The 43707-nt window shown below is 55.0% G+C and carries 41 protein-coding genes, 1 tRNA gene and 1 other RNA gene; 15 read left to right on the top strand and 28 right to left on the bottom strand.

Features of this window, described 5'->3' with window-relative positions; translation table 11 throughout:
- The first annotated feature begins 332 nt into the window (after window positions 1–332).
- Entirely contained in the window at window positions 333–2114 is a 1782-nt protein-coding gene (locus EV680_RS08585; protein ID WP_132954336.1) for an acyl-CoA dehydrogenase family protein, read from the top strand.
- A 59-nt stretch (window positions 2115–2173) separates the two neighbouring features.
- Here EV680_RS08585 and EV680_RS08590 read toward each other — a convergent pair whose 3' ends face one another.
- From EV680_RS08590 to EV680_RS08600, 3 genes are all read right to left on the bottom strand, one after another.
- On the bottom strand, window positions 2174–4279 hold the full coding sequence (locus EV680_RS08590) for a TonB-dependent receptor (RefSeq protein WP_132954337.1): 2106 nt from the start codon (window positions 4277–4279) through the stop codon (window positions 2174–2176).
- 326 nt (window positions 4280–4605) lie between these two features.
- Window positions 4606–5988 (bottom strand): glucose/sorbosone family PQQ-dependent dehydrogenase, encoded by a 1383-nt coding sequence (locus EV680_RS08595; protein WP_132954338.1) that lies wholly within the window; start codon window positions 5986–5988, stop codon window positions 4606–4608.
- 171 nt (window positions 5989–6159) lie between these two features.
- Window positions 6160–6699, bottom strand: coding sequence for a DUF924 family protein (locus tag EV680_RS08600; RefSeq protein WP_132954339.1), 540 nt, complete (start codon window positions 6697–6699; stop codon window positions 6160–6162).
- Between the two features lie 117 nt (window positions 6700–6816).
- Between EV680_RS08600 and EV680_RS08605 the strand changes: the two genes are divergently transcribed.
- Complete coding sequence (locus tag EV680_RS08605) at window positions 6817–7068, top strand: hypothetical protein (RefSeq protein WP_132954340.1); 252 nt, start codon at window positions 6817–6819, stop codon at window positions 7066–7068.
- On the opposite strand, the gene EV680_RS08610 is transcribed toward EV680_RS08605, so the two are convergent.
- Window positions 7065–8669 (bottom strand): isocitrate lyase, encoded by a 1605-nt coding sequence (locus tag EV680_RS08610; RefSeq protein ID WP_132954341.1) that lies wholly within the window; start codon window positions 8667–8669, stop codon window positions 7065–7067. The genes EV680_RS08605 and EV680_RS08610 overlap by 4 nt on opposite strands.
- A 589-nt stretch (window positions 8670–9258) precedes the next feature.
- On the opposite strand from EV680_RS08610, the gene EV680_RS08615 reads away from it, so the two are divergent.
- Genes EV680_RS08615 through EV680_RS08635 form a run of 5 tightly spaced genes read left to right on the top strand, consistent with a single transcriptional unit; the run spans window position 9259 to window position 13523 of the window.
- The gene (locus tag EV680_RS08615; RefSeq protein WP_132954342.1) at window positions 9259–10161 is read left to right on the top strand and encodes an ABC transporter ATP-binding protein; all 903 of its coding nucleotides are present in this window, start codon (window positions 9259–9261) and stop codon (window positions 10159–10161) included.
- The gene (locus tag EV680_RS08620) at window positions 10161–11405 is read left to right on the top strand and encodes an ABC transporter permease (RefSeq protein ID WP_132954370.1); all 1245 of its coding nucleotides are present in this window, start codon (window positions 10161–10163) and stop codon (window positions 11403–11405) included. Before EV680_RS08615 ends, EV680_RS08620 begins: the two co-directional genes overlap by 1 nt.
- The gene (locus EV680_RS08625; RefSeq protein ID WP_132954343.1) at window positions 11405–11695 is read left to right on the top strand and encodes an acyl carrier protein; all 291 of its coding nucleotides are present in this window, start codon (window positions 11405–11407) and stop codon (window positions 11693–11695) included. Before EV680_RS08620 ends, EV680_RS08625 begins: the two co-directional genes overlap by 1 nt.
- The gene (locus EV680_RS08630; RefSeq protein WP_132954344.1) at window positions 11692–12825 is read left to right on the top strand and encodes a beta-ketoacyl synthase N-terminal-like domain-containing protein; all 1134 of its coding nucleotides are present in this window, start codon (window positions 11692–11694) and stop codon (window positions 12823–12825) included. The genes EV680_RS08625 and EV680_RS08630 overlap by 4 nt, the downstream gene beginning before the upstream one ends.
- Entirely contained in the window at window positions 12822–13523 is a 702-nt protein-coding gene (locus EV680_RS08635; protein ID WP_132954345.1) for a beta-ketoacyl-[acyl-carrier-protein] synthase family protein, read from the top strand. The genes EV680_RS08630 and EV680_RS08635 overlap by 4 nt, the downstream gene beginning before the upstream one ends.
- 432 nt (window positions 13524–13955) lie before the next feature.
- Here EV680_RS08635 and EV680_RS08640 read toward each other — a convergent pair.
- The 7 genes from EV680_RS08640 to EV680_RS12135 all read right to left on the bottom strand — a co-directional run bounded on the left by EV680_RS08640 (window position 13956) and on the right by EV680_RS12135 (window position 18757).
- A tRNA-Asn gene (locus EV680_RS08640) sits at window positions 13956–14031 on the bottom strand.
- Between the two features lie 47 nt (window positions 14032–14078).
- Complete coding sequence (locus tag EV680_RS08645) at window positions 14079–14441, bottom strand: roadblock/LC7 domain-containing protein (RefSeq protein ID WP_132954346.1); 363 nt, start codon at window positions 14439–14441, stop codon at window positions 14079–14081.
- Window positions 14442–14497: 56 nt separating this feature from the next.
- Window positions 14498–15139, bottom strand: coding sequence for a peptidase M23 (locus tag EV680_RS08650; protein WP_132954347.1), 642 nt, complete (start codon window positions 15137–15139; stop codon window positions 14498–14500).
- Window position 15140: 1 nt separating this feature from the next.
- The gene (locus EV680_RS08655; RefSeq protein ID WP_132954348.1) at window positions 15141–15677 is read right to left on the bottom strand and encodes a GTP-binding protein; all 537 of its coding nucleotides are present in this window, start codon (window positions 15675–15677) and stop codon (window positions 15141–15143) included.
- 9 nt (window positions 15678–15686) lie between these two features.
- Window positions 15687–16784 (bottom strand): response regulator, encoded by a 1098-nt coding sequence (locus tag EV680_RS08660; protein WP_132954349.1) that lies wholly within the window; start codon window positions 16782–16784, stop codon window positions 15687–15689.
- Window positions 16785–16798: 14 nt separating this feature from the next.
- On the bottom strand, window positions 16799–18241 hold the full coding sequence (locus tag EV680_RS08665; protein ID WP_207894321.1) for a 23S rRNA methyltransferase: 1443 nt from the start codon (window positions 18239–18241) through the stop codon (window positions 16799–16801).
- Window positions 18242–18544: 303 nt separating this feature from the next.
- A complete protein-coding gene (locus EV680_RS12135) occupies window positions 18545–18757 on the bottom strand; it encodes a hypothetical protein (protein WP_243650373.1) in 213 nt (70 codons plus the stop codon).
- An 871-nt stretch (window positions 18758–19628) separates the two neighbouring features.
- Here EV680_RS12135 and EV680_RS08675 point away from each other — a divergent pair.
- Window positions 19629–20612, top strand: coding sequence for a L,D-transpeptidase (locus tag EV680_RS08675; RefSeq protein WP_132954350.1), 984 nt, complete (start codon window positions 19629–19631; stop codon window positions 20610–20612).
- Between the two features lie 1031 nt (window positions 20613–21643).
- Here the strand turns inward: EV680_RS08675 and queA are convergent.
- Window positions 21644–22672, bottom strand: a complete 1029-nt coding sequence (queA, locus tag EV680_RS08680; protein ID WP_132954351.1) for a tRNA preQ1(34) S-adenosylmethionine ribosyltransferase-isomerase QueA — start codon at window positions 22670–22672, stop codon at window positions 21644–21646.
- A gap of 379 nt (window positions 22673–23051) precedes the next feature.
- Here queA and accB point away from each other — a divergent pair, with 379 nt between their 5' ends.
- The 3 genes from accB to prmA all read left to right on the top strand — a co-directional run bounded on the left by accB (window position 23052) and on the right by prmA (window position 26040).
- Window positions 23052–23513, top strand: a complete 462-nt coding sequence (gene accB / locus EV680_RS08685) for an acetyl-CoA carboxylase biotin carboxyl carrier protein (RefSeq protein WP_132954352.1) — start codon at window positions 23052–23054, stop codon at window positions 23511–23513.
- A gap of 79 nt (window positions 23514–23592) precedes the next feature.
- Entirely contained in the window at window positions 23593–24954 is a 1362-nt protein-coding gene (gene accC, locus EV680_RS08690; protein ID WP_132954353.1) for an acetyl-CoA carboxylase biotin carboxylase subunit, read from the top strand.
- Between the two features lie 198 nt (window positions 24955–25152).
- Window positions 25153–26040, top strand: a complete 888-nt coding sequence (gene prmA / locus EV680_RS08695) for a 50S ribosomal protein L11 methyltransferase (protein ID WP_132954354.1) — start codon at window positions 25153–25155, stop codon at window positions 26038–26040.
- 291 nt (window positions 26041–26331) lie between these two features.
- Here the strand turns inward: prmA and hpf are convergent, their stop codons facing one another.
- The 7 genes from hpf to EV680_RS08730 form a co-directional block, all read right to left on the bottom strand.
- Entirely contained in the window at window positions 26332–26655 is a 324-nt protein-coding gene (gene hpf / locus EV680_RS08700) for a ribosome hibernation-promoting factor, HPF/YfiA family (RefSeq protein ID WP_132954355.1), read from the bottom strand.
- A 78-nt stretch (window positions 26656–26733) separates the two neighbouring features.
- Window positions 26734–28086, bottom strand: coding sequence for an RNA polymerase factor sigma-54 (gene rpoN / locus EV680_RS08705; protein ID WP_132954372.1), 1353 nt, complete (start codon window positions 28084–28086; stop codon window positions 26734–26736).
- 9 nt (window positions 28087–28095) lie between these two features.
- Entirely contained in the window at window positions 28096–28830 is a 735-nt protein-coding gene (gene lptB, locus EV680_RS08710; RefSeq protein WP_132954356.1) for an LPS export ABC transporter ATP-binding protein, read from the bottom strand.
- 82 nt (window positions 28831–28912) lie between these two features.
- Complete coding sequence (gene lptA, locus EV680_RS08715; RefSeq protein WP_132954357.1) at window positions 28913–29419, bottom strand: lipopolysaccharide transport periplasmic protein LptA; 507 nt, start codon at window positions 29417–29419, stop codon at window positions 28913–28915.
- Complete coding sequence (gene lptC, locus EV680_RS08720; protein WP_132954358.1) at window positions 29400–29981, bottom strand: LPS export ABC transporter periplasmic protein LptC; 582 nt, start codon at window positions 29979–29981, stop codon at window positions 29400–29402. The genes lptA and lptC overlap by 20 nt, the downstream gene beginning before the upstream one ends.
- The gene (locus EV680_RS08725) at window positions 29978–30514 is read right to left on the bottom strand and encodes a KdsC family phosphatase (RefSeq protein ID WP_132954359.1); all 537 of its coding nucleotides are present in this window, start codon (window positions 30512–30514) and stop codon (window positions 29978–29980) included. Before EV680_RS08725 ends, lptC begins: the two co-directional genes overlap by 4 nt.
- A gap of 87 nt (window positions 30515–30601) precedes the next feature.
- Entirely contained in the window at window positions 30602–31570 is a 969-nt protein-coding gene (locus EV680_RS08730; protein WP_132954373.1) for a KpsF/GutQ family sugar-phosphate isomerase, read from the bottom strand.
- Window positions 31571–31667: 97 nt separating this feature from the next.
- On the opposite strand from EV680_RS08730, the gene tal reads away from it, so the two are divergent.
- Window positions 31668–32723, top strand: a complete 1056-nt coding sequence (gene tal / locus EV680_RS08735) for a transaldolase (protein ID WP_132954360.1) — start codon at window positions 31668–31670, stop codon at window positions 32721–32723.
- 225 nt (window positions 32724–32948) lie between these two features.
- Here tal and EV680_RS08740 read toward each other — a convergent pair whose 3' ends face one another.
- The 8 genes from EV680_RS08740 to EV680_RS08775 all read right to left on the bottom strand — a co-directional run bounded on the left by EV680_RS08740 (window position 32949) and on the right by EV680_RS08775 (window position 36959).
- The gene (locus EV680_RS08740; protein ID WP_132954374.1) at window positions 32949–33458 is read right to left on the bottom strand and encodes a protein disulfide oxidoreductase; all 510 of its coding nucleotides are present in this window, start codon (window positions 33456–33458) and stop codon (window positions 32949–32951) included.
- 73 nt (window positions 33459–33531) lie between these two features.
- The gene (locus tag EV680_RS08745) at window positions 33532–33777 is read right to left on the bottom strand and encodes a GlsB/YeaQ/YmgE family stress response membrane protein (RefSeq protein WP_132954361.1); all 246 of its coding nucleotides are present in this window, start codon (window positions 33775–33777) and stop codon (window positions 33532–33534) included.
- Window positions 33778–34011: 234 nt separating this feature from the next.
- Entirely contained in the window at window positions 34012–34404 is a 393-nt protein-coding gene (gene rpsI / locus EV680_RS08750) for a 30S ribosomal protein S9 (protein WP_132954362.1), read from the bottom strand.
- A 9-nt stretch (window positions 34405–34413) separates the two neighbouring features.
- A complete protein-coding gene (gene rplM / locus EV680_RS08755) occupies window positions 34414–34842 on the bottom strand; it encodes a 50S ribosomal protein L13 (protein WP_047759909.1) in 429 nt (142 codons plus the stop codon).
- A gap of 186 nt (window positions 34843–35028) precedes the next feature.
- A non-coding RNA gene (ssrS, locus tag EV680_RS08760) (6S RNA) lies at window positions 35029–35208 on the bottom strand.
- A 6-nt stretch (window positions 35209–35214) separates the two neighbouring features.
- Complete coding sequence (locus EV680_RS08765; RefSeq protein ID WP_132954363.1) at window positions 35215–35520, bottom strand: cell division protein ZapA; 306 nt, start codon at window positions 35518–35520, stop codon at window positions 35215–35217.
- The gene (locus EV680_RS08770; RefSeq protein WP_132954364.1) at window positions 35517–35858 is read right to left on the bottom strand and encodes a hypothetical protein; all 342 of its coding nucleotides are present in this window, start codon (window positions 35856–35858) and stop codon (window positions 35517–35519) included. The genes EV680_RS08765 and EV680_RS08770 overlap by 4 nt, the downstream gene beginning before the upstream one ends.
- Before the next feature lie 111 nt (window positions 35859–35969).
- On the bottom strand, window positions 35970–36959 hold the full coding sequence (locus EV680_RS08775) for an NAD(P)H-dependent glycerol-3-phosphate dehydrogenase (RefSeq protein WP_132954365.1): 990 nt from the start codon (window positions 36957–36959) through the stop codon (window positions 35970–35972).
- A gap of 319 nt (window positions 36960–37278) precedes the next feature.
- Here EV680_RS08775 and EV680_RS08780 point away from each other — a divergent pair, with 319 nt between their 5' ends.
- Window positions 37279–38430 carry a cytochrome-c peroxidase gene (locus EV680_RS08780; protein ID WP_132954366.1) on the top strand — a complete coding sequence of 384 codons (1152 nt, stop codon included), beginning with the start codon at window positions 37279–37281 and terminating at the stop codon, window positions 38428–38430.
- A gap of 203 nt (window positions 38431–38633) precedes the next feature.
- On the opposite strand, the gene EV680_RS08785 is transcribed toward EV680_RS08780, so the two are convergent.
- Window positions 38634–39833: an MFS transporter gene (locus EV680_RS08785; protein ID WP_132954367.1), complete on the bottom strand. Its 1200-nt coding sequence runs from the start codon at window positions 39831–39833 to the stop codon at window positions 38634–38636.
- Between the two features lie 253 nt (window positions 39834–40086).
- Between EV680_RS08785 and EV680_RS08790 the strand changes: the two genes are divergently transcribed.
- Both EV680_RS08790 and acnB read left to right on the top strand, forming a co-directional pair.
- Window positions 40087–40488: a hypothetical protein gene (locus tag EV680_RS08790; RefSeq protein WP_132954368.1), complete on the top strand. Its 402-nt coding sequence runs from the start codon at window positions 40087–40089 to the stop codon at window positions 40486–40488.
- A 319-nt stretch (window positions 40489–40807) separates the two neighbouring features.
- Window positions 40808–43393 carry a bifunctional aconitate hydratase 2/2-methylisocitrate dehydratase gene (gene acnB, locus EV680_RS08795; protein WP_132954369.1) on the top strand — a complete coding sequence of 862 codons (2586 nt, stop codon included), beginning with the start codon at window positions 40808–40810 and terminating at the stop codon, window positions 43391–43393.
- Window positions 43394–43707 lie beyond the last annotated feature (314 nt).

Raw genomic sequence — 43707 nt, forward strand, 5'->3', positions numbered from 1 at the left:
ACGATAAGCTAAAGCGCAACTTCCACAGCACGGTTTTATTGGGATGCATTGTGATGTGGCTACCTTTATGACAAGTAATTGTGAACAGACCCTAGCGGTTTGCGCCGGCTTTTCTGCCTGATGCCGTCTGAAAACTTTCAGACGGCATCAAGCAGATTGTGCGCAACAATACCACACAACATCGCCGCTTTTTTGTGGCCGCGCAAAGTTTAGGCTGCTTGCTCCAAAAAAGCCTTGCCGCAGCCTTTGCAAGCGGTGCGATTGCGGCTAAAGTAAGCGCCACACCACACCACACCACACAAAAACAATATTTTATTGATCATGGAGAAAGCATGAATTACCAAGCCCCCATCAACGAATTGCGTTTTGCCCTGCAAGTGCATGGCAAGCTTCCCGAAATTCTCGCCCTGCCCGCTTCAGACGGCCTCGATGCCGACACCGTGGATGCGGTGTTGGAAGAAGCGGCGCGCTTTGCCGAGCAAGTGCTCGCACCCACAAACCGCACCGGCGATTTGCACGGCGCAAAATTGACAAACGGCAAAGTAGAAACCCACCCCGATTTGGTGAATGCTTATCACGAATACCGCGATGCGGGCTGGGCGGGCTTGCGCGCGCCGGCTGAATATGGCGGCCAAGGGCTGCCGGCGGTGGTGTCGGCCGCGTGCGAAGAAATGTGGTGTGCCGCCAATTTATCGCTCTCGCTTTTGCCCATGCTCACCATCGGCGCGATTGAAGCTTTGTTCAACCATGCCGACGATGAGCAAAAACAGGTTTACCTGCCCAAAATGTGTGAAGGCGCTTGGAGCGGCACCATGAACCTCACCGAGCCGGGCGCGGGCACTGATTTGGCGCAGGTGGCGGTGAAGGCCGTGCCCAAAGACAACGGCGCTTATGCCATCAGCGGCCAAAAAATCTTCATCACCTGGGGCGCGCAGGAAATCACCGAAAATATTGTTCATTTGGTGCTGGCGCGCCTGCCCGATGCGCCGCCGGGCGTGCAAGGCATTTCGATGTTTATCGTGCCCAAATATCTGGTGAACGCTGATGGCAGCCTCGGCGCGCGCAACCCGGTGAGCGTGGTGGGGCTGGAGCACAAGCTCGGCATCCACGCCAGCCCCACTTGCGTGATGCAGTTTGACGAAGCCGAAGGCTATTTGATCGGCCGCGCCGGCAAAGGCCTGGCCTATATGTTTACCATGATGAAACACGCCCGCTTGGGCGTGGGCATCGAGGGTCATGCCGTGGCCGAGCGCGCTTATCAAAATGCACTCGCCTATGCGCAAGAGCGCGTGCAAAGCCGCGAATTGGGCAGCGACAGCCAAGAGCCGGTAAGCATCATCCACCACCCCGACGTGCGCCGCATGCTGCTGGTGCAAAAAGCCACATTAGCCGCCCAGCGCGCGCTTTATATGCAGGCTGCCTCTGCGATTGATTTGGTGCACGGGCTGGAAGACCCTGTGGTGCGCAAACAGGCCGAGCGCGTGCTTGATTATCTGATTCCGATTGTGAAAGCGTGGAACACCGACAACGGCGTGCTGCTCACCAATCTGGCCATGCAGGTTTACGGCGGCATGGGCTACGTGGAAGAAACCGGCGTGTCGCAATATGTGCGCGATGTGCGCATCACCCCGATTTACGAAGGCACCAACGGCGTGCAGGCGCTCGATTTAATCGGCCGCAAAACCGCAGCCAACGGCGGCGCCGTGCCGCTGGCCTTGCTCGCCGAGGGCAAAGAAATTGCGCAAACATTGGCCGCTGCCGCGCCCGATTTGGCTGCATCGCTGCTGCAAGCCATAGCCGCGGCCGAGCAAAGCGTGGCCGATATTGTGGCGCAAATGGGCGAGCAGCCCGCACTGGCCGCCGCCGCTTCCAACGCCTATCTGCAACAAATGGCCTGCACGCTGGGCGCCATCGCGCTGGCTCGCGGCTGGTTGGCCGCCGCCGATGCGCTCGCCGGCCGCACCGATGCGCCTTTGGGTGAAGCTTTCTACCGCGCGCAGCAGCACACGGCGCAAGTGTATTTCGCCTATGTGCTGCCGCAAGTGCACACCTTTGCCGCACAAGTGCACAGCGGCGGAGAAGCTTTGCTGGCCGTGCCGTTTGAGGCTTATTGACGCAGCTTGCGCAGATAAACAAGGCCGTCTGAAAGCTTTCAGACGGCCTTTCTTTAAAATCAAAACGCTTTTTTTACGCTCAAACCTGCCTGCCAGTTGCGGCCGGGTGCGGGCTCGAAATAGCGGCCGTTGCCGTCGTTTACAATCACCGAGCCGATGTATTGGCGATTGAAAAGATTGTTCAGCGCGGCATATGAGCGGATATGCCAGCCGCCGGCAAGTCGCCACACATAGCCTGCGTGGATGTCGGCGGTGAGAAAACCGGGCGCGGCTTCGCTGTTGGCATCGTTAACATACACTTTGGAGAGCGCGCGCACGCCGGCGCCGGCCTGCCAGCCTTGCTCGGGTGCGTAATCGGCGCCCAAATAAGCGGCATGTTCGGCAATGCCGGGAATGTGTTTGTTGTTTGCCAGGTTGGCGCTGTCAGATTTATAGCGGGCATCGAGCCAGGTGTAGGCCAGCGTGGCATTGAGATCGGGGGCGATTTCGCCGCTCCAGGCCAATTCAATGCCGTGGCGGCGGGTTTTGCCGGCGTTTTGATACACGGTGCGGCCGTTGGACGAAGATTTCACCACGATTTCGTTGTCGGTGTTGATGCGGAAAGCCGCCACGCTGGCCAAGCCGCCGAGCCAGCCGCTGTATTTGGCGCCGATTTCGTAGGTTTGGTTGCTGGCCGGTTGCAGGCCGAAATTGAGGCCGCTGCCGTTATCGCGGTAGGAAAGCTCATTCATGGTGGGGGTTTCAAAGCCACGTGCATAAGAGGTGTAGCCCAACAGGCGCTCGGTGGCCTGCCACGAAAGCGTGGCGCTGGGCAGCCATTTGCGATAGTCGGTTTGGCCGCTGTCGTCGGGATTGGCGGCGGTGATGTAGTGGTCGCGCGATTTGAAATGCACGTTACTGTAGCGCAGGCCGCCATCGAGCCGCCATTGCGGTGCAAATTGCCAGCCGGCCTGCATATAGGGGTCGAGATTCCAAATATCGTTGGTTTCGTTGCGCCGCAATACACCTTGTGCGCCGAGCGTGTCGCCGATGAAATTTTCATAGCCGCGGCGTTTTTCGGTGAGGGTGTCGAAGCTCAAGCCCGCGCTGGCGCGCAGCGATTCGTCGGCAAGCAGGTTTTGCCCGCTCCAGCGCACATCTGCGCCGTAATAGCGGCGGCGCAAATCAATCACACCGCCGGCGTGACCCGGGTTGTTTTGCTGCACAGCTTTCGGTATCGATTGAAATTGCAGCGCTTTGCGCTCGCCGCCGTAAAGCACGGCTTTGATGCTGTGGTGCGCATCCAAAGCCTGCTCATACACCAAGCCGCCCTGCACCTGCTGCTGCTCTTTGCGCACATTATAAGCAATGGCGGAGGGCGATGCCTGGCGCGGGTTTTGCTGCCATTGCGCGCGCGTGAGGCCTTGCGGGTCGTCGGCGCGGGTGTTGACGCTGTTGGCAATCAGCTTGAGCGTGGCGCCGTTATCCAGCTGCCATTTCACATTGGCATTAGCCATGTTTTTAAATGCGCTGCTGTGATCGCGATAGCCGTCGGTTTGGAAGCGCGCGAGGCTGAGCATATAGGCTGGCAGCTCTTTGCCGTTGCCGCCGCCCGAAGCTTTAATGCCGTATTGGTAAGTGCCGTAGCGGCCGGCATTGGCGTGGGTTTCAATTGAGGGCGGGTTTTGCCCCTCTTCACTCTGCACCAGCATCACGCCGCCGGAAGCATTGCCATAAAGCGCCGACATGGGACCGTTGAGCACTTCGATGCGCCGCGCCGAGCCTAAGTCGATATGCGAAATCGCGCCCTGGCCGTCGGGCAGGGTGGCGGGAATATCGTCCACATAAATGCGCACGCCGCGCACGCCGAACGCGGTGCGCGCGCCGAAACCGCGCACGGAAATCTGCGTGTCTTGCGCATAATTGCGCCGGTTTTTAATTTGCACACCCGGCACGGCGGCCAGCGATTCGGATAAATCTACCTGCATCTGATGATGCTGAATTTGGTCTTGCCGCACGGTATAAACGGCGGCGGGCGTGCCTTTGGCCGAGGTGCCGGTGCGGGTGGCGCTCACGGTGATTTCGTCCAGCGCGGCTTGTGTGTCGGCCTCATCAGCCTGAGCCGGTAAGGGCAGCGCGGCCAGCAAGGCGGCGAGTTTGAGCGGTGTGCGGGTGCAAGGCGGCATATTTTTGTTCCTTATATCAATTCAAAAAAATAATATACAAACGGGCAGCCTGTAAGTCGGATTCTCGAATCCGACACTTGTTCGCAGAACAAGGCACGCACATCGCTTTGGCCGTTGGCCAAACGTCGGATTCAAGAATCCGACCTACGCGGATGATGCTGCCGAACTGCTTTTATTTTGTAAGGTTATTTTTTTGGATTGGTATTATCAATACCTGAAACAACCTGACTGCATGGTTGGGCTCGGCTCTTTGCATTTTAAATTTGGAAGCAATCCAATGAAAAGGCCGTCTGAAAAGGTTTTCAGACGGCCTCTCGGCTAAATCGTCAAGGTTTGTATTCAAACACGATAATCGAGCCCGGGTTGGCCATGGTGTTGATCGGCGTGCCGTCGGCTTTGGTGCCGTTGCCCACGCTGTCGGTGGCCACATAAATTTTGCCGCCGTCAGGGCTCACCACCACCATGCGGTAGCGGTTTTCGGTTTTGAAATATTTGGCCACATCGCCCTGGGTTTGGCTGCCGTCTTCATTCAGGCGCACGCGGTAGAGCGCGCCGTTTTTCAGCGAAGTAACCAAGAGCGAATTGCGCCAGGCTTCGATTTTGCCGTTTTTCGGGTAATAAGCGATGCTGGCCGGCGCGATGGTGGACCAGCACAAATAAGCCATTTGGCCGCATTTGGGGTCGGTGAAATTATATTGGCTGTTGACCGTATAGAAGGTTTTCACCGGCTCGCGGTAATTCGGTGCGCTGAATTCGGTTTCTTTGTGGGTGGGCACGCCTGCGGGAATCACATTGGAATCGAATTTCACGCCGGCGCAATTGGGCGCAGCCGAATAATCGGCATACACATAGCCCTGATTATCGCGAAAGCCCGACACATTCGGCCAGCCATAATTGCCGCCGGCTTCGAGAATATTGATTTCATCATCGCTTGAGGGGCCTTGCTCCGAGCTGTAGAGGCGGTTGCCCACAAACACCAGCCCTTGCGGGTTGCGGTGGCCGTAAGTAAACATATGGCTTTTCACGCCGTTGATCACCGGGTTGTCGCGCGGAATCGAGCCATCGGCATTCAGGCGCAATGATGAGCCGACATAGCTGCTGTAGTCTTGTTTGGCTATTTCGGCAGCGGTGGGCGTGCGTTGCGCTTCAATCGGTTGGCAATAAAGGCTGCCTTGGTTGCGGCCTTGATCGCCGAGGGTGTAATAAAGTTTGCCGTCGGGGCCAAAGCGCAGGCGGCCGGCATTGTGGTCGTGGCTGGCGGGCAGGCGGTCGATAATCACTTGCTCGTTGCCGAGCTTGCCGGCCTTGGCATCATATTGCAAACGCACGATGCGGGCATATTCCTGCTCGCCGGTTTTATAAGTGTAGGCGGTGTACACATAGTTGCGGCTGCCGCGTTTCAGAAAATCGGGCGCCAACGCCAAGCCCAACACGCCCTCATGCGGCGGCGCGGCAAATGCATTTTCAAAGGTAATCAATTCTTTTCGCTCACCGGTTTGCGGGTTGATGCGGGCAATGCTTTTTCCCTGCCGCTCAGTAATCCACAAGAAATTATCCGGCCCCCACACCATATCCCACGGGCCGTTTAAGCCGCTCGTCAGCACGCTGGCTTCAAAAGGCTCGGCGGCGGCAATATGTTGCGGCGCGGCCAACGCAGGTGCGGCGGCAAAGCCGCAAGCGGCAGCCAGACTGATCAGTTTATATTTCATTTTTTTGCTCCTCAATTAGCCATGTAAACACAATATCGTAAACTTTAACACTTAGCGTTTTTTGCTTCAATAGCGGATAACGCTCAAAACCCATCATGATAAAGGCCGTCTGAAACTTTTTTCAGACGGCCTTTGGGCAGCCGATCGCGGCCTGAAAATATTGCCCGTTGATTAAAACGATGAGCCTTCCTGTTGCAGAAATTCAGCCTCCTCAGCGCTGCTTTTTCTGCCCAATATGCCGTTGCGGTGCGGATAGCGGCCGAAACGATCGACAATCGTCTGATGGCGGATTTCGAAATCCAGCGTGTAGGCATCATCCAGCGCAACAAACAACGGTATGGCCTGCGCATGAATTTCGGCAGACTCAGAATGCATATAAGGCATCAGCATAAATTTGCGCCGCTCGGCCGGCATTTGTTCAAAATCCGGCTGCGCCACCGCTTCTTGCGCCAGCACCAAAGCCATGCCGTCTTGCGCGAAAGATTGCGGTGTGTCGCGATAAGCATTGCGGGAAAATTGGTCGAGCACAATAATTTCCGCCAGCCGCCCTTCAAGCGTGGCGCGCCAATGCGCCAGCTCGCCGGCGGCGGCCTGCCGCAACACCTCGCCGAAGCGCTCGACAATCAGGCCATCAAAGGCTGCGCTTTTGGCAAACCAATGCGGGCGGGTGGTTTCGGCAAACCAGAAATCAAGAATTGTTTGGGGATTCATAGCGGCTTTCATTATGATGTTCAGACGGCCTTACTTTAAGGGCTTCACGCAAAAATGGCAATATCGCGCACCACACCTTGGCCGCCACTGCATGTGCGTTTGCTTAAGGAAATCTGCATGCAGAATAATAAGTCTGAAATATTTCAGACGGCCTTCATTTCAGACGGCCTGCGGCATAAAAAAAGGGGCAATCCCGAAGGATTGCCCGAAATACCTCAAATCAGAGATTTACGCTTCACAAACAATACAGGCTCTCGCCTGTCTTTATCCGCACGGCTCAACTCCATGCAGACAAAGGCGGTAGGCTTCAGACGGCCTTGTAATCATCAAGCAGAAGCGTATCGGCCGTCTGAAACCGTATGGGGTTAATGGTTGCTGAATTGGTTCATGGTATTGTCTTTGCCACCGGCCTTCAGCGCGGCTTCGCCGGCGAAGTATTCTTTGTGGTTGTCGCCAATATCCGAACCGGCCATGTTTTGGTGTTTCACGCAGGCAATGCCGTTGCGGATTTCTTCACGCTGCACGTTTTTCACATAAGCCAGCATGCCTTGGTCGGCAAAATAGCCTTTGGCCAATGTGTCGGTAGACAAAGCGGCGGTATGGTAAGTGGGCAAAGTGATCAAGTGGTGGAAAATGCCGGCTTCGCGGGCAGCATCAGCCTGGAAGGTGCGGATTTTCTCATCGGCTTCTTTGGCCAAATCGGTGTTGTCGTAATCCACGCTCATCAGCTTGGCACGGTCGTAAGCGGATACGTCTTTACCGGCTTCTTTCCAAGTATCAAATACTTGTTGGCGGAAATTGAGCGTCCAGTTGAACGAGGGGCTGTTGTTGTATACCAGCTTGGCGTTCGGGATGGTTTCGCGGATTTTGTTCACCATTTCGGCAATTTGGCCGATGTGCGGTTTTTCGGTTTCAATCCACAGCAAATCTGCGCCGTTTTGCAACGAAGTGATGCAGTCGAGCACCACGCGATCCACACCGGTGCCTTTCTTGAATTGGAACAGATTGCTCGGCAGGCGCACCGGCTTGATGGTTTTGCCGTCGGTGTTCACAATCACATCGCCCGGTTTTACTTGGCTGATGTCGGTGATTTCTTCGCCATCGAGGAAGGCGTTGTATTGGTCGCCCAAATCGCCGGGCTCGGTGGAATAGGCAATTTGCTTGGTGAGGCCGGCACCCAGAGAGTCGGTGCGGGCAACAATCACGCCGTCATCCACGCCCAATTCGAGGAAGGCATAGCGCACGGCATTGATTTTGGCTAAGAAATCCACATGCGGCACGGTTACTTTGCCGTCTTGGTGGCCGCATTGCTTTTCATCGGACACTTGGTTTTCAATTTGGATACAGCAAGCGCCGGCTTCAATCATTTTTTTAGCCAAGAGATAAGTGGCTTCGGCGTTGCCGAAACCGGCATCGATATCGGCAATAATCGGCACCACGTGGGTTTCGAAATTATCGATTTGGCTTTGGATTTCTTTGGCTTTGGCCGCATCGCCGGCTTCGTTGGCGGCATCCAGCGCGGTAAACAGCAAATCCAGCTCGCGGGCATCGGCCTGGCGCAGGAAAGTGTAGAGTTCTTCAATCAAATCGGACACGCTGGTTTTTTCGTGCATGGATTGATCGGGCAAGGGGCCGAATTGCGAACGCAGGCCGGCAACCATCCAGCCGGAAAGATACAGATAGCGCTTATTGGTGGTTTTTTGGTGTTTTTTGATGGAAATCAGCTTTTGTTGGCCGATAAAACCATGCCAGCAGCCCAGCGATTGGGTGTATTTAGCAGAATCGGCATCGTATTCGGCCATGTCTTTGCGCATGATGGCGGCAGTGTATTTGGCGATATCGAGGCCGGTTTTGAAGCGGTTTTGCAAACGCATGCGGGCAACATATTCCGGCGTGATATCGTGCCAACTGCTACCTGCTTGTTTTTTCAATTCGGTTGCTTGTTTAATCTCGTCTTGATAGTTAGACATATTACTCTACTCCTTTGTTCTTGCTTGATTTTTGGATGGCCGGCTACGTTTGTAATGCTTTGTAACTCGGTGTAGTCGGAATGTACCCGCTTTTTTCTTTTTTGCCAAGCCCCGCCCGGAAAAGTTTCCGGCTCGTTTATAGATTAAGCAACGCGCCGGCTGCTTGATTTTTGATGTTTTCTCATGATTTTGATTAAAAATGCAGGGCTTTATTGCAAGAAACAACACATTTCCAATATTTATAATTTAATTGCAAGCGCATCAAAAACCCTTTTCCTCATACCGGCCAGCCTTAAACATTTGAAAATTAGGCTTTTTACTTTAACTTGATAATTTAGTATCTATCTTGCAACGGCTGTGGCAGATTTTTCGCCTTGAAGCATTATTCTGATATGATTTATTTTAAAAAGTTATAAATCATTATTTTTAACTAATTTTATAATTTTTATTTCACCAAAATCATTATTTGTTTCGATTGAATGTAATTCAATGTAGGCACATTTGACCCGCATCAAACAGATGCTGGAAACCACAATTTCGCGTATTATTCGCCCAACCTTTCTTAACAAATCTTAATCCTTTAGCTGCCATGATACGCATTGAAAATCTCTGTCACCGCTATCCCGCTGCGGTCGCTGCCGCGCTGGATAATGTGTGCCTGACGGTGGCGCAAGGCGAGGCGCTCGGTTTGCTCGGCCCCAACGGCGCGGGCAAAACCACGTTGATGTCGCTGCTGGCGGGCTTGCAGCCTGTGCAGCAGGGGCAGATTGTGTTTGACGATCAGCCGCTGGCCGAATTGAGCCGTGCGCAAAAGCAGCGCATTTCGCTGGTGCCGCAAGATTTTGCTTTTTATCCGCTGTTGAGCGTGTGGGAAAATCTGTGTTTTTTCGCCGCGCTTTATGGCGTGAAAGACAAACAACACCTGCACAACTTGATTGAGCAAACCGATTTGGGCGCACACACGGCCAAGCTGGCGAAAAATCTTTCCGGCGGCCTCAAGCGCCGTTTGAATTTCGCCATTGGCCTGATTAACCGCCCGACGCTGATTTTTCTGGATGAAATCACCGTCGGCATCGACCCCGAATCACGCCGCTTTATCCTCGAAAATGTGGCCGCGCTCACGGCTGAAGGCATCACGGTGATTTACACCTCGCATTATTTGCAGGAAATCGAAACTTTGTGCAGCCAAATCGCCCTGCTCAACCACGGCAGGCTGGTTTATCACGGCGCGCTGGACGATATTTTGCAGCAAGGCGGGCAGCATATTTTGCGCTTTCAAACCGTGCCGCCGTGCAGCCCGGCGCAGGCGGCGGCCTGGGGCGGCAGCCTGGATGCACAAGGTGCGGTGCAATTGGCCACTGATGAAGCCGGCGCGGCACATATTTGGCAGATGGTGCGGCAGCAAGGCTTTCAGACGGCCTTTTTCCAATTCGGCCACGGCTCGCTGGAAGCTTTTTATCTCGATTTTCTCAACCGGCAGGTGGCGCCATGATGTTTTTACACGCAGTGTATAAAGAATTCCGCCTGCTTGGCCGCGATTTGCACGGCTTGGCGGTGCTGTTTGCTATGCCGATTGCTTTTATGCTGATTATGTCGGTGGCGCTGAGCAAAGATGCCGAGCCGCACGCCGGCGCGCAGATTGCGCTGGCCGGCGCCGCCGCCAATCCGGTGAACGCCGCCTTTGCCCACCAATTGGGTACACACGATATCAAGGTGCAAGAAGCCGCATTGGCCGACACAGGCCGTCTGAAAACCTTGCTGCAACAAGGCGGCTTGGATATGTTGGTGGTCAACCCCAACGCAGAAGCCGCCGCGTTGGCCGATGATGTGCCGCTGCAATTATGGATAAAGCCCGACACCGAGCGTTCGTGGCTGAGCGCCATGCGCGGCATTTTGCAGCAAAGCTACACCCAAACACGCATCAATATGCTGGCCGACCACAACGAAAGCCGCGCCGATGCGCCCGCCGGCCCGCAAGCGCGCCTGCTGCGGCAAAACATCAACGAGGCATTGCAGCAAACCTTCAGCGATATCGACGGCTATCTCAACCAGGCTCAATTTGAAGCAATCTATTTGAGCGGCAGCGGCCAAGCAGTGCAAAAGCCCACTTCGGTGCAGCACAGCGTGCCCGCATGGCTGATTTTCGGCATGTTTTTCATTATGATACCGCTATCCAACGTGATGGCAATGGAGCGCCAAACCAACACGCTCACGCGCTTGCGCATGGCACAGGCTTCTGCCGGCAGCCTGCTTTTGGCCAAGCTTGTGCCTTATTTTCTGATTAACCAACTGCAATTTGCCGGCATGCTTTTGATCGGGCGCTATCTGCTGCCCTTATTGGGCATTGATGCGTTCACGCTCAGCGGCAGTATTTGGCCTTATGCGCTGCTTTCCTGCGCCATCAGCTTGGCCGCATTGGGCTACGGCCTGCTGGTGAGCGTGCTGGCCAAAACCACCGAGCAGGCCGTGGTGCTGGGCGGCGGCGGCATCATCATTATGGCGGCGCTGGGCGGAATAATGGTGCCCGCTTATGTGATGCCCGACAGCATGCACACCATCAGCCAAATCTCGCCGATGGCTTGGGCTTTGCAGGCATTTCACCAGCTTTTGCTCAACCGCCACGGCTTCGCCCAAGTGCAGCACAGCATGCTGCTGCTGGTTTTATTTGGCGCGGCCTGCCTGCTGCTGGCCGCCGCCGTTTACCGCAAACAACTCAAAACACAGGTAAGATTTTAATGAGCTACACTTTCACCCTCGCTCCCGGCGCGCTCGAAACCGAGCTTAAACGGCTGATTTTGCAGGAAACCGACAAGCTTGATGATTTTGCCCCCGAAGCCATCGGCGATGATGAGCCGCTGTTTGGCGACAGCAGCCGCGTGGCGCTCGATTCGCTGGATGCCCTGCAAATTTCCGTGGCGCTGCAAACGCATTTTCAGGTGCGGCTGCAAGGCGACCGCGAAGTGCGCCGCCACATGCTCAATGTGCGCGACTTAGCCGCCTTTGTGCGCGCCAGCCACAGCGCATGAATATCGCCATACGCGCCGCCACGCTGCAATGCGCCCAAAGCCGCAACGGCCAGATGCACGCTTTTTCCGATTCAGACGGCCTCTATCCGCTGCACACGCCCGCCGCCCCGGCTGAGCGCAGCTTATCTTTCCTCGGCCGGCACATCACCCTGCCCTATTTCAACACCTTTGCCGCCGCCAAGCTCAGCGCAGCCGACCTGTTCGATATTTTGTATCAACACTTATCCCAAGCCGCTTTGCAGGCCGGCTGGCCGTCTGAAAGCCTAGCGAACACCCCGATTTTTATCGGCTCCACCGCTTATCTGATGAGCGAGCGCGAGCAGATGCTGAATCCCGGTTATGTTTCCGAAATCGGCCTCGACACCGGCCGACACAGCCTCACCCATGTGGCCGAACATTTCCATCATCGCTTGGGCAACCCCGATATTTTCAGCTTCGCCACTTCATGCACCTCATCGGCCAATGCGCTTTGCTATGCCGTGAAAATGCTGCGCGCCGGCTGGTGCCAACGCGCGCTGGTACTGGGCTTTGAAAACTTCAACGCCCTCACTTTCGAGCATTTCCACGCCATGGGTCTGCTCGCCGACACGCCCGCCTACACCCCGTTTGCCCAGGCCGGCGGCTTTATCTGCGGTGAAGCCGCCGCCTGCCTGGCCTTGGAATGCGGCAGCGGTGCGGCCACCCTCCGCGGCATCGCCGGCGGCACCGACACCCTCGGCCTCACCCACACCGACAGCGCCGCCGTGAAACGCGTAATGCAGGCTGCGCTCTCTGATGCCGCCGCGCAGCCCGGGCAGATTCGATTGGTGAAAACCCACGGCATCGGCAGCGCTGCGGCAGACGAAGCCGAAGCCGCCGCCCTGCACGCGCTCTTGCCCAACACGCCTCGAGCCGCACTCAAGCCGTTTATCGGCCACACCCTCGGCGCAGCGGCCATCATCGAAACCGCCTTGCTGCTCTCCTGCCTGCACCAAAGTGCGCTGCCGCCGCTGCCTGCTGCCGCCGCTTACGCACAAACCGATGCGCCGCTGGCCGCCCACGGCCTCACCCTGGGTAGCGGCCTTTATCTGATGAATTTTTTCGGCTTTGGCGGCAGCAACACCAGCATCATCTTGGAGCACCGTGCATGAGTGTTTTATTTGTGCAGCAAATCAGCATCCACCACAGCCGCAGCGACGTTGATGAAAAAAGCCTGCGCGCCGCGCTGAAAGCAGATTACGGCTACGACGGCCGCCGCCTCAGCCGCTTCACCCTCAATGCATTGGCCGCCGCCCTGCCGCTAGGGTCTGTTCACCATTCACCCGAGAGCGGCGTGTATCTCGGCGCGCGCTTCAGCTCGCCGGCCAAGTTCGACAATATGCTCGCCACGCTGGCCGAAGGCGGCGCGCCCAAGCCGTTTGACTTCACCGGCAACATCCACAACGCCGCCTGTTTCCACACCGCCCAAGCGCTCGGCCTCTACGGCCCCAGCCTGTTTATGCCGGTTTCCGCTGCGCCCGAATCATGGTCGCAACCGCTGCTTACCGCCTGGCTTGACCTGCAACAAGGCACGGTTGCCGCTGCGCTGGCCGGCTGGTGCAGCGAGCAGAGCAGCCTGCCGCCGCAACACGAAGGCTGCTGCTGGCTGCTGCTTTCTATGCAGCAACAGCCCGGCAGCATCGCCCGCATCCGCATCAGGCCGTCTGAAAGCGGTGATGTGTTTTCAGACGGCCTCTACCATGATGATGCATACCAAACCGCCTGCCGGCTCGCCAAACGCCTGCACGCCAAACAACGCACCCTGCTCGCCGCCGCGCTGGGCCTTGCGATTGAAATAGAGGCCGTCTGAACGCTTCCAGACGGCATTGGCGTCTTGTGCTGACCGCGAATTTTCATGCGTGCGATTGCACTTCGAAAAGCGCGGCGTTTGTACCTATGGCGTTTTTCAGACGGCATCTTCTTATACCAATTTATACCCATCCAAAAAATAAGCTTATACCAATTCAAAAAAGTAAGCTAACAAGGCGGCGAGCCGCAGACAGTACAGATAGTACGGCAAGGCGAGACAACGAAGTTAGGTTATTTTTTTGGATTGGTATTACTGCATTGACTCGCCTTGTCGTGCGTGTGTACGGCCGCAGGCTTCCGCCTTGTAAGCTGACTTTTTTGAATGGGCATTAAATCAGCATAAGGCCGTCTGAAAATATTTTCAGACGGCCTTTAAGAAAAGCTTTTCGATCATAAGAAAAGGCTCAAACACGAATGTTTGAGCCTTAAATTTTGGCTCCCCGACCTGGGCTCGAACCAGGGACCTGCGGATTAACAGTCCGTCGCTCTACCGACTGAGCTATCAGGGAATTGAAGTCGGAATTATATAAATTCGCTTATATTCTGTCAAGGCGAATCACACAATATCCGCAATATGTTTGGCGGCGCGTTTGGCGTCCAGCAAAATCAGCCCCAGCTTGCCACCCTCTTTGGCCAAGAGCGCCAAAACCGCATTGCTGCCGGCCTGACTGAGCAAAATATAACCGCTTTTGCCTTTTACCATCACTTGATCCAGCTCGCCACAGGCCAGCTCTTGCACCGCCCGGTTGCCCAGCGCCAGCAAAGTGGCCGACATCGCGCCGACACGGTCGGCATTCAGATGATTGGGCAGCAAGGTGGCAATCGGCAGCCCATCGGTGGAAATCACCGCAGAAGCCGAGATATCGGTTGAGGTGCTGTTTAAGTCACTCAACACGGAAAGGAGTAATTGTTCGCGCATATTTATTTATTTCCATTTGTGGTTTGACAGGCCGCCATTTAAAGATGGCGCAACCCTCAATAACTGCCATAGCTGGCATACAATATCTTAGTGAGCGTGACAAAAGCTTCTTTATTCAAATCAGGCGTGCCGCCGATCACCAGAATCAATTTGGTTTTACCGATAAACAGCGGGAAAAATGTCAGCTCGCTCTGCCCGCTGGGGTCGCAAATCCCCCAAGCATTGTGGTGGATATACAGATTATTTTTTACCAGCAATTGGTGTTTTTCCCCCAACGCCGCCACTTCGCTGGAAAGCACGCCCACTTCTTCGGCCGTTTCATGATGAAATCCGGCATTGGCAAAATAGAGGCCGTTTTCATCCGAGAGCAAAGCTTTACCCACATTGGAGAGCTCGGCCAACAATTCGGGAATACGCTCTTCCGAGAGATTTATCTCATCTTCATCGCGGCTTTCATCGCCATAAAGAAACTCTAGCCGCTGCAAACGGTAAAGCAGGTTGAGTGCGCTGTGTATATCGCTGGTATCGGCCCAAGCCAAAAGCTTTTCGCTGCTGATGGGCTCCGAGCTGCCGGCGCGCAACAAGCCGTAAAGCAAGGTGCGGCTGGCGCTGGGCACATTGCTGGAAACCGCATAATACGCCCCAGCCGGTGTGATTTTGGGATATAAATTTGACTGTAAAGAAAGTGTTGAATCCATCTTATACCTCTAAACCCGGATCAATTGAAAACAACATTGCACTAACCAGCTGCTTCACGTCATCTTCGCGACGGGCATCAATTTCGAAAACCGGTACATTAAAATTGTGTTGCGCCAAATATTTTTGGTAAACATCCACACCCGGCAGGGAGCGGATATCCATTTTGGTGACACCCACCACCAAGGGCGCTGTTTTCAGGAGCTCCTGAAACGCATCTAAAAAGAATTTCAAGTCTTTCAGCGGATTGGTGCGCGTATTATCCAGCAACAACACCAGCCCCATGCTGCCTTTGCTCAAAATTTCCCACATAAAATTAAAACGCTCCTGCCCGGGCGTGCCATACAAGTGCACTTTTATTTCTTCATCCAAGCAAATCACGCCGTAATCCATCGCCACGGTGGTGTAGCCTTTGCGCACCAGCGTCATATCAGAGGCGCTGGCATCGGTCTGCACCGGCGGCTCATCCGACAAGGCGGTGATGGCGGTGGTTTTGCCCACGCCCACAGGGCCGGTAAAGATAATTTTGTTTTCTTTCATGCCTTTCCCCTATTTGGTGCCAAACAGCTTGCGCATCAGGCGTTGCAACAATCCGCGCGGCTGCTCTGCCGAGGGGCTCACTGCTTTTTGGGCATCTTTCGCCATTTGATCGTCAGGCACATTACTGCTGACATTCATATTGGCGGCCACAGCCGCATCTGCCTGCCCGCCGCTGCCGAATTGATCATCGGTGGCCAAAAAGCCGGTGGCCGAAGTGGCGGCCAGATAATTCAGAATATCGGGCATTTCCAGCGGCATCACTTTATACAGAATATTCAGGTTAACCGATGTTTTGGTGAGAAAGGCCGATAAACGCATCGATTCGGGCACCGGTGCCAAACGGGTCAAATTGGGCCAGCGCTTGAGGGTAAACACCGTTTGCGGCGTCATCGGATAAGCCAAGCGGCCTTGCGCGGTCCAAATCGCCATCTGCCACAAGCACGACATAATGGTCACTTTGGCTTTTTCTTTCCATTGCGGATTATCCGGCACGGCTTTGCACACAACTTGCAGTTTATCGTCTTTACTGAATTTTTCCAGCTCGCCCGCGCTGACCGTCAGCAAAACGCGCTGAATGCTCGGAAACACAATCAACACCGGCTTGCCATCGTGCAGCACGGCCACATCCTGATGCCCTTGGCTGGCCGCTTTGAGTGCACCGAGCAGTCCGCGTTGCGGATTGAAGCGGCGGATGGTGGTTTTGCGCACGCCGTTGCTGCCGGGCTCTGCACCGTCTTCAGACGGCATATATTCGGGCACTTCATAAATATGGCCGCCCTGAGCCAAGCTGCGCAAAATGGGAAACAGCGTATCGAATTTAATGGGCTTGGCCAAATAAGGCGTACGCTCTTTCGGCTCGCCGGTTGAAAACATCACCACCGGAATATCGGTGTATTTCTGCTTCAACGCCTGCCAATTCTGCATGCCCTCTTCGCTATCGGTATCCACCAGCACCATATCCGGCTGCTCAACCGATTCGGGTGTCACCATTTCATAATTGGTGGTGTTGTGCATCTTAAATGCCATTCGGAAAACGGCATCTTGCTGGTCGCCCATATTTTGCAGCATTACCCTGATGGTTTTTACTTTCGGCAACATATTTTCCATGATTGATTCCCCGGTCATTTAGCACGTTGTCGGTTGACACGCTGCAACAACTGGCTCATGGCCAGCACCACTTCTTCAGGCAGGCTGTCGACACGCTCGCGCAGCAAGCGCAAAAATTGCTCCAAGCGGGGCCAGTCTTCAGAGCGCTCGTATAAATCAAACAACATGATATAAAGCTGAGACTCTTGCGGGTAATGCAAAACCGTTTGCTCCAATGTGCCGATGGCCTGATCCAGCTGGCCATACATCAGCAAAGATTCCACCTCTTTCACCGCCTCTTCGGCAGGTGAAGCGTTTTCGCTGATAATGGAGGTGTCTTTTTGAACCAAATCACGGTATTTGGCCTTGATTTGGCGCGATGTGGGTTGCAGATAGCCTTTAGCCAAACCGATTTCGCGCACTTGCTGCTCGCTGGGGCCTTTTTCCAAATCGTCAAACACTTCATGATAGCCCAGGCTGTAGCCCCAGCCCAACATGCGCTCTTTTACTTGGCGGCCATACTGGCCGAGCGAGAAATAGAGCTTCCATAAGTGCTTGGCAAACTGATTCACTTCGTCGTGCTGATAATCGAGCTTGAGCGCATCGATAATCAGGCTGGCGGGCTTGGGTGATTTTTGAATGGCACGGTTGTATTGCAGCAGCGCTGTTTCGTAATCCACTTTGTTTTTCAAAAGCTTGGCACCACGCTCCGGCCGCACAAAACCCATCACCGCGCTCATTTCTTCTTCGCTCACCTCGCCGAAATCCTGCTTGCCGACCACAATCGGCATGCGTTTGGCGGAGGCGCCTTCTTTATGGGCAGCGGTGCCTACGGTCAGCACAGGCTGCGCGGCCACTTCATCCAAACCGTTTTTCTCGCCGATTTGGCGTGCCACCTCTTGCATGCTCCAGCCCAAATCCTGCTCGGCCAACACCCGCAAAGGCAGATGATTGGGCTCAATCGCCAGGCCGGCTTTCACATATTCGGCGGTGCTTTCTTTGGAGAGAACGGTTTTATGTCCGCTCAGCGTGGCGGCGAGCAAATCGAGATTGCCCGCGCGCAGACTCAGCCCCACCAGCTCGTGCACCAATTTTTCAGGCGCAGGCGGCGGCAGCTTGCTCAGATAGCCGGCCAAAGAAGCGGCGGCTTTATCTTCATAGCCAAATTGCTTGTAAACTTGATATTCGGTGAGCGGATCAACTTCCTGAGCCGACACGGCCGTGGTCATATTATCGGATGCGCTGCCTTCCCAGCCCCAACCGTGATCGTCGTTTTCTGCCACCGACTGATTGATATGCGCTATCCAGTCATCGCCATCCTCTGCAGTTTTCCCCTCTGTAGCGCGGCGCTCCGAAGCCGGCATTTTGGCCGACCGAGCTGTTTTCTTTGCTGCGCCGCCCTGCTTGTAGCGCACAAGCAACAGCACCAGCAGCAAAAGCACCAGCAACACAATTAAAAGTGAATAATCCAAAAGTATCTCCCGATACACGCTAAAAGCAATCAAATCCTGCCGCCATCCCACACCTTTTTGAAATAGGCAGCCTGCAACCGACTCAAACCACGCAGACTGTGGTGTTTACGGTAAAGCAAACAGAAAGATTAAAGCCAAGGCCTGAAGCCTTCCCCTTTCAATTTAGCATCATAGCATGATTTAACAAAAGTCGTCACATTCAAAACCTTTTCAGACGGCCATATTACACTTCCCCGACCGCCCGTGGTCGGCTCGGCGGCTTTTCAAGCCAGCCTATGGTTGCCACATGCGCCGTTTGTGCAAACATATTCATGATACCGCAGCCACAAAACCATGGCTTTTCTCCACCCACACCGCTGCATCGCGGGCAAACGTGGCCGGATTGCACGGCACATACACAACACGTTGCGGCAAATAAGGCTTATGCAGCATCTGCACCACAGCATAAGCGCCGCTGAGCGGCGGATCAAGCAGCATTTTATCCCATGCCCCACGCCGCAATCGCACTTGAGTGCGTTTCAAACAAATCGGCCGTCTGAAACCCCACATTGGTTTCACAGCCATTGAAACAGACACTATCGCGATCGCGCTGCGCCAGATAACCCGCCGCCTGAGCACTTGCGCGCCTTTCTTGGCCATCGGCAGGCTGGAATCACCCAAGCCGCAAAATCAATCGGCAATACGCCCGCCCAACTGCCCATCAAGCAGCCGCAAAGAGTGCGTCACCATCAGCACATTGGTGTCGGCATTGATTTGCGTGAAATCACCGGGGCGACATCGAATTCGGGCAGGCGATATTGCAGAATTGCAGAGCGGGCACATTAAACGGGTAAAACGGATAAACTGCCCACCCGTGCTGCAAGCAAATTTACCAATCAGGCACGCCGCCATCGTTCAAACCATCGGCAACTGCCGCAAAAAATATGCAGCGCGCTTTCAGACGGCCTGCCACATCAGCCGCCACGCTCGGCAGCCATGGCGTCACCACACGCTGTTTGTAAGCCACGTGCGCCAAAGGTTCCACATATTCGCCGCATGTATCAAAATCGCCACACTCGGGCGGCCGCCCTTACCGCAAGGCGGCCGCCACCGCAGCCGCTTCACCTTCATCGAATTGCTTTTTACGGCACACCACCGGCAAGCCACTGGCACCAAGAACCAAACACCACAAATGAAGCACGTTCTACCCGCCACCCGGGCCACGCCGCGGCCTTCATCATCCATTCCGCCTGCCTGCGCCACCGCAAATAATTTGCCCGCCGGCTTCATGGTTTTTCCTGCCTGCCAACCGCTTGGCCGCTATCCGCAACCGAAAAGCAGATATTTTCGCACAAAACCACCCATACTGCGGTATGATTTCGAGCTGTTATCATACTGCCCATTTATCAGAAAAATGAAAAATTTAGGATTCGGCCTGCTCACCCTCGGCATGGGTGCCGCAGCATACGCAAACACACCGCTCCCCGACTTTCCGCCTGTATCGCAAGGCCAACATGTTGTGATCAACATTCCGCAACAACGTCTTTTTCTTTACACCAACGGCAAGTTCACCAAAGTGTATCCCGTGGCCGTGGGCAAGGCGATGACGCAAACCAATTTGGGCGAACACAAAATCGGCGTGAAAGCGTTTAATCCCACTTGGCATATTCCCCGCAGCATCCAGAAAGAGCGCAACGATGGCGTGAAAACCATTCCGCCCGGCCCCAATAATCCGCTGGGTCCCGTGTTTGTGCGCATGGGCGAACCCAAGCTCGGCCTCGGCATTCACGGCACCAACGCGCCCAGCAGCGTGCCCGGTGTGCGCAGCCACGGCTGTGTGCGCATGAAATCGCCCGATGCCATGGAATTTGCCAAAACCATCACCACCGGCTCGCCCGCTTCGGTGATTTACCAAATGGCTGCGCTCAATGTGGATGCCAACAACAATTTGTGGCTGGCCGCCTACCGCGACCCTTATAACCAGAAAAACCTCGACACCGCCACTCTGCGCAAAAGCATCACCGCTTGGGCAAAAGCGCACGGCAAAACGGTGAACACCAAGCGCATCGATGCCGTGCTGAAAAACCGCTCCGGCATGATAAACTGCCTCACCTGCGCCGCCGGCGTGAAAGTGAAAGGCCCCTTAAAATCGGTGGCCTGGACCAGCGGCTCAGCCGGCTACACCCAGCCCAAAGCCATTCCCAAGCCCGCTCCGGTGCGGGATGAAGTGTTGCCCCCGGGCAGCGAAATCGAAGTGGATGAAGAAGCCACCAAGCCGGAAGCCCCCGCTGCTGCGCCTGCACAGCCCGCACCGGAGAGCGCTGCTTCCGCTGCTTCGCAACCGGCCGCATCACCTGCTTCCGCACCAAACGGCGACCCGACTGAAAACCTGTTTTAATACCGATTCAAATAAATAAGCCTTTATAAATATTCGAAGCAAAGGCCGTCTGAAAACCTTTCAGACGGCCTTTGCTTCGAATTTCAAATAAAAAATGATACAAGCAGGTATGAAGCACGCGTCTCAGCCACGCACCTTCTACAATCTTCAGCTTGTTTGATATAATGGCATGCATAAAAAAAGTGATGCGGCGGATAGCAAACCCAACAAATCCACAGGCCGTCTGAAACCTTGGGTTTATCAATTCAACCTGCACTGTTGCAGAATACAGTTTCGTGTAACTTTTTCTTTTATTTCACTTAAATAGCAACAAAGGCCGTCTGAAAACCTTTCAGACGGCCTTGTTTCCAATTATCACACACGGCATTGGCCAGACAACGCGATAAGCTTATTTTTGGCTTGCGTATGATTTTATGGCTTATATCAATCACAAAAACAATCATACAAAATAAGAATCACTTGGGCGCTATCTGCTCAGGCTGTGTCGGCCTTCGGCGCACCTCAACAAAACTCAAACGACTTTATCAAATCAATCTGTTGAAAAGCAAACATCGGCTTACGGTCTTAGCAACCCAACCTAACTTATCTATTTGTTTGTAGCTTATCTCTTTATAAGCGTATTTTTTTGAATGCTATAGTAGAATGCCTAAAAAAGTGACACAACGGGCTGGTTGGTTGAAAACCCAACAAGCCCACATGCCGAGGCCTTTACAAAACGCCCTTTCCGTCGCTCCTGCGTAGGCAGGAGCCCAGTCTGAAGCGCAGCTTCAGTTGTCGGACAGGTAGGCACCATCAAAATATGAGAAATCAAATATTTGATTTTATAGGGCGTTTATCATTTTCAGAAAAGTGTGAGACAAGCAAAGCGCTGCTTTGCGCTGGGCACCCGCCTACGCGGGTGCGACAGATATCTGGTTTTGCAAAGGTCTCATGCCGTTTGAAACGTTGGGTTTGACAACCTAACCTACTCCGTTATGGCGCGTAGTTTTGTATAACTTTTTCTTGCATTCCACTATATCACCCACTCAAACCTATTCCGACAAGCCCAAAATCATCGCATCGCCATAGCTGAAAAAACGGTATTGCTGCTCAATCGCATGGTTATACACCGCGCGGATGTGCGCCGTGCCCGAAAAAGCGCTCACCAGCATCAGCAGCGTGGATTTGGGTAGATGAAAATTGGTAATCAGCCGGTCAACCACCTTGAAACGATAGCCCGGCGTGATGAAAATATCCGTGTCGCCGCCGCCCGCCTGCAAGCGGCCGCTGGCACGCGCCGCCGATTCGAGCGCCCGCATCGACGTGGTGCCCACCGCCCACACCTTATTGCCGCGCGCCTTGGCCGCCTCAATCAACGCCACCACTTGCGGCGGCACTTCATACCATTCGCTGTGCATTTTGTGCTCGGCGATATTATCCACCCGCACAGGCTGGAATGTGCCCGCGCCCACATGCAGCGTTACCTCGGCCATGTGCACGCCCTTATCCTTTAATTGCGCCAGCAATTCATCGGTGAAATGCAGGCCGGCCGTGGGCGCGGCCACCGCACCTTGGTGCTTGGCATACACGGTTTGATAACGGCTGTCGTCTTCATCATCGGCCGCGCGCTCGATATAGGGCGGCAGCGGCAGATGGCCGTGGCGCGCCAGCAATTCATACACGCTCTCGCTGCCGGCAAAGCGCAGGCAAAACAGCTCGCCCTGCCGCTCCAGCATTGTGGCCTCGATGCCGCCCTCAAACACCAATTGCGTGCCCGGCTTGGGCGATTTTGACGAACGCACATGCGCCAGCGCCGTGTGTGCATCCACCACCCGCTCAATCAGCGCCTCAATCTTGCCGCCGCTCTCTTTTTGGCCAAACAGGCGCGCCTTCATCACCTTGGTGTTGTTAAACACCAGCACATCGCCCGGCTGCACCCAATCGGGTAAATCGGCAAACATTTTGTCGGCTATCGGCGTGTCGGGCAAAGCGGCCAACAAACGGCTGCTGCCGCGCACCGCCGGCGGATGCTGGGCAATCAAGGGTTCGGGCAGGTTAAAATCAAAATCGGCAAGTTGCATGGTTTTTCAGCTGTGTTCAAAAAAAGCGCTATTATACGCACATTCTTTTTCAGACGGCCTGCCCGCACAGCCTACTTATTATTATTCAGTGCATTTTGCCGCCACACCCCGCAAAGCCTTTAGAATAAATACTCTTTAACCGATTTAAAGTAGCCGGCGGCGCGCCCGAACTGCTTCTTTTGCAGCCAAAACCGCCTGATTTTGATATTTTGCTAGACATTTAACAGCAATTTCGCCAAAATACGCCATCACCATTTCCCAAGCACAGGCTTCATATTCCGGCCGGGTTTCCCGGTTTCCCCTGTTTTTATTCCCCTATTTCGCTGAATCAAGCGGCCAACATGCCGCTCTCGCACCCCTACCAAAGGATGATATTCAAATGGACTTACGCAAACTGAAAAAACTGATCGATTTGGTTGAAGAATCAGGCATCGCCGAAATCGAAGTAACCGAAGGCGAAGAAAAAGTGCGCATCACCCGCTCGATGGCCGCTGCGCCGCAAGCCCTTTACGCCGCCCCCGCCCCCTTGGCCCACGCACCCGCACCGGTGGCCGCCGCGCCCGTAGCGGCCGCGCCCGCTCCTGCTGCCGCGCCCGCCGCCGATTTGGGCAATGCCCAAAAATCACCGATGGTCGGCACTTTCTACCGCGCACCCAGCCCCGCCTCACCTGCTTTTGTGGAAGTGGGTCAAAACGTTAAAGCCGGCGACACCTTGTGCATTATCGAAGCCATGAAGCTGATGAACGAAATCGAAGCCGAAAAATCCGGCGTGGTGAAAGCCATTCTGGTTGACAACGGCCAGCCGGTCGAATATGGCGAGCCGCTGTTTATTATCGAATAAATCTTTCAGACGGCCTTTTTATTCCAACACACAAAAGGCCGTCTGAAACCTTGTCAGAAATCATTCTGAAAGAAGCCTTATGTTGAAAAAAGTTTTGATTGCCAACCGCGGTGAAATCGCTTTGCGCGTATTGCGCGCCTGCCGCGAAATGGGCATCGCCACCGTTGCCGTGCATTCCGAAGCCGACCGCGACAGCCTGCATGTGAAGCTCGCCGATGAATCGGTGTGCATCGGCCCCGCGCCTTCTCCGCAAAGTTATCTGCATATTCCCGCCATCATTTCCGCCGCCGAAGTAACCGGCGCCGATGCCATTCACCCCGGCTACGGCTTTTTGGCCGAAAACGCCAATTTTGCCGACCAAGTGGAGCAATCGGGCTTTGTGTTTATCGGCCCGCGCGCCGACACCATCCGCCTGATGGGCGACAAAGTTTCCGCCAAACACGCCATGATTGCAGCCGGCGTGCCCTGCGTGCCCGGCTCGGAAGGCGCTCTACCCGATGACGACGCCGAAATCCTGCGCATTGCCGACCAAGTGGGCTTTCCGGTGATTATCAAAGCCTCCGGCGGTGGCGGCGGCCGCGGCATGCGCGTGGTCGAGAAAAAAGAAGACTTGCTCAAATCGGTGGAAATGACCAAAACCGAAGCCGGTGCCGCCTTCGGCAACCCGATGGTGTATATGGAGCGCTATCTGCAAAAGCCGCGCCACGTGGAAATCCAGGTGCTGGCCGATGAGCACGGCAACGCCATTTACCTGGGCGAGCGCGATTGCTCGATGCAGCGCCGCCACCAAAAAGTAATCGAAGAAGCGCCCGCGCCCGGCATCACCCAAGCCGAGCGCGAAGCCATCGGCCAAGCCTGCGTGGATGCCTGCAAACGCATCGGCTACCGCGGCGCCGGCACGTTTGAATTTTTGTATGAAAACGGCGAATTCTTCTTTATCGAAATGAACACCCGCGTGCAAGTCGAACACCCCGTCACCGAGCTCATCAGCGGTGTCGACATCGTGCAAGAGCAAATCCGCGTGGCCAGCGGCCTGCCGCTGCAATACGCGCAGGAAGACATCATTCTCGAAGGCCATGCGTTTGAATGCCGCATCAACGCCGAAGACCCTTATAATTTCATCCCCAGCCCCGGCCTGATTGAAAGCTGCCACCTGCCCGGCGGCTTCGGCGTGCGTGTCGACAGCCACATCTACCAAGGCTACCGTATTCCGCCCAACTACGACAGCCTAATCGGCAAAATCTGCGTGCACGGCAAAACCCGTGAGCAAGCCATGGCAAAAATGCGCGTGGCCATGGCCGAGCTGGCCATCACCGGTATCAAAACCAACACCGCGCTGCACCGCGACCTTTTTGCCGACCCCGGCTTCCAAGAAGGCGGCGTGAGCATCCATTATCTGGAAAAATGGCTGGAAGCACGCAAAGCCAAGCAAAACGGTTAAACATTTTGCACCGCAGGCCGTCTGAAACCTTCAGACGGCCTTTTGCAATCCACACATATCCATTAGAATATTCACATCATTTTATTAATCAGGCCGTCTGAATCTTTTTTCACCCCATTCAAAAGGCAAACCGGCCAACGCAGCCGGATTGTTATTTTTTTCGAATGCGCATCCAACGGCCGCACACAGAAAGCGCCCATGTCTTACCAACAAGCCACCATTGCCGTAACCGAACACATCGCCGAGCGCCTTTCCGATGCGCTGATGGAGCACGGCGCCCTCTCTGCCGCCATTGAAGACGCCTATGCCGGCACCAACGATGAGCAAGCCATTTTCGGCGAGCCGGGCATGCCCACCGAGCAGCTGTGGCTGCAAAGCAAAGTGATTGCCCTTTTTGCCGAAGAAGCCGATATCGCCCCCATCATCACCGCCGCCGCCGCACAAACCGGCATCGATGTACCCGCCTACAGCGTGGAGCTTTTGCCCGAACAAGATTGGGTGCGCCTCACCCAATCGCAATTCGACCCGATTAAAATTTCCGAGCGCCTGTGGATCACGCCCTCATGGCACGAAGCACCCGATGCCGGTGCCGTCAATCTGCAGCTCGACCCCGGCTTAGCCTTCGGCACCGGCAGCCACCCCACCACCCATCTGTGCCTGCAATGGCTCGACCGCAACCTCAAAGGCGGCGAATCCCTGCTCGATTACGGCTGCGGCTCCGGCATACTCGCCATTGCCGCGCTCAAGCTCGGCGCCGGCAGCGCCACCGGCGCTGATATCGACCCGCAAGCCATCCGCGCCAGCAACGACAACGCCGCCCAAAACCAAGTGCCCGCCCATTTCCACCTACCCGATGCCCTGCCCGAAGGCCGGTTTGATATCGTGGTGGCCAACATTCTCGCCAACCCCTTGCGCATGCTGGGCGAAATGCTCGCCGGGCGCACCCGCCAAGGCGGCCGCATCGTGCTCTCAGGCATTTTGGAAGAGCAGATAGACGAAATGAGCGAAATCTACGGCCAATGGTTTGACCTCGATCCCGCCCAAACCGACAACGGCTGGGCCTGCTTAAGCGGCGTCAAACGCTAAGTTTTGTGCGTAAAATAGAGCGGGCAAACACGAAAACAGGTCTTATACCAATCCAAAAAAATAACCTAACTTCGTTGGCTCGCCTTGCCGTACTATCTGTACTGTCTGCAGCTCGCCGCCTTGTTAGCTTATTTTTTGAATTGGTATTATCGTGCGCACAGATATGCCCAGCCCGACAAAGAGGCCGTCTGAAACTTCTTTCAGACGGCCTCTCCATTTAAACCACCCAAACCAAAAGCCCCTCAAAGGGGCTTTTGGTTTGGGTACATTTTGTTTGGGTACAAAGGCCGATCAGGCTTCTTCCACAGGTGCCGGTGCGGCGGTGGCGCGCACATCGTTACGCTTTTCTTTATGTTTCAACACGGCGCGGTCGAGCTTGTCCATCAGCACATCCACAGCAGCATACATATCGCTTTCTACGGTTTCCACGTGCAAATCTTTGCCGGCCAAATGCACATCGGCTTCTGCTTTATTGTTGAGTTTTTCCACCGAAAGGGTAACGGTTACGGAAATCACGTTGTCGGCATGGCGGCTGATGCGCTCTAGCTTGCTGCTGACATGTTTTTTAATGGCTTCGGTAACATCAAAATTCAGACCAGTGATTTTCAGGTTCATAATAACACTCCTTCGGTTGGGGTTTTCAGGCCGTCTGAAACAGCCTGCTCGAGACAAATTTTGTGCTCAAATATTATTCTAAGGTTTGCGTTGGTGTGCCGGCGGAATATTCAAAGCTTCGCGGTATTTGGCCACCGTGCGCCGGGCAATGTCGATGCCCTGCTGTTGCAACAATCGGCTTAAAGCTTCATCCGAATAAGGTTTTTGTTTGTTTTCATCGCTGATTAATTGCGCCAGTATGGCCTTCACCGCGCTCTGGCTCGTGCCCTCGCCGTCTTCCCCGGCATCCACAGCTTGTGTGAAGAAATAGCGTAACGCAAACACGCCGCGCGGGCAAGCCAAATATTTGTGGTTCACCGCGCGCGACACCGTGCTTTCCGCCACACCCAGCTCGGCGGCTGCCTCTTTCAACAGCATGGGGGTGAGGCCGATTTCGCCGAAAATGAAAAAATCTTCTTGCCGCTCAACAATGTATTCAGCCAAGCGCAGCACCGTGCTTTTGCGGTGCTCGAGGCTGTCGATTTTCTGCCGCGCCTCACTTAATTTGTCTTTCCACACTTGGCCGACATTGCGGCTCTCTTTCAGCAATGCGCAATATTCATGATTGAGCCGCACATGCGGCCAGGCTTTTTCATTGCCGATCACCCGCCAGCCGCCGGCATACTCGCGCACCCACACATCAGGCTGCACATAAGCCGTGGGCTCCGCCGTGGCAAAGCCATAAGCAGGATAAGGGTTGAGCGTGGCAATCAGCGAGAGCGCCGCTTCAATGATATCGGCCTCGAAATCGGGCAGTTTGCGTTTGAGTTTTTGCTGGTTTTGGGTGCGGCTTTTGCCCAATTCTTCCAAATGCTGCATGATGATTTTGGCGGCGCAGCGGCGCTCGGGCGAAGCGCTCAGGCGCTGCAATTGCAGCAGCAGCGATTCGTTCAACGTGGCTGCGGCCACGCCGGGCGGGTCGAAGGTTTGCAGTCGGTCGAGCGCCTCCTGCATATCTTCTTCATCCAGCATCCATTCAAGCGGCGTGTGTTCAATGATATCGGCCAAGCTGTCGGTGAGATAGCCTTGCTCATCGAGTGAATCAATCAAAATGTGCACGCGGGCGGCTTCTTCGCGGCTGAGCGGATGCTCGCACACTTGATTGTGCAGATAGCTCAAAAAATCTTCTTCAGCAGCGATGGTGGCCCAAATATCTTCTGCATCATCGCCACCCACTTGGCCGGTTTTTGAAATGGCGGCTGAAATGCGCTCCGGTTCGGGGCTGCCTTCGGGCGCTTCGCTGCGCTCGAGCAGAGGGTTGTCTTGCAGCCATTCTTCCACTTCATGCTCCAGCTCCAGCCCCGACATTTGCAGCACACGCAGCGATTGCTGCAAGCCCTGGCTGAGCTGCTGGGTTTGCTTGAGCTTGAGTTGAAAGTTCTGGCCGCTCATCATTACCTATCAATAATCGAAGTTTTCGCCCAAATACACGGCGCGCACTTGCTCGTTGCCCACCAGCTCTTCGGGCACACCCGAGGCGAGCACGGTGCCCTCGCTGATGATGTAGGCTCTGTCGCAAATGCGCAGGGTTTCGCGCACATTGTGGTCGGTAATCAACACGCCGATGCCGCGTGTTTTGAGAAATTCAATGATTTTCTGAATATCGATAACCGCAATCGGATCGACGCCGGCAAACGGCTCATCAAGCAGGATAAAACGCGGCTGCATGGCCAGCACACGGGCGATTTCCACGCGCCGGCGCTCACCGCCGGAAAGCGAAGGCGCCGGGCTGTCGCGCAGGCGCTCGATATTGAGGTCGGCCAAAAGGCGCTCCAGCTCGGCATCGATTTGCTTTTTATCTTTCAACCGGATTTCGAGAATAGCGCGAATATTTTGCGCCACCGTCATTTTTCGGAAAATCGATGCTTCCTGCGGCAGATAGCCCAAGCCCAAGCGGGCGCGCTCGTGAATGGGCAGATGGCGGATTTCGCGATTATCCAGCATCACGCTGCCGCCATCGGCGGCAATCAGGCCGACTATCATGTAAAAGCTGGTGGTTTTGCCCGCGCCGTTGGGGCCGAGTAGCCCCACCACTTCGCCGCTTTCGATCTCGAGCGAGAAATTTTTCACCACTTGGCGCTTTTTGAAGCTTTTTTGCAGATGTTGGACATTCAGTCGGCTGTGCGGAGTTGTCATGGGCAAGGCTCTGATGATATGGGTATGAGATTTAAGGCCGTCTGAAACAGTTGTGTGTGCGTTCAGACGGCCTGCTAACAAGCTATTTGGTCGGCTGGATCACCACGGTAACCCGTTTGCCGCCTTTGCCGCCGGCCGCTTTGCTGCCGCTGACGGTATACACTTCGGTGCGGGTGTTGTAAACAATGCTGGCGCCTTCGGCCAAATCACCGCCGCGCTGCACACGGGCATTGCCGGTGAGCTTCACAATGCCGGTGGCCGATGAATATTCTACTTGGTTTGCTTGGCCGTTTACCGTGCCTTTATTGCCGTCGAGCGTTTGGCCGAAGCGCACCGGGCTGCCGCTGGCGCTCATCACTTGCTGGCCTTTGCCATCGCGCGACACACGCACGCTGGCGGCGCGGATATTGAGCGAACCTTGTTTGATCACCACATTGCCGCTGAAGGTGGTGACCTGGTTAGCCTGATCGAGCGAGCCTTGATCGGCCTCGATTTCAATCGGGCGGCTGCGGTCGCTCTCAAGCGCAAAAGCCGGCGCGGCGGCCAACAAAGCAGCCAACAGCGCGGCATTAAGGATTTTTGGGGTCATAAATAATGGCTTTCACTCGGGAGGGCAGGTTTAAAAAACCTTGCTGGTGGTTATATTGCACGCCCTTGGCCGTGCCGTGCGAATCACCGTATTGATAGGCCACCGGCGCATCGGTTGAGGCAGTTTCGGTTTGCGTGTCCACCAGTAGGCTGGCCGTTTTCAGCACGCCGGCAGGCCGACGGGCATCAGCTGCTTTGGTGAGCACCACGTTTTTTTCGAAAAACACTTGGCGGGTGTCGGTATTATAGCGGGCTTCTTCGCTTTTGACGTCATAGAGCCGCTGGCCGGCGCCATAAAGCACAAGCTGCGGTTGGTCAAAATAAACATCATCACTTTTGGGCATCTGCCAAGCGCTCTCGGCGCTGAGGTTTTCTTTCAGACGGCCTGTTCCATCAAAGCGCCGCCCGTCGATATCGACCATGGCATATTGCGGCTCGTTGGGATTGAGCGCCACTTCTTCGATATCCAGCTCGCTGATGCGCCCGAGCCAAGCGCTCAAGCCGCCCAGGCAGATAGCCAATATCAGGGGAAAAAGCCAGCCGCTGCGCCATTTTTTAATCATTTGATATACTCATTCAAGGCTGCATCAAGCGTGCCCTGCGCCTGCATAATCAGGTCGCACAGCTCGCGCACCGCGCCCTTGCCAGCGCTTTTGCGTGTGATATAAGCGGCGTGCCGCAAGGTAAAATCGTGTGCTTCGGGCACGGCCACAGGCAGGCCGCAGCGCACCATCACCGGTAAATCCACCACATCATCGCCGATAAAGGCGCATTCATGTTCCGCCACGCCGGCTTTGGCGCGCAAATCGGCATAAGCGGCTTTTTTGTCGTGTATGCCTTTGTAATAATGATTAATGCCCAGCTGCTCCACCCGAATGCCCACCGAGGGGGCATCGCGGCCGGTGATAATCGCAGTTTGCACACCGCTTTGCTGCAACATTTTCAAGCCGTGTCCATCGAGCGTGTGAAACGATTTGATTTCTTCGCCGTTGTCGCGGATATAAATATGGCCGTCGGTGAGCACACCGTCCACGTCCATAATCAAAAGCTTGATGCGCTCGGCGCGCGCTTGCACATCAGGGGATAAAGTCATCATGCGTTTTCTCCGGCAAAGGTTTTCAGACGGCCTCTGCATTATATAAGGCCGTCTGAACAGATTGCCACTAAAAAAGGTTAAGCGCTTTCAGATAATACGCGCTTTAAGTAAATCATGCATATTGAGCGCACCGACCAAGCGGCCGTTTTCATCGGCGGCCAGCAAGCCGCTCACCCGGGATTGCTGCATCTGCTTCAGCGCTTCGGTGGCCAGCTTATCGGGCGAAATGGTTTGCGGGCCCGGATGCATCACTTCTTCTACCAACAAGCCGGTAAAATCATCGCGGCCTTGAAACAGGCGGCGCAAATCGCCGTCGGTGAAAATGCCTTTGATGCAGCCTTGTTTGTTTACAATCGCCAACATGCCCAAGCCGGTTTCGCTCATGCGCACGATGCCGTCTTTCAATAGTGTGCCCTCGACCACGGCAGGCAATTCATCGCCGCTATGCATCAAGTCTTTCACCCGTATCAACAAGCGCTTTCCCAAGCTGCCGGCCGGATGGCTGAGCGCAAAATCGGCCAAGGTAAACTCACGCGCCTGCAGCAACACCACCGCCAGCGCATCGCCCAGCGCCAGCATGGCTGTGGTGCTGGAAGTGGGGGCTAAGCCCAAAGGGCAGGCTTCGTGCGACACCGTGCAGGTAATGTGGATATCGGCATAACGCGCCATGGTGGAATGCGGGCGCCCCGTGATGCACACCAGTTGCACATTTTTGCGCTTTAAGGCCGGCAGAATCGAGGTAACTTCATCGCTCTCGCCCGAATTGGACAAAGCCACCACCACATCGCCATCCACAATCATGCCCAAATCACCGTGGGCGGCTTCGGCCGGATGCACGAAAAAAGCCGGCGTGCCGGTGGAGGCCATGGTGGCGGCGATTTTGCGGCCGATGTGGCCGGACTTACCTATCCCCATCACCACCACGCGCCCATGGCAATGCAAAATCGCCTCAACGGCCTGCACAAAAGCCTCATCCAGCCCGCGCGACACTTCCTGCAAAGCTTCGGCTTCCGTGCTCAGCACTTGCCGCGCCCATTCTGTATATTGATTTTGCATTGTATTTCCCATGTTATTTCCTGCCGGCTCTATTCAAACCAGTGATTTCGGGGTAGGATTTCAAATCCCACACCATCATTAATAAAGGGTTTCAGAGATGACTATTTTATCGGACGTTAAAGCTTTAGGACAACAAATCTGGTTGGACAACCTCTCGCGCTCGCTGATTCAAAGCGGCGAATTGGCAAAAATGTTGCAGCAAGGCGTGTGCGGTGTCACCTCCAACCCGGCCATTTTCCAAAAAGCCTTTGCGGGCGATGCACTTTATGCAGACGAAATCGCCGCCCTCAAACAGCAAAACCTCACCGCCAAACAACGCTACGAAACGCTGGCCATTGCCGATGTGCAGGCCGCTTGCGATGTGTGCCTGCCCGAATTCGAAGCCAGCGGCGGCAAAACCGGCTTTGTCAGCCTTGAAGTATCGCCCGAGCTGGCGCACGATGCGGCAGGCACCGTGGCCGAAGCCCGCCGCCTGCACGCAGCCATCAACCGTAAAAACGTGTTAATCAAAGTGCCCACCACCGATGCCGGCGTGGAAGCGCTGCAGCAATTGGTGGCCGACGGCCTCAGCATCAACCTCACCCTGCTGTTTTCGCGCGCCCAAACCCTCAAAGCCTATGCCGCCTATGTGCGCGGCCTCGAAGCGCGCTTGGCCGAGGGTAAGCCGGTAGACGGCATTCAAGTGGTGGCCAGCTTCTTCTTGTCGCGCATCGACAACGCGCTGGATGCCACCCTGCCCGAAGCACTGCAAGGCAAAGTGGCCATCGCTTTGGCCAAAGCCGCTTACGATGATTGGGAAAAATTCTTCAGCAGCCCTGAATTTGCCGGACTGGCCGCAAAAGGCGCCAACCGCATGCAACTGCTGTGGGCCTCCACCGGCGTGAAAAACCCGGCCTATCCCGACACGCTTTATGTTGACAGCCTGATTGGCGCACACACCGTCAACACCGTGCCCGATGCCACTTTGCAAGCCTTTATCGACCACGGCACCGCCAAAGCCACGCTGGCCGACAACACCCAAGAGGCATTCGCGCAATTGGCTGAAGTCGGCAAATTAGGCATCGACTTGGAAGCCTTGGCCGAGCGCCTGCAACAAGACGGCCTGCAACAATTTTCCGATGCCTTTGAAAAGCTGCTTCAACCTTTGGCCTAAGCGCCCGGCCTTTTATCAAAAAGCACGCAAACACATGCGTGCTTTTTTTGGTTTTCAGACGGCCTGATGCCTATTTAACCATTACCACCAACATAAATTGCACATTCAAACAGCAGCATATTCAGAAACTTATATCCTTGGCTATCATTAGCTTATAGGCCGTCTGAAAGCTTCAGACGGCCTTTCGGCATCATCAATATCATCATTTAATACCATTATCATCATTTAATGCCATTGATCCGCCAACCATATCCTGCTGCGCAAGCCCCAATAGCTGCTTACACCGGAAGTGCTGTGAATCAAACGCCCGTTTTTCACCAGCGCCACAGTCGGCGTAACCTGCACCTGCCATTGCTGCGACAACACACCGCGCTCATCATTCACATTATCGAAATGCAACTGCTGGCGCTGCATATAAGCGCCCACCTCTTGCGGCGAGCCCGAGCGCAGCGCCACGCCCAGCACCGGCACACCGGCTTGGTGCAACCGGTTGACCACGGGCGAAGTATAGCGACAAATGCCGCACCAGCTACCCCAGAAATACACCACCACCGTTTGGCCGTCTGAAAGCTCGGCCAGCGAAGTATGCCGCCCCGATAAAGTATGCACCGGCGCATCCGCCATGCCGGCCGGCTGCACCGGGCGGCGGTACCAATCCACGGCAAAAGCCAGCAAAGCCACCATAACCAAAGTTTGGGCGACTTGCTTGATCCAATAAACGATTTTTTTACGCATGGTTAAAAAGGCCGTCTGAAAAACCAATAACAAAGCAGGCATACGCCTGCTTTTTCACACTCACCTTCGGCAATTATTTCTTAATCACGCGCGTGTAAATCGCCAAAATAATCACTGCGAAAATCGTAGAGGCAATCCAGCCGGCCGGTTGGCCTGCCTCATACCAGTCCGCTGCCTGGCCTACCCAACCGGCCAAAAGCGCACCACCAATGCCCAGCAAAGTGGTCATAATAAAGCCCAGATCGTCTTTGCCCGGGTGCAGCAATTTAGCCAACACACCCACAATAAAACCCACAATAATGGTAACAATCCAACCCATTTTTTCCTCCCGATACACTATTGAAAACAACCGCAAAGCCTGATAAACCGCGCCATTGCGCGCTTTGCGGCAACGGCTTCAATCATACACGTCGCTTGCCTGGCGCCCACGTTCCTTGCATTTATTTTCACAAAACAACGAAATTTGATACCCTATGCCGTCATTTTGCGACAAGCCCGCAAAGGCACAATAAAAAGCCCCGCATCGTGCGGGGCTTTGCGAAACAACAAATCATTAACGTTTCGAGAATTGTTTGGCGCGACGGGCTTTGCGCAAGCCGAATTTTTTACGTTCCACTTCACGCGCATCGCGGGTAACGAAGCCGGCTTGTGACAGAGCCGGTTTCAATGCGGCATCATAGTCAATCAGCGCACGGGTGATGCCGTGGCGGATGGCACCTGATTGGCCGGTTTCACCGCCGCCAACCACGTTGACTTTAATATCGAAAGCTTCGCCGTTTTCGGTCAGCACCAAAGGTTGGCGCACCACCATGCGGCTGGTTTCGCGGGCGAAAAATTCGTCAACCGGGCGGCCGTTTACTGTGATTTGGCCGGTGCCTTTTTGCAGAAACACACGAGCCACTGAACTTTTGCGGCGGCCTGTGCCGTAGTAGTATTTACCGTTCATGTCGTGTCCTTAGATTTCCAAAACTTTGGGTTGTTGGGCAGCGTGGCCGTGCTCGGCACCGGCATACACTTTCAGCTTTTTAATCATGGCGTAACCTAAGGGGCCTTTGGGCAACATGCCTTTAACGGCTTTTTCCAAAACGCGCTCGGGAAATTTCTCTTGCATTTCGGTGAAGTTGCGTTCGTAGATGCCGCCGGGATAGCCTGAGTGGCGGTAGTATTTTTTATCCAGCGCTTTATTGCCGGTTACGCGCAGTTTGTCGGCATTGATAACGATAATGTAATCGCCGGTGTCAACGTGCGGAGTGTATTCGGGTTTGTGTTTGCCACGCAGACGGTGAGCGATTTCGGCGGCAACGCGACCCAAAACTTTATCTTGAGCATCGATGACGAACCATTCGCGCTTCACCTCGTGCGGTTTAGCTGAAAAGGTTTTCATAAGGAGGAGTCCAAACAAATATATAGAAAGCTGCCGATTTTAGAGATGATTTGATATTCTGTCAATTAAATTCGGGCAGTCGGAAATATTTCGCCGCCACGGCGGCGCGATGACTACAAAAGTGTTGCATTTCAAGTATGCCGTCATGAAAAAAGCACCGTTTTGGCGGTGCTTTTTTTTCAAATGGGAATCCCCGCAGATGCCGTTCGGGCCTCGATCCGCTTGAACCTTGCTGACAAGGTGGTCACCTCGGGCAGTTTCGGGTGCATCTGCAAGCAAACGCTCACGCCCACTGCACTCCCGGCAACCTAAAGCGAACGTATTGGTTCAAAGGAATATATGCCTTCACGCACACCGCAGGGAAAAGAAGCTTTACTGGCCGGGCGGCAACTTGGCTAAAGCCTTGTCGCACACCGCTGCCATGTCTGTTATTTTACGCTCAAATTCGCCGATTGCCAAATCATCTTTCATCGACATTTTCAATAAATCGTGCACCACGTTGAGTGCAGCCATAATGGCGATTTTATCGGTTTCGATAATGCGCCCGCCCTGCTTGATGGCATTGATTTTCTGGTTGAGCATATCCACCGCTTGCAGCAGCGTGGCTTTCTCCTCGGGCGGGGTGCCGATATTGAACGCGCGCCCCATAATGGTGATGCTGATTTGCTCGCTGCTCATTGATTGTCCTCCTCTTCGGCAGCCGCCTCTTGCGGCAAACGCAGCAGCAGGGCGCGGATGCGCTCGGCGCTGCTGCCCAGCAATTCGCGCTGGCTGTGGTTTTCAGCAAGCAGGGTGTCGATTTTGCTTTGCAAATCTTCTTTCAGCTTGCCCACTTGCACCAGCAGCGCTTCGCTCAATTCGTCTACCGCGGCCTGATGTTCGTTTTTTTGCTGCGCCTGCTCGTTTTTCAGACGGCCTATTTCTTCGTGCAAGCGTTTGTTTTCGCTTACCACGGTTTCAAATTTTTGCGCCAGCCGGTAAACGCTGACTTCCAGTTTTTCCAAAGACTGATTCATAATGCCGCACCTTAATGGGTATGCCGGCAAGCATAAGGGCAGGATGCGGCGCTGTCAACAAAGGCCGTCTGAATGCGTTCAGACGGCCTTTACACGCTTTTGCGCCAGCGTTTATTCAAATCGGGCTTCACGCTCCATCAAGCGCTCGGCCACTTGCTCGGCGGTTAATTCTTTGCGCAGCAATTGCAACAGCGTTTGCGTGATGGGCATATCGATTTGGTATTTGCAAGCGCTGTTGAACACTTCTTCGATGGTGCTCACGCCTTCCGACACATGGCCGATTTCTTTGAGCACTTCGTGCAATTCTTTGCCTTCGGCCAAACCGAGGCCGACGCGGCGGTTGCGCGAGAGCGCGCCGGTACAGGTGAGAATCAGGTCGCCCACACCGGCCAGCCCCATCATGGTTTTGGGTTGTGCACCCATCGCCACGGCCAAGCGGGTGATTTCAGCCAGGCCGCGCGTGACCAAGGCTGCGCGGGCATTGAGGCCATATTCGAGGCCGTCTGAAAGGCCGGTGGCAATTGCCATGATGTTTTTCACGGCGCCGCCCACGGCCACGCCAATCACATCTTCGCTACCGTAAAGGCGCATCACCTGGGTGTTTAATTCGTGCACCATCTCTTCAATCCAGGCTTTGTTTTCCGAGGCCAGCACCACGGCACACGGCAGCTGCCGCGCCAGCTCTTGCGCAAAGCTGGGGCCGGACAACACACCGATGCACGGATTATCGGGCAACACATCTTTCACCACCTGAAAGGTGAGCAGGCCGCTGTCTTGCTCGAAGCCTTTGCAGGCGGTGAGCACGGGCAGATGGCCGGCGTTATGCTCAATCAGCCGCTGCGCGCTGTCGCGCAGACCGGCCACGGACGTGACCATCAGCACCAGCTCCGAGCCTTGCAACGCAGCGCCCAAATCGGCTTGCATTTGCAAAGCATCCGGAAAGGCAAAGCCCGGCAGATAGCGCGCATTTTCGCGCGCTTGCGCCAAATCTTGCACATGCTGGGCGTTTCTTGCCCACATGGTGACATCGTGGCCATGCCGGGCAAAATGTATGGCTAAGGCAGTGCCCCAGGCGCCGGCACCCATTACCGTAATTTTCATGTTTTTCTCACTTTGGCAGATTGCCGCCAACTTTAAAACAAAGCCCCGCCAGAAGCAAGCGCGACGCACTTTTTCAGACGGCCTGTCTGCTATCTATTAAATATTGCCACAAGCTATAGGGTTATTAGCTTTCCACTATCACACTCAATGATTTGATTTGGCGCAATCCTTTTTAAACCACGCCCTCTATACTTGCTTCTGTAAGCCGAAAAAATAGTTGAGTTTTCAATATCTTCATCACTTCTCGGCCGCACCATAAAAAAGACAACAACACCGCATTAAGGCTTTCACGCTTGTATATTGCATAAAGGAACGCATCATGAAAACCACTTTCCGCCTCAGCACCCTCGCACTGGCTTCTCTTTTGGCTTTGAATGCCTGCCAAGACAAACCGGCCGAGCAAGCTCCCGCCCCGCAAGCCGCCTCCGCTGCCGCGCAAGCGCCGGCACAATATGACAACAGCAGCGCCAGCGCTGAAGACAAAGACTTGCTTACCAAAGCGCAAGGCATCTTCCAACCGCTGCCGGCACGCGCCGAAATCGACGCCGCCCAGCCGCTCACCGAAGGCCAAATCCAGCTCGGCCAGCAATTATGGTATGAGCCGCGCCTCTCGCGCGGCAACACCGTAAGCTGCAATTCCTGCCACAACCTGGCCAGCTACGGCGTGGACAATATGCCCACCAGCCAAGGCTATAAAGGCTTATTTGGCGGCCGCAATTCCCCCACCGCGCTCAACGCCGCCCTGCTCGGCAGCCAATTTTGGGATGGCCGCGCGGTTGACGTGGAAGAGCAGGCCGGCGGCCCGCTGCTCAATCCGGTGGAAATGGCCATGCCGAGCAAAGAAGCCGTGGTAGCCAAAATCGCCCACATTCCCGAATATCAAAAAATGTTTAAAGACGTGTATGGCGATGAAAAAGGCCAAATCACGTTTGACAACATCACCCATGCCATTGCGGCTTTCGAGCGCACCCTGCTCACGCCCACCCGTTGGGACGATTACCTCAAAGGCAACATCAGCGCGCTCAACGAACAAGAGCGCAAAGGCTTGAAATCGTTTATGGATAACGGCTGTATTGCCTGCCACGCCGGCGTCACGCTTGGCGGCAATTCGTTCCAAAAATTCGGCCTGGTTGACGGCCCTTATTGGAAATTCACCGGCAGCAAAAAACATGACGAAGGCCGCTTTGAAGTGACTCAGGCCGAAGATGACAAATATATTTTCCGCGTGCCCGGCCTGCGCAACGTAGCCATGACTTACCCCTACTTCTACGATGGCAGCGTGTGGGAGCTCAACAAAGCCGTATCCATTATGGGGCAGGCGCAATTGGGCAAAGCCCTGCCTGAAGAAGAAGTGGGCAATATCGTGGCCTTCCTTGGCACACTCACCGGCGATGTGCCCGAAAAAGTGCGCGTGCTGCCGATGCTGCCGCCTTCAACCGACCCGGCCTCGCGCCCGGATAACGGCAATTAATCATCAAACAAGCACCTGCAACACAGGCCGTCTGAAAGCTTTCAGACGGCCTGTGTTGCTGTAAATCATTTTTTATACCCATTCAAAAAAGTAAGCTAGCAAAGCGGCGAGCCGCAGACGGTACAAATAGTACGGCAAGGCAAGACAACGAAGTTAGGTTATTTTTTTGGATTGGTATTATTTTACAAATGATTGAAAAGCCCTCAGCCCGCCTTGCTTTGCGCCAGCGTTTTCGGGCTCGCGGCAAACCAAGCCAGCACACATTCCACCAGCATCAGCGCCACCAACACCGCCATCGCATCCGACCATGAGTCCAAGTGGTCATACAGCACCCCCATGCCCAAAGGCCCCAGCACCGCAATCAAATAACCCACCGATTGCGCCATGCCCGACAAAGAAGCCGATTCATTAATGCTCTGCGTGCGCAACACAAACAGCATCAACACAATCGAAAACACCCCCGAGCCGCCAATGCCGATCAGCGACACCCACAGCCACATCTGACCCGGCGTGCCCAACCACACCCCCGCCACGCCCGCCAGCAGCAGCAACGAGGCCAGCAAACAAAACCGCTGTTTGTGCGTGCTGCGGCCGAATCGCGCCGACACCGCCAATACCCCCGCCAGCGAAGCCGCCTGCAACAGCGAGCTGTAGCCGCCGGCCGCCAGCGGCGTCATGCCTTTTTCCACCAACACCGAGGGCAGAAAGTTCACAATCGAATAAAACATCACCGACTGAATGCCCATAAACAGGCTGATACACCAAGCCGCGCGCGAACGCCACACATTCAGCCCGCCCGCCACCGCTTGCGGCTCATCCGCAGCACTCACCACACCTTGCGCACGAATACGCAGCCAAGCCGCCAGCGCCACCAGCCCCAACAAGGCCCAAATGCCCAACGACCAACGCCAGTTTTGCCATTGCGCCAACGGCACCGCCACCGCCGCCGCCACCATAGACGACACCGACATCGTGGCCGACACTGCCCCCACCACCAAGCCCACGCGCGTAGGCAGGCTGCGCTTGGCCAGCGCCGGCAGCAACACATTGCCCATCGCAATCGCCGCCCCGATCACCATTGTGCCCGCCAACAACAGCACAGCCGAGGGCAGCACCGAGCGCAATATCATGCCCGCAACCAGCAACACAATTGAGCCGACCAGTACATTTTCCATACCGAAGCGCCGCGCCAGCCGTGCCGCCAACGGTGAAAACAGCGCAAACGCCAGCATGGGTAAAGCCGCCACCAGCCCGATAAACGAGCCCGACACACCTAAATCTTCACGAATAAAGCCTACCACCGGCCCCACCGCCACAATCGGCGTGCGCAAATTGGCCGCCAGCGCAATAATGGCAAATAATAAAAAGCCGGTAGAAATCCGGCTGCGGGCAGATGAAAGCATAATCCAACCTTAAAAATGTTGCCTCAGAGCCGCCGCACACATCAAGCGACAAACTTCAAAAGCATCAAAAAAGCGCCGTTTCCGGCTACAAAAAACGCATTATAGCCTTTTGCCGCCGCCGCGTTGGCAACACGTTTGTATTTATTGAGCTAGCCGCATCATGCAGGCAGCCTATGATAGGTAACCCTTGGGCGAAATTGAAAAAGTGACAATGGCGACGGGTTGATGTTAGAGTGAACACTCCTATTGGTTAATGTTGAAAATCAAAGCTGAAATGAAAGGGGTCGTTATGAAAAGCTGTTTGCATAAACTGCTTGGTATATGGGCGGTGTGCCTGTTGTTAACGGCTTGCGCGGATGGGCCGTGGTTGCTGGAATCGATAGACCGGCAAAGCTATGTGGGCAAACCCATTGAAACGGTATACCGGGCAAAAGGGCGAGAACCCGATTATATCGAAGAGGTATCCGATGGCCGTGTATATAGTTGGCTGGAAGATAAGCGTTATGTCACCAGCGTGCCCACGGGCACCACCCGCAACAACAATGTATTGACTTACCATTATCAAGAGCGGGTGGAAGGCGGTGTCTCGCGCCATTCCTATCTTACCGACAGGGATAATGTGATACGTGATGTGGCGTATCGTTTTGTGCGCTGATGCGCTCCCATCTGCCAAGGCTGTCTGAACGCGTTTGATGCAGCCTTCATGCAGGCAAACACATTTTGGATATTGCTCCCGGCACATGCAAAAGCAATCATTCATATCAATATAAACAATATTCGCCACCTCATCAACAGGCCGTCTGAAAACCTTTGGCATTAAACAACAAAGCGCTTTCAGACGGCCTTTTACATCCAAACAAAGATTGCCGGCAGGGGATTCCTATTTACCCGTTTTTGGTTTATGATATCCGCACTACTGCACACTACAATGCGCAGTCAGCCCCCAGAAGAAAAACCGCAAAAGGAACAAAGAGATGTTAGAAGCCTATCGTAAAGCAGCCGCAGAGCGCGAAGCTCTGGGCATTCCCGCCCTGCCCCTCACCGCCCAGCAAACCGCCGACTTGGTGGAGCTGCTGAAAAACCCGCCTGCCGGTGAGGGCGAATTCCTGGTTGAGCTGCTGGCACACCGTGTGCCGCCCGGCGTGGACGACGCCTCCAAAGTCAAAGCCTCATTTCTGGCAGCCGTGGCCGAAGGCAGCGCGCAAAGCCCGCTGATCAGCCCCGAATACGCCACCGAATTGCTGGGCACCATGCTCGGCGGCTACAATATCCATCCTTTGATCGAGCTGCTCGACAACAACAAGCTCGCACCCATCGCCGCCGAAGCCCTCAAACACACCTTGCTGATGTTCGATGCCTTCCACGATGTGCAGGAAAAAGCCGAAAAAGGCAACCAACACGCACAAGAAGTGCTGAAATCATGGGCTGATGCCGAATGGTTTACCTCCCGCGAAAAAGTGCCCGAAAAAATCACCGTTACCGTGTTCAAGGTAGACGGCGAAACCAACACCGATGATTTGTCGCCCGCGCCCGATGCGTGGAGCCGCCCCGATATTCCGCTGCACGCGCTGGCCATGCTGAAAAACCCGCGCGACGGCATTGTGCCCGATAAAGCCGGCGAAATCGGCCCCATCAAATTGCTGGAAGAATTGAAAGCCAAAGGCAACCTCGTGGCCTATGTCGGCGATGTGGTCGGCACCGGCTCTTCGCGCAAATCCGCCACCAACTCCGTGATCTGGCACACCGGCCACGACATTCCGTTTGTGCCCAACAAACGCTTCGGCGGCGTGTGCCTCGGCGGCAAAATCGCTCCGATTTTCTTCAACACACAAGAAGATTCCGGCGCACTGCCGATTGAAGTAGACGTGGCCGCCCTGCAAATGGGCGACGTGGTCGATATTCTGCCTTATGAAGGCAAAATCGTGAAAAACGGCGAAACCGTGGCCGAATTCGAGCTAAAATCGCAAGTGCTGCTCGATGAAGTGCAGGCCGGCGGCCGCATCAACCTGATTATCGGCCGCGGCCTCACCGCCAAAGCCCGCGAAGCCTTAGGCTTGCCCGCTTCCACCGAATTCCGCCTGCCGCAAGCACCGGCTGAAACCCAAGCCGGCTTCTCGCTGGCGCAAAAAATGGTCGGCCGCGCCTGCGGTTTGCCCGAAGGCCAAGGCGTGCGCCCCGGCACCTACTGCGAGCCGCGCATGACCACAGTCGGCTCACAAGACACCACCGGCCCGATGACCCGCGATGAGCTGAAAGATTTGGCCTGCTTGGGCTTCTCGGCCGATTTGGTGATGCAGTCGTTCTGCCACACCGCCGCCTACCCGAAACCGGTAGACGTGCGCACCCACAAAGAGCTGCCCGAATTTATCTCCACCCGCGGCGGCGTGGCCTTGCGCCCGGGCGACGGCGTGATCCACTCATGGCTCAACCGCCTGCTCCTGCCCGACACCGTGGGCACCGGCGGCGACTCGCACACCCGCTTCCCCATCGGCATCTCCTTCCCCGCAGGCTCAGGCTTGGTGGCCTTTGCCGCCGCCACCGGCGTGATGCCGCTGGACATGCCCGAATCGGTGCTGGTGCGTTTCTCCGGCAAGCTGCAACCGGGTGTTACCTTGCGCGATTTGGTCAACGCCATTCCGCTCTATGCCATTAAAGCAGGCTTGCTCACCGTGGCCAAAGCCGGTAAGAAAAATATTTTCTCCGGCCGCATTCTCGAAATCGAAGGCCTGCCCGATTTAAAAGTGGAACAAGCTTTTGAATTGAGCGATGCTTCGGCCGAGCGCTCTGCCGCCGGTTGTACCGTAAAGCTCAACGAAGCGCCGATTATCGAGTATATGAAGTCTAACGTTGTGTTGATGAAAAACATGATTGCCGACGGCTACAAAGATCCGCGCACCCTCGAGCGCCGCATCAAAGCGATGGAAGCCTGGCTGGCCGATCCCAAGCTGCTCGATGCCGACCAAGATGCCGAATACGCTGCCGTTATCGAAATCAATATGGACGACATCAAAGAGCCGATCGTGGCCTGCCCGAACGACCCTGACGATGTGAAATTCATGTCGGAAGTGAGCGGCACCAAAATCGACGAAGTGTTTATCGGCTCGTGCATGACCAACATCGGCCACTTCCGCGCCGCCGGCAAGCTGCTCGAAGGCAAGAGCGACATCCCCGTGCGCCTGTGGGTGGCACCGCCGACCAAAATGGACGCGCAACAGCTCACCGAAGAAGGCTATTACGGCATTCTCGGCCGCAGCGGCGCACGCATGGAAATGCCCGGCTGCTCATTGTGCATGGGCAACCAGGCGCAAGTGCGCGAAGGCGCAACCGTGATGTCCACTTCCACCCGCAACTTTCCCAACCGTTTGGGTAAAAACACCTTTGTTTACCTCGGCTCGGCAGAGCTGGCGGCGATTTGCTCGAAGCTGGGCAAAATCCCCACTGTTGAGGAATACCAAGCCAATATCGGTATCATCAACGAAAAAGGCGATGAAGTGTACCGTTACATGAACTTCAACGAAATCGACAGCTACAACGATGTTGCCGAAAAAGTAAACGTGTAACACCGGCTTCAGACGGCCTAGGTAAGATTCAAGGCCGTCTGAAACCTCGGCAAACCAACAACGCGCCGCGCAAACGGCGCGTTGTTTTTTATAGCGGCATGGTTTAATACTCATTCAAAAAAGTAAGCTGGCGAGGTGGCGAGCCGAAGGCAGTACACACGTACAGCAAGGGAGCCAACGCAGCAAGGCTATTTTTTGAATGGGCTTTACTTTTAAATTATACCAATAAAAATAAATAAGCTATAATCGCCCCATGCCTAAACTGACCCCAAAAAACCACCAACTCACCGAGCATGATTTTATCAAACTCGCCA

Source organism: Uruburuella suis (assembly GCF_004341385.1).
GTDB classification, from domain to species: domain Bacteria; phylum Pseudomonadota; class Gammaproteobacteria; order Burkholderiales; family Neisseriaceae; genus Neisseria; species Neisseria suis.

What these genes read in the sequence shown, in the direction of transcription:
- EV680_RS08585 (WP_132954336.1), top strand. Translation starts at nt 333, where the DNA reads ATGAATTACCAAGCCCCCATCAACGAATTGCGTTTTGCCCTGCAAGTG.
- EV680_RS08590 (WP_132954337.1), bottom strand. Translation starts at nt 4,279, where the DNA reads ATGCCGCCTTGCACCCGCACACCGCTCAAACTCGCCGCCTTGCTGGCC.
- EV680_RS08595 (WP_132954338.1), bottom strand. Translation starts at nt 5,988, where the DNA reads ATGAAATATAAACTGATCAGTCTGGCTGCCGCTTGCGGCTTTGCCGCC.
- EV680_RS08600 (WP_132954339.1), bottom strand. Translation starts at nt 6,699, where the DNA reads ATGAATCCCCAAACAATTCTTGATTTCTGGTTTGCCGAAACCACCCGC.
- EV680_RS08605 (WP_132954340.1), top strand. Translation starts at nt 6,817, where the DNA reads ATGCAGAATAATAAGTCTGAAATATTTCAGACGGCCTTCATTTCAGAC.
- EV680_RS08610 (WP_132954341.1), bottom strand. Translation starts at nt 8,669, where the DNA reads ATGTCTAACTATCAAGACGAGATTAAACAAGCAACCGAATTGAAAAAA.
- EV680_RS08615 (WP_132954342.1), top strand. Translation starts at nt 9,259, where the DNA reads ATGATACGCATTGAAAATCTCTGTCACCGCTATCCCGCTGCGGTCGCT.
- EV680_RS08620 (WP_132954370.1), top strand. Translation starts at nt 10,161, where the DNA reads ATGTTTTTACACGCAGTGTATAAAGAATTCCGCCTGCTTGGCCGCGAT.
- EV680_RS08625 (WP_132954343.1), top strand. Translation starts at nt 11,405, where the DNA reads ATGAGCTACACTTTCACCCTCGCTCCCGGCGCGCTCGAAACCGAGCTT.
- EV680_RS08630 (WP_132954344.1), top strand. Translation starts at nt 11,692, where the DNA reads ATGAATATCGCCATACGCGCCGCCACGCTGCAATGCGCCCAAAGCCGC.
- EV680_RS08635 (WP_132954345.1), top strand. Translation starts at nt 12,822, where the DNA reads ATGAGTGTTTTATTTGTGCAGCAAATCAGCATCCACCACAGCCGCAGC.
- EV680_RS08645 (WP_132954346.1), bottom strand. Translation starts at nt 14,441, where the DNA reads ATGCGCGAACAATTACTCCTTTCCGTGTTGAGTGACTTAAACAGCACC.
- EV680_RS08650 (WP_132954347.1), bottom strand. Translation starts at nt 15,139, where the DNA reads ATGGATTCAACACTTTCTTTACAGTCAAATTTATATCCCAAAATCACA.
- EV680_RS08655 (WP_132954348.1), bottom strand. Translation starts at nt 15,677, where the DNA reads ATGAAAGAAAACAAAATTATCTTTACCGGCCCTGTGGGCGTGGGCAAA.
- EV680_RS08660 (WP_132954349.1), bottom strand. Translation starts at nt 16,784, where the DNA reads ATGGAAAATATGTTGCCGAAAGTAAAAACCATCAGGGTAATGCTGCAA.
- EV680_RS08675 (WP_132954350.1), top strand. Translation starts at nt 19,629, where the DNA reads ATGAAAAATTTAGGATTCGGCCTGCTCACCCTCGGCATGGGTGCCGCA.
- queA (WP_132954351.1), bottom strand. Translation starts at nt 22,672, where the DNA reads ATGCAACTTGCCGATTTTGATTTTAACCTGCCCGAACCCTTGATTGCC.
- accB (WP_132954352.1), top strand. Translation starts at nt 23,052, where the DNA reads ATGGACTTACGCAAACTGAAAAAACTGATCGATTTGGTTGAAGAATCA.
- accC (WP_132954353.1), top strand. Translation starts at nt 23,593, where the DNA reads ATGTTGAAAAAAGTTTTGATTGCCAACCGCGGTGAAATCGCTTTGCGC.
- prmA (WP_132954354.1), top strand. Translation starts at nt 25,153, where the DNA reads ATGTCTTACCAACAAGCCACCATTGCCGTAACCGAACACATCGCCGAG.
- hpf (WP_132954355.1), bottom strand. Translation starts at nt 26,655, where the DNA reads ATGAACCTGAAAATCACTGGTCTGAATTTTGATGTTACCGAAGCCATT.
- rpoN (WP_132954372.1), bottom strand. Translation starts at nt 28,086, where the DNA reads ATGAGCGGCCAGAACTTTCAACTCAAGCTCAAGCAAACCCAGCAGCTC.
- lptB (WP_132954356.1), bottom strand. Translation starts at nt 28,830, where the DNA reads ATGACAACTCCGCACAGCCGACTGAATGTCCAACATCTGCAAAAAAGC.
- lptA (WP_132954357.1), bottom strand. Translation starts at nt 29,419, where the DNA reads ATGACCCCAAAAATCCTTAATGCCGCGCTGTTGGCTGCTTTGTTGGCC.
- lptC (WP_132954358.1), bottom strand. Translation starts at nt 29,981, where the DNA reads ATGATTAAAAAATGGCGCAGCGGCTGGCTTTTTCCCCTGATATTGGCT.
- EV680_RS08725 (WP_132954359.1), bottom strand. Translation starts at nt 30,514, where the DNA reads ATGATGACTTTATCCCCTGATGTGCAAGCGCGCGCCGAGCGCATCAAG.
- EV680_RS08730 (WP_132954373.1), bottom strand. Translation starts at nt 31,570, where the DNA reads ATGCAAAATCAATATACAGAATGGGCGCGGCAAGTGCTGAGCACGGAA.
- tal (WP_132954360.1), top strand. Translation starts at nt 31,668, where the DNA reads ATGACTATTTTATCGGACGTTAAAGCTTTAGGACAACAAATCTGGTTG.
- EV680_RS08740 (WP_132954374.1), bottom strand. Translation starts at nt 33,458, where the DNA reads ATGCGTAAAAAAATCGTTTATTGGATCAAGCAAGTCGCCCAAACTTTG.
- EV680_RS08745 (WP_132954361.1), bottom strand. Translation starts at nt 33,777, where the DNA reads ATGGGTTGGATTGTTACCATTATTGTGGGTTTTATTGTGGGTGTGTTG.
- rpsI (WP_132954362.1), bottom strand. Translation starts at nt 34,404, where the DNA reads ATGAACGGTAAATACTACTACGGCACAGGCCGCCGCAAAAGTTCAGTG.
- rplM (WP_047759909.1), bottom strand. Translation starts at nt 34,842, where the DNA reads ATGAAAACCTTTTCAGCTAAACCGCACGAGGTGAAGCGCGAATGGTTC.
- EV680_RS08765 (WP_132954363.1), bottom strand. Translation starts at nt 35,520, where the DNA reads ATGAGCAGCGAGCAAATCAGCATCACCATTATGGGGCGCGCGTTCAAT.
- EV680_RS08770 (WP_132954364.1), bottom strand. Translation starts at nt 35,858, where the DNA reads ATGAATCAGTCTTTGGAAAAACTGGAAGTCAGCGTTTACCGGCTGGCG.
- EV680_RS08775 (WP_132954365.1), bottom strand. Translation starts at nt 36,959, where the DNA reads ATGAAAATTACGGTAATGGGTGCCGGCGCCTGGGGCACTGCCTTAGCC.
- EV680_RS08780 (WP_132954366.1), top strand. Translation starts at nt 37,279, where the DNA reads ATGAAAACCACTTTCCGCCTCAGCACCCTCGCACTGGCTTCTCTTTTG.
- EV680_RS08785 (WP_132954367.1), bottom strand. Translation starts at nt 39,833, where the DNA reads ATGCTTTCATCTGCCCGCAGCCGGATTTCTACCGGCTTTTTATTATTT.
- EV680_RS08790 (WP_132954368.1), top strand. Translation starts at nt 40,087, where the DNA reads ATGTTGAAAATCAAAGCTGAAATGAAAGGGGTCGTTATGAAAAGCTGT.
- acnB (WP_132954369.1), top strand. Translation starts at nt 40,808, where the DNA reads ATGTTAGAAGCCTATCGTAAAGCAGCCGCAGAGCGCGAAGCTCTGGGC.